This window comes from Rhizobium sp. WYCCWR 11152 (assembly GCF_013087615.1).
GTDB lineage: Bacteria > Pseudomonadota > Alphaproteobacteria > Rhizobiales > Rhizobiaceae > Rhizobium > Rhizobium indicum.
The window spans coordinates 508,842-566,512 of sequence record NZ_JABFCP010000006.1 but is presented as its reverse complement, the minus strand read 5'-3'; the positions used below and the strand labels follow the sequence as shown (position 1 = coordinate 566,512).

Sequence of the window (57,671 nt, the reverse complement as noted above, 5' to 3'; positions counted from 1 at the left end):
CGGCCAGTTGCGCAATGATCGGCGATCGAAAACGGGCGCTATTCCATCGGCAACGAGCCGAAAGCATCAACCCGGTCTTCGACGTCGAGAAGTGGCTCGCCATCGTTCCCTTCAAGGAAGATTGGCAAAAAGAGCTTTATCGAGAGGGCCTGCTGAAGGCCGGTTTTTAACAATAGCTGAGGGGCATTACATGGCGAAAGCTGTCATTATAGGTATACCTGGTGAGGCGGGTCTCTGGCTTGCCGATCTCGACGCGGGTACGGTCAAGCCTCTCAATCCGACGGGGGAATTGGCGACTGCAAACGGCCTGCGCAAGGCCGGCGGCACATTCGTGAAGGGCGTCGACCTCGCCGTCGCGGTTTCCTCGGCGCAGGTTGCCCTTTCCGGTCACGTCGACGGCTGAGCCGGCATTCTGACGCACCGATCCATATATTCAGACAGGGTCATGTCGCCGCGGGAAACCCTTTCCCGCGTCGAACCTCTTTTGGCCGGGTTCGGCATCACCAGGGTTGCGCGACATACCGGACTGGACGATATCGGAATCCCCGTCTGGTGCGCATACGCCCCGAATTCCCGCTCGATCGTGATTGCCCAGGGAAAGGGCCTGACCGATCTCGATGCCAAAGTATCCACTGTCATGGAAGCCCTTGAACGGGCGGTCGCCGGCGAACCCTCCGTCGATCTCGTCCACGGCACCTCTTCCCGTCTGCAGGCAATGGGGCACAAGACCGACGCGCTGAACTGCCTGACCGCTCTTCATAAACCCGATCTCGGACCGGACGAAGAGGCGGAATGGGTTGCCGGCGTCAATATCCTCACCGGCGAGGAGGTCTATATCCCCTTTGAAGCGGTGGTGCTCGACCGCACACGTGATGCGCGATACTGGATGTCGTCGGATGGCCTGGCCTCGGGAAACAATGTCGAGGAGGCGATCTTTCACGGCGTCCTGGAGCGTATCGAGCGTGACGCCCATGTGTTGTGGCAGGTGGGCGCTGAAGCGGATCGTTATGCCGGCTGCACCGATCCCCGCGGCTTTGAGGACGGCGCCCTGGACGGGTTGATCGACAAGATCGAAACCTCGGGATTGGCGCTCAGGCTCTTCGATATCACTAGCGACATCGGGATCCCCTGTTTCACCGCCATGCTGGGTCCTGGGGACCTCCTTCTGGGCTCCCGGGATCTTCACGGCGCCGGGGATATTAGGCTTGGGGACATTCGCCTCGTCGAGGTGACCGGCGGTACCGGGGCTCATCCGTCTCCCGTCCGTGCGGCCATTCGGGCGGTGACGGAAGCCGTGCAATCCCGGCTGACCTATATCAGCGGAGCCAGGGACGATATTTCTCCTGTAACTTTCTCAAGACACCTGCCGCCGCTGATGCGGCAGGCCTTCGCTGTGGTTGCCGCACCACCCGCTGCCACCATCGGCAGTGACGGGGTGGCAGGACATCGGCAACAGGATCTGGCGCAGTTGCTGCAGCATGTGCTCGACGCGCTCAGAAACAGGCGGATCGTTTCGGTCATCGCCGTGCGCCTCAGCGAGGACACGCTTCCGTTCAGTGTTGTCAAGATTGTCATTCCTGAGCTCGAAAATCCGGAGGGGGAGCGCGCCCGGCGGTTTGGAACGAGGGCGCTTGCCAGGGCAATAGGGTTTTGAAGTTCATTTTCGCAGGTCCCAGTCTTCCCGATGCGGCGTCGCTTGCCGGCGAGGGGATACGCGTCTTGCCGCCTGCCACGCAAGGCGATGTCCTGGCGGCGGTGGAGCAGGGTGCCAATGTCATCGGCCTGATCGACGGCGGCTTCGAATATGCCGCACCGGTCTGGCACAAGGAAATTCTCCATGCTCTGTCGCTCGGCGTCGCGGTTCTCGGGGCGGCAAGCATGGGCGCGTTGCGCGCTGCCGAATGCCATCCATTCGGTATGATCGGGATCGGGCGCATTTTCGAAGACTATCGCACCGACCGGCTGGTCGACGATGCCGCCGTCGCGCTCACGCACGCGCCGAGCGCGCTGGGCAGCAAGCCGCTGACGGTACCGCTCGTCAATGTCAACGCAACGCTCGATGCGATGGAGGATCGCGGACTGCTGGAAAGTCGGTTGCGCCAGCAGCTCGAAGATGCCGCAAGCGCGATCTTTTTCAAGAAGCGAACGTGGCGGGCGGTCGTCGAGCAATGTGCAGGGGTGGCCGAACCGGATCGTGCGGACCTGCTGGCGGCACTTCTGTCGAATGCCGTCGATCAAAAACGCATCGATGCCTTGGAATTATTGAAAGTGGTGCAGGACGTCCGCGACATTCGCTCGACTGCCGATCTGCCCTGGAAACTGAACGACACCTCATTCCCCACGCGCCCTGCATTGTGAACCGAAACCGGCAATAGTCACCGAGGGTTGTGTCACGCTTTTTTCACGGGCTGGATCACCTCCACACGCGTATCATCTCTTCAATTCATTGGAGAAATGGGGCATGGGCGTGACATCGGTTGTCAAGATAGAAGCAGACCAAGGGGCGGAAGACGGTCTGGAAGAGCTCGTCGCGTTGGCGCGGATGATCGCCTATGCGCGACAGGTGGCTCAGGATGTCAAACTGCCGTTTGCGACGAATTGCCTCGACCTTGCGCTCGAGGCAGTGAAGCAGGAAGTCGGCGAGGGCTTGACCAGAGAACTGGCCGAATTGAGCTCCCCGGTTCCGCAAGTGAGTGTGAGAAGTCATTAGTACGGCGCGTCCGATAGGGCGCGCCGAGAACGCTCCATCACTTCAAACTCGCGATAACCCTGAAAATCAGCTTCGATTTTCGGGGTTATTCGTGTGGTTGCGCGCAGCCGAGCAGTCATCAATCGAACGGGGCCGTTTATTTCAATCGCGGTGAGATAACACGCTGAAACGCACGCTTGGTATGTGCCGATGCTTCGGCGCGTCGGGTCAATTGTTAGGGAAGCCCGGCTTGTTCCCGGCCGCTGGCGCTTCATTCAAAAGCTGTTCGAAATCCGTCTCACGAATGGTTTCAAGCGAGGGGTAAGCGGCTTCGCTGACGTTGCCTCCGGGCAGGGAGGCGGCGCGATTTCGCACTCAATGTCTTCTGCACGACCAGCCGATTAGCGACCGACCCTTCATCTCAATGGGTCAGGTTGCGCTTCTGGGCCAGCAACAGAATGTAATCGTCGGCAATGTCTGCGATGGCCATTGCGACTTCCGCCGGATCGCATCCCTCGACCTTCGTATTTGCAATGAACTGATAGACCGCCTTCTCGATCTGCTTCCGGCAGATCATCACGCGCTCATCGTAACCAAATTCCGGAATCTGCGATGCTATATCACTCATCAGGTCGGCTCCCTCACTACTTACAGTGACCATGACACAAATTATAAGTTGAGCAAGCGAATGCTTTATGAAGGGTTAATTCGCTGCCGAGGTGCGACCATTTCGACACAGGTCAGCCATCTCACTGGCCTCCGCGTGTTGAATCAGGACAGGTCAACTGCGCCCCGACCAATCGCTTGTGTCGTATCGGGAGGCTCGTCAAAGAGAACAGGCATGTCTTACATGGTTGAGTTTTGTGTCGGCATTTCAATTGGCGAGCCCAGGCTCATATGCCGACTTTTGAAAAGACGGGCCGAATGCTATCGGCCGAACTGGGTTGGTGCAGGTCACGGGAAATTAAGAAATATCCTTTTTTATCAATATTTTACGCTTTGATCCAGCAGTCTTGTTTGACGCCGGCAACCTTTCTCCTTGCCACCGTCTCAGGATTGTTGGGGGCCATCGGCTGTGACAATCATCACCGATGATGCAGGCATTTGGCGGGTCGTTGAGAACCCGGCGCCGGAAGTAGCTTTCCGTAGATCTTCTGTTCCCGTCGAAGGTACTGCCGATGCTTTTGAAAGTGTATGCACAATAAGTTGAGGTCGATAATTGAGCGCAGCAAGTAAAAGTTTATCAAAAGGTAAAATTATGAATTTCAGACAATGGTTGTATTTAAAAGTCAATTATAAGACGATTAAATCTTCGTATGAGAGTGATCATTGGCGTTGTTCTTATTTACCGCGGCAGCGATACTTATGGAGTTCTATCCGATAATAATCTCGACTTGATGACGATATTTATTTCTCCGCAATTTCATTGCGGAGCCGAAAGCATCCCCGAGATGAATTGAGGCGATGGTCGAAATATTGAGAGAAGAGAACCCGAATTTTGCTCTTCACTTGCCGATGATGGGGGATTTTCTGATCAAACTGAATTCAACAGCATAGTATCACCATCCGAGGTAAAATCTATTTATGCCGATGCAGCGATAACGGCTGTCGCATTTGGCAGCCAGCCAAAAAAAGCAAAGTCGAGGACCCGCCGGGGTGGGTGACGGGTCCTCCGGTAGGAATGCTTGCACGTGCGCAAGCATGATTACAGTAAAACTTGGTATTGTCACAGATCATTATTGGGGTGATTGCTTTTTTCATAATTCGTTCGCTTTTTTACTAATTGCTATTCTGCTTAAACATCAAAGTTTGTAATAGAGATAGCGGAGTAATCGCCACGCCGATTAGGGTGATGGGTTGTTAAACCTTTAGCGGTTTCACCGGCCGAGCGAAAACTGCCATCAGCGCTGGCGCCACCTGCAGACGTGTAGCCGGCAGGCATCAAGCCTCCTGCGACGAGGTCGCCGCAGAGCATTCGCCGGACCGATCGATCTCCGACAAGCGCCTGAACAATGCCTTCGTCCTGAAGCGTGACCAACCGCCAACCAATGGGACAAGCGGGTCTATCTCTTCGAATTTCTTGAAATTCTTTCTTTTTTGTTCCCTGACCGGCCAGGCTTTGGACAATGTCCTGCGTGCGGCTCTGTCGGCTTTTGAAAGGATCAATTTGTATAGGACGTCGGAAGCAAGCATTGGGCTATGATGATAAATGTGCTTGAGCGAGGTCGCGGCGCGGCGCCAATCTTTCAAAGCGGCAAATTTTGAAAATGCATAAAGATGCGCCGACGCGCGGGCGCAATTGGCGACAAAAGTCGAAAGCTGTGGATTGCGGGCGATACATTGCTCGGTCACAGCCAGAAGCGATAGCGCCATTTGCGACCTGTCGGAAGACATGGCTGCTGAGTGAATACGATATCCCACTAGACCCAACGGCACCGTCTCGATCTTGAAATGCTCGGCTGTACGAAGTTCGAAGTCGAAATCCTCGCATCCTCCGATACCCTGCCTGGCGTAACTTGAATCGTAGCCACCGATCTTCTCAATGACAGCGCGGCGAACCATGAAGCCGCTGCCATTGCCGACGAAGCGGAATACGAGATGACGGTTGAAAATGGTGTCCCTGGCGTTCAGTGACGAACCGGATCTCGTGCAATATCCCTCGGGATCGATGTGACGGTGAAGGGCATAGACCGCGCCCCAGGTATTCGGCAGGGGATGGAGAGCCGAAAGCATTCTTTCGATATAGGTCCGATGCCATAGGTCGTCGGCATCGAGGAAGGCGATATAGTCGGATTTCGATGCTTCAATCCCGGTGTTGCGGGCCGCGGCGACGCCACGGTTTTCAGTCGAGACAATCCGGATCCTTGGATCACTCGCGGCAAAATGGCGGCAGATCGAGGCAGTGTCGTCCGTCGAGCCGTCGTCGACGATGACGATCTCCAGCGCCCTGTGGGTCTGGTCGATGACGGACTGGAGCGTCTGGGCAAGGTAGTTTCTGGCGTTATAGGCGGGGATCACGACGGCCACCCGAATCCCGGACATCGTTGACATATCCATCTCCGTCACCCGAGCTTCGACGTGGGAGCGGGAGGGCGGAGATCGATCCGATTCTTCATCAGCCTGGCCACAGCGGGTCGATGGCTAACGACGATGAGCGTTCTGCCGGCGTCTTCTTTCATCGCCGAAAACACCCGCATCTCGGTCTCTTCGTCGAGCGCGCTTGTCGCTTCGTCCAACAGCAGGATTTGAGGCCGGCTGGCGAGCGCGCGCGCCAGACCTATGCGCTGCCTTTGCCCGCCCGAAAGCCGGATCGCCTCGTCGCCCAGCCATTCATCGAAGCCGTACGGCAGATCGTTGATGAACTCCGTTGCGCAGGCCACATCGGCCGCCCAGCGGATATCCTGCTCCGAGATATCGCGGCGAAACCGGATGTTGTCGAGGACCGTGCCCTCCATCAGTTCAACGTCCTGGCCCGACACGGAGAGCAGTTGCAGCCAGCTGGAACGGTCGATGGTTGTCAGATCCTTGCCGTCGACCGTGATCCGGCCCTGGGTCGGCGGGTTGAGATCGAGAATCATGTTGAGGATTGTGGTTTTGCCGGAGCCGCTTGGCCCCGTCACAGCCGTCGTCTCGCCTGCTCTGATTGCGAAGCTGAGATCGTGAACTGCCGGCGCGTTCGATCGCTCATAGGCGAACGAGACGTTGTGGAAGACAATTGCTTCCGCCAGGCGGCTTACCTTCTCCCCTTGCGAGGCCTGCTTGATGTCATCCTTCTCCGAAAGCAGCGCCAGTACGTTTTGCAGGGACGCTTCCATCTCGTAAAGGCTGAGAATCTGGGAATCAAATCCCTTGATATGCGGCTGAAGCCTGTAAAGAAGGATCGTGGCCGAGAGCGCTGCCTTGAAATCCACCGGCAGGAATTCCGAGGACAGAATGATCGTCAGGATGACCCCGAAGGTCAGGATTTCGCTCAGAAGCGAGGTCGTCGCTCCCATCCAGTCCGACCGGCGCCAGGTCTGGCCGACGTCTCTGGAAAGCGTCTCGAAGAGCTGCTGGTGGCGCTTCTCGAGGCCGAAGCTTTTGACGGCCTTCAAAGTCTGCAGCGTTGTCCAGCTCAGTTGCGTCAAGGCTTCGACGGCAGCCAGAGCGGAGGCGCCGAGACGGCGGTAGGCGCCGGCGAAGAAACCCAATGCGAAATTATGGATGAAGCCGAAGGCGAGCCCGAGCAAGGCGATCGGCCAGGCCATGACCAGCATGCCGACGCCGAAGATCACGATCGTGCCGAAATTGACCCCAAGGCGGACCAGGCTCGCATGGGCCGACGACACTGCATAGGATTCAGTGGCGATGACATTGATCAGGTCGCTGCGCTCATAATCCTGGAAGCGCTGGAAAGGCATGGTCAGGACCTTGGCGTAAAGGCGGTCCCGCATGCGGTCGCTGATCCGGTGGTTGACCGCGCTTGCAATCAGCGAATTGGCGCATCCGAGAACAATCCGGAACAGGATCGAGCCGATGAGGATACCGATCAGCACAGGCTTGGAAAGACTGAGGTCGATGCCGCCGAAAAACGCCGGAAGCCATGCGACGGCGGAGCCGGAGACGGGACCTTGCTGCCCGAGAAGAAAGACGAGGCTGACCAGAAAGGTGATCCCGACCATTTCCAAGAACCCCGTGAGAATGCCCAGGACGATCATCACCGTCATCTTGAGCCGCAACGAGGGGACGAGTTGGCGAAGCTCACGGAACCGAGCCGCGACGACCAGGTAGGCGCCTGTCGGTTTAGGGGAAGTTGATTTTCGAAACCTATTCATTGCCGGCCGTCCGTGAAGAGGTCGGGCTGATCGCCTGCTCAACAGGCACGGCCGTAAAACGATCGCTGAATGCCGTTCCGGTTTGCGGAATCTCCGCGGTGAAGCGTTTTGTTGGCCGGGCGGGCTTTCCGAGGACACGTCTTGCCATCTGGATGCCCTGGCGCTTCGTCTGGCGCCAGCCCTGCCGCATGCCATAGAGGATCATCTGCGGGATGTATTTTCTTGCCATGATCGGCGCCAGCTTGCCGACCTGTGCATAATCGGAGTCAAGAAAGGCCTTGTTGAAATACCAGTGCGCCGTGTTGAATTGGGCTGTCCGGATATCCCGCGCAAGCTGCGGATAGCGCGTGATGATCGGGGCCATCACCAAGCTATGGGACTTCAGCATGCGATAGGCATTGCTGGACATGTTTCCCCTGGTGAAGCGATAGCCTGTGAGGAAATCGGGAACCAAGGCGAAGGGCAAGATCTCGGCGAGCGCCAGATAGAGCTTGAGATCCTCACAGCCTTCGGCGCCATTGTCGCGCAGGCCGGCGTCATAGCCGCCGCAGCGAAGAATCTCCGCCCGCGGCATCAAGGGTGTGCTGCCATTGCCGATGAAGTTTTCACGCAGCAGCGGCTCGAATATATTCCCCTCGTGCATGACCGGTCGCGAATGGCCGAAGATGATGCCGTTCTCGTCGATCGCCGCATACCAGTTGTAGGCGACCCCGTGTCCGCCGGGCAATTTCCGCAGCGCCTGAAGCTGGCGCTCGATCTTCTCGGGATGCCACACATCGTCGGCATCGACCGGGGCTATATATGGGCCGCGCGCCTCCCTTATGCCGTGGTTGCGCGCGCGCGCAACCCCGCCATTGTCCTGGCGGAGAACCCGAATACGGCGGTCGCTCAGGCCATAATCGCTCGCAAGTTCGAAGGTACTATCCCGCGATCCGTCGTCGACCACCAGGATTTCGAGCTTGTCGTAGGACTGGCTGGAGACGCTGGCCAATGTTTCGGCAAGCGTCCTCTCAGCATTGTAAGCCGGGATGACGATGGTGATGAGGGGGGCCGCTGCGCCTGATATCGTCATCCGATAAAGGCTCCCGGCAGGCCCATAAGTTCAGGGAAGGCTTCAAGCGGGCGATCGCCGCGCACTTCGAGGCGCGGCAGACCGAAGAAATTGTCCGAAAAGGTGGCTTTCTCCGGCCGTGTCGTGAAGCCGACCCCATAGCCGGCGTGTGCCAGAATGCTCGGGACCCTGAAGTCCGTCGCGCCATAGGGGAGTGCGATGGATTCCACGGAGCTGCCCAGTCGGCTTTGCAGTGTATTGCGCGAAAGCGTGGCTTCGGCCAGCAGGGCTTCGTTATCAATCGCACTGGCTGGTGTGTGGGATGCGAGATGGGAGCCGAAGCTGATGCCTTTTTGGTGCAGCGCCTGAATATCCGGCCACGCCATCAGCGGTGCAGGCTCTCCATAGGCAGAATCCCAATCTGATCGACCGCCGACTTTATCGGTCACGACGAACACCTCGGCGCTGAAACCATTCTCGGCAAGGATCGGGAAGGCGTCCGTCAGGAAATCCAGATAGGCGTCGTCGAAGGTCAGCATGACAGGTCGGCCCTGGATCGGCTTGCCGCTGCGCAGCAGATCCGCGAGCGTCTGCGCCGTCACGGCGTAATAACCCTGGCGCCGAAGGAACTGCATCTGCTTTCGGAAGATCTCAGGCGGCGTGCGGAAGCGCCGGAGTGGCGCGGGTCCTTCGTTTGCGATCCTGTGATACATGAGGATCGGAACCGAGGTCGTGACCTCCGTCGTCCATGCTACCTCGCGGTTGGCGCCAGCCGGCCCCCAGATGATGTGTTTCGCCACATCCGCGTCCAGCGGGGTTCCATGACCCTCGATGCGCAGGACGGGATCGGCCACGGGGCCTTTTCGGAACCGGTGGATGGCGTAGAGTTCGGTCTCGATCGTCTCTTCAAGGGCCAGACCAGGCTGTGCGGCGAGAACCTGTTTGATCGTCCCAACACCGAAGGGATTGCCCCAGTCGAAGCCCGTCCGAGCGGGTTCGTCCTCACGGATATGCGCATGGGCGGTAATCAGACAGCCGTTCGGCTTCAATGCCGCCGCCATCTTCCGGCACGCGGCTGCCAGCATCTCCTCATCCTTCATGTAATAAAGGACTTCGGAGCAGACGACGAGATCCTGTTCTGGCGGGAGATCTTGTCTGACGAAATCGAGAACGTGAAGCTCGACGTTGCTATGGTCGCGGCACCGCTCGACCGCCCTGTCGATGGCCCGTTGGGAAATATCCGTGGCCGTCAGCCGGCCGACCTTTCGGGCCAGCTTTTCGGTGAAAATCCCTTCGGCGCAGGCGAGTTCCAGGGCATTCTCGATCCCTTCCGGGATCAGGCTCAACGTCTGCGCATATTTGACCTGCTCGTAGACTGAGACGTAATTCCATGGATCGGGGCGTTCGAAGATATGTTCCCAGTACTCTTCTTCCGACCGAATGGGGGCAGCCGCCTTTCCCTCCTCCGGCCGCGGCCCGGAGGAATTTGAAAAGCGCGGAGCCGGATCGCGCTGGAGATCCCGCATTATGTCGGACAGGCGGGCGTCGTTGTCTTGTTTGTCGCCAGGCACAGTGGCAAGGAGGGCCTTGCGCCCGACACGCACCAAAAGCCGTTCGAGGCGCCCTCGCCGCCGGCCATTTCGTATGATGAGGCCGCCGAAAGCCCGGTATCCCCGCAGCGCCTCCCTCGTCCAGGAACTGATATAGGCGAACGTGGGCGGCGTCTGCAGATGCTCGTCTGCCTGCATCTCATGCATGATCAGCCTGATCTGCGCCCGGATCGAAAGATCGCCCCAGAGCGGCCCGACAAAGGTGCCGACATGCTGGCCGCCTGATAAAGCGTGCATGACGAGCGTATCGGCTTTCCCGGCCTTGGGGATCCTGGAAAGCGCACCGAGCTCGACGCTGACCACCTGGATATTACCGAGCGTGAAGGAGCGCAAAGGGTTCGCGGCAGTGAGCCGCCAACTGACGTTCTCCGTGATCTTCCGCCCGGTGCCGGGGAAGGAATGCCGGTCGATCAGCTTGATGAGCGAAAGGAAAGTCGGCTGCCACTTGTCGAGCGCATCAATGAGATCGTCGGGTCGATCGGTGAACAGTCCCGTCTGCAATCCATGCATGATCACGTCGACAAGAAAGCCCTCGTAGCCTGTGGCGTCAGGCATTTCCGGCAGGAGCGCCGCAAGGGCCGCAACATCCGTTGCCGGATCGAGCTTGACCGAGACGACCCAGGCGAGCATGCGCAGCTGGCTGAGGGCGGGCGTAAACCAGCCGGTCTCCGGCCCTTCGGCCGACAGGCATTGCCGCATCCACAGGGTCTGCGCCTTCGTCGTCACGCGAACGGCGTCACGCACCATTTTGACAGGATCGCCGGAGAGCGAGCCGGCTTTCATCCGATAGAAAGCCAGGCACTTGTCGACACGGCGAAATTCGGCGCCTGCAAAGGCCATGCGCTGCCAGAGATCCCAATCCTCGCCGGTCTGCAAGGTCTCATCCATACCTCCGAGATGTTCGAAAAGGCTTCTGGGAAAGACAACCGTATGGATGGCGAGTGCACAAAAGGAGGAGAACTCACGCTTGGCAAGGTCTCCCGTCAAGATGGGAGGTTGTTCTACCTGCATTAGCCTGCCGTCTGGGGCGACGCGGCGGTAGGCGCAATAGGCGATGGCTGCTGGAGATGAATCCTCCGCCACCGGCAGCATGCTTTCGATAAAGGTCGGATCCAGCCAGTCGTCGGCATCCAGCATGCAGAGCAGGGGCGCGGCTGCCAGTCTGGCCGCATGGTTTCGCGCCGCGGCCGCACCGGCATTCGGCTGGCGGGCGGGGAGAATGCGGCTGTCCGCTCTTGCGATTGCCTCCAGAACCTCCCAGCTGCGGTCGGTCGAGCCGTCATCGACCACGACCGCCTGCCAGTTCGAGCGCGTCTGCTGCTGCAGGCTGGCAAGACATTCGCCCAACGTATCGTCTGCATTATAGGCAGGGATGAGGAATGAAATATCAGGCGGGGCAGCGATCACCATGCGGGCCTCTTCCATCGCCGCAGAACGTAGAGAGCGCCGTTTACGCTTCCGAGCATCTCCTGCTTCAGAAAGAAGTCGTGCGACGTCGCGCCTTTGCGCAGGCGTTTGCGGAGCCGTCCGGCATAATATTTCGGAAAGGAGATGAGGATGCGCCTGAGGTTGCCGCCGTTTCCGGTGTTCTGATACTGGACGAGCAGCGCCGCGATATGGCCGCTCATATATTGGTAGATCTGTTTGGCGAGCCCTTTCATATCCTTGCGATGAAAGTGCCAGGATACGGCTGTCGGCTCGTAGCGGCAGACATGTCCATGATGGAGAAGCCGGTTCCAGTATTCGGAATCGCCTGAGCATCCGGCAGCGCCCATATCCAGGCGGACATCGAACAGGCCGATCTCGTCGAAAACCTTGCGACGGAAGGCCTGACTTGCGCCGGCTCCGATCGTCCAGACCGGAGCGCCGTAACGCCTGTGCAGGCGATAGAAGTCCTGATTGAAATCCTGCCGCAGATAACCTCTGCCGAAACTCCAATGCTTTTCGAAGATAAACTGTGCGGGCGTTGCGAGTTCTCCGGGAAGGACCAATCCGGTTACGCAGGCGATCTCCGGCAGGTCGAACCCCTTCATCAGGTTTTCCAGCCACCGCTCGTGGAGGACGACGTCATCATCCGTAAACGCGACGAATTCGGTTCTTGCCGCACGAACTGCAGCGTTGCGCGCATAATCCAGCCCAACCCGATCTTCACGGACATAGGTTGCGCCCGATTCCTCCACCACACGACGTGTCGCATCACCGGCGGAGGCATTATCCACCACGATGATCTCGATGGGGCCGAGCGACTGTTTGGGGATCGAGGCCAGGCAACGGCGTAGTTCCTCCGGCCGGTCCTTTGTGCAAATCAGAATGCTGACGTCGCGGTTTCGCACAGGGGTTTGCGCGACTTGACGCGCATGCTCGAGCGTCTCAGGTCGCACGACACGCTCGGCGAGTGCCGCCGCCGTCTCGGGCCTTTCGATATAGGCTTGTCCTACGGGAAGACCATCCGACAGAAAGACCACGAGCCCATCGGAGATCGGGGGTGAAACGGCATCGAGACGAGAGGAGGCGAGATCGAGATAGTGAATCGGTACAGGAAAACTCATATCCTTCAGATCGGACGGAATTGGTTCTCGCATCATCACTCTCTCAATCGCACCGTGAACATACGCCGCGCGCATCCAAGACGCGAGTCTCGAAAGCCGACATGGTTTATTCCGCGGCGTGCCTCATTTGGTCCTTGAACCAGTCGAGAGTCATTGCCACGCCCTGTTCGTAGGTGATTTTGCACGACCATTCGGGCATGACATAGTGCGCATTGGCCAAGTCCGGCCGTCTGTTCGTGGGGTCCTGCGGCGGTGACGGCTCGAAGACGATTGGCACGCCGCCAACGAGCTTGGAGACATATTGCGCGACCTCGAGAACCGAAATCTCGCGATCATTGCCGACGTTCAGAGGCCCCTTATAGTCGGTTTCATTCATCCAGAAATATCGCGCGAAACCATCGACAACGTCATCGACATAACCCCAGCTGCGAGACTGAAGGCCGTCGCCGAACACGGTAATCGGGCGGCCCGAGAGCGCCTGGGTGATGAAGTTGGAGACCGCGCGACCATCGTCGGACCGTGTCCGCGGGCCATAGATGTTGAAGGGGCGAACGATCTTGACGTCGAGCCCTTGGGTACGCTGCATCTCGAACAGCAGCGACTCCGTGCATCTTTTGCTCTCGTCGTAGGACGAGCGCGGTCCGGTGCAGTCGACCTGGCCCTTATAGGATTCCGGCTGCGGCGAGACCAAAGGGTCTCCATAGACTTCAGAGGAAGAGGTAAAACAGAAACGCCCGCCCTTCTTCAGCAAGTCGAGCAACCGGAACGCCCCGAGAAGATTGGCGGAGATCGTCCGCTTCGGCTCCTTCATGTACCACGGCGGCGATGCGGGGGATGCAAGGTGATAGATTTCGTCGAATTTATCCGAGGTCTGCAGCGTCTCGACGTCGGATTTCACGAAGTGGAAACGGGGGTCCCTGATGTGCGCGATATTTTCGAAAAGCCCGGTCCAGAGGTTGTCGACAACGACCAGCTTCTGAATGTCCGTCCTAAGCAAAAGTCGATCACACAAGTGGGATCCGATGAAGCCAGCTCCGCCAGAAATCAATACGCTTTTCATTGCATTGTGCCTCGTGACTTGAGAAAGGTGCTCGTTTATTAGCACCGCCTGTAATTCATGACAATTACTTAGAGGAATTCTAAGAAATACTCGCTTATTAATGTTAATCGTTAAATTTACCTACTTTAAGGTGTCGTTGCCGATGCTGCGCTCGGGAATGAGCGGCCACGCCGGACCGGATTGCTGGTCCAAAAGCATGTCACTCGGCGGCAACGGGGGGGGCTTGATGTGCGCTATATTTTCGAAAGATCCGGTGCTAAGATTGTTAACAACAACCGGTTTCTGGACGTCGCTTCCTAAGTAAAAGTTGGTCACATGCGATCCAATGAAGCCGGCCCTGCCGGAAATTGATACGCTTCTCACATCAACGTGCCTCGTTACTTAAGGATATATTATTGTTATTACAGCGATTGAGAGTTTAGTATGGGCACGAAGTCCGGGGTGGGTAGGACTTTGGTCTGAATTTCCCGAGCGCGGAAACGATCGTCGTCATCGTTCGAAAATCCAAACTATGGCGCCTACGCGTGTTTTCAAGCGCCTAAATAACGCTTTAACGCATTGGATCTACCTCATTTTTCCCGAGGATAGATTCCGATTTTTGGGCCGATGCGCGAGCACCGCCCGTAAGGCGTGGCAATTGTTTCGGAGGTGCTAAAAAATGCCAGTCGGTCGTACAGGCTTCTGGCACTGGCGGCGGCGCCTGGTTTCTCGGGACCACCGGCCCAGTTCTCACCATGGCCGTTCAGGCGCTTCTGACCGGCTTCGTGCTGCGCATCAAGCCTTGATGATTGGGGTCAGCCCTCCGGGGACGACGCAAGCCGGTTGGCATCGAACTGGGCGGCGACCGGAATGATATCCTCACCTGACGTCGCGACATTCGCCTGACGATGAACCGTGCGCGGGGAAACGCGAGGCGCGCTCAATTCCATCGTCTCACCAGGAGAATGCAGCGCCCATTTCATCAGCGCCGCGTCGGACGTCGATCCAAAGAAACTTGCTTTTTCCCAGGAAGCGGTCATGGGCAGGGAGGCGATCATGTTGGTGCCCTGCTTGGAGGCCTGGTGTGCAACAGGGCGGGGCTCGAAGCGGGCATAGGCCGGCAATGCAGACGCCGGTTTATCCGGAAGGACATCAATTGGGCCGATCGACGCAGTCTCTATTTTGTCATCCATATCAGCGTCGTGCTCGAGGGTGGGCGGACGCATCGCTGGTATCGGAATCGGGAAAGACGAATGATCCGGAGCGGACCGTTTGTCATCCCGCTGGGCGGCGTCGGTCTGCAGCGCGAGCGCATTCAATGCTCGGCTTCGGGGCGTGGGCAGAAGCGCCGTCACGAGTTTATTGTCTGTGGTATCACCGCTCGACCTGGTCGACGCGCTCACGTCTTCGTCTTCTCCAGCGATACTGGCGATCTGGATCGCGGTAGAGCTGCCGCGCTTTTTGTGGTTCGCAATCGCCTGATTGTATCCCGGCAGCGGCCTGCCATCGGCCGGCAGATGCACGGTCTGCCCATTCGGGAATATTCGAGCGAGTTCCTGCCGGGACATGCGGGGCCAGGCCCTGACATTGCCGACATCGAGATGCACGAAGGGCGATCCCGAGGTCGGATAATATCCGACACCGCCGACCTGCATCTGCATTGCAAGCGCACGCAGCGTCGAAAGCTTCACGCCGGGAATGTAGAAATCCATCGCCTTACCCAGCATGTGCTGGCTCTTCTTGGCGACGCCCGTGCTGCGCGAGCGGTTGCGGAGCATGTTGTTGGTGGTCGGGGATCGATAGGCGGAGACGATGTGGATGTAGTCCTTGCCGCCGCTGCGCTTGTATACCTCCCAGACCAGGTCGAGCAGCCGGGGATCCATCCGGGTCGGCTCGTTCCTTCGCCAGTCGCGCAAAAACCGATTGATCTGGGCGAGGCCCTTTGGATCGAACTTTCCGTCCCGCTTATAGGTAATCGTGGCCCTCTCGCCCGTATGGGTAAAGAACAGCTTCAGGGCGCGATCTTCCGCAGAGGCAAATGATGCAGAACCGACAAGCGCCGGGAGCGCAAACAGAGCCGGCAGAATGGTCTTCGCGACGAACCGTTCCGCACGCGACAGGAGCGTGGCAATTCCGCCCAAGGCTCCGCCCGATAATCCTTGCACTGGATACTTCAACACGAACAATTCCGTCCTACACCAAACACTCGACGGTGTGCGGGAATCTCCGCATCCATCACGCTCAGTAAAGCCAGCTTATGGTCAATAAATTGCTAACGAGCGGATGTGGAAGGTTGGTGAGTTGAGGATGCGGGCCACCACCCGAGGCGAATTGCGCCCCTGCGCCCATTCATCGGAGCCAAGCACAAATCCGCTTCCACGAGCGTGACGTACTGATGACCAATTGCGGCCGCATCTGCATGTACCGCAAGAAGATCAATATCTTCACAGTCATGGCCGGCCAGAGGCTCGACATCGAGGAGGTCGATGACGGCGTTTGGCTCGTCAGCTTCATGCGCTATGATCTCGGATATATCGATCTGGAGCAGACGACTTTGCAAACCATCGACAACCCGTTCGGCACAAGGTTGTCACCCATGTCTTGGGGACGTTCTGTTACCTATGTCTCCGGTATGTACAGGCAGATTTCCGGAACGATGCGGCGGACTCGGATACCCGTCAATTAAGTCACCATTGCTCGCCCAGGCGACGCCCTGTAGTCTCGTCGTCTCACCGACAGGTCGTTAGTGAAACGCATCGATTCCATGGCAATTCTCTTCAAAACAACAATCAGCGAAAACACCGCATTCGAGATGATCGAACGGTCACTGTCAGGCGTTTATCAATATGACGGTTACCTCAATGTCGTTAGCGATGCGGGCGAGACGGCATTGTCTTGGGGTCCGGCAATGGATGCCGAAGAGTTCAAGGCAGAGGTCAGCCAAATCCTACGGCAGACTTGGGATGCTGCCCGCTTCTGGGTCATCTATGAGCGCCGCGAAGACCGGAAGGATCCAGAAGGGACTGACATCCGCAACGCGGCTTTCCGCCTGACGCGCGGATACAGCGGCGTTATGGTTGTCACGCTCAGTCTCCTTGGGAAGCGCGACAGCGCCAATGACCTGGAGCTCGTCTTCGTCTGCTTCGAGCAGGATTTTCACAGGAGGAATTTTCGCGTGCGCTACGAGGTAAGCCGTTACCAAACCAGGATTGATCTTGCTCGAAGACGTGTGCGCGCGCGCGACCGTTCTACGTTCGATTTGAAGGCGAGGGCAGGGGCAGGAGAACTGGGCGACCATCGCTTCGCTCATGGAGACCTGCAAACTCAATGCCGTCGATCCGCCGACCTATCTGACCGCCACGCTCACTGCCATCGTCAATGGTCACAAGCAGAGCCGTATCGATGAGCTATTGCCGTGGAACTGTCCGGTTGAAGAGCCGACCACGGGCTGGTCAAATCCTGGCGGTCTGGGCGTTCAAATTCGCGAGGAAGCCGAGGAAATGACAGACTTCGACTTTGACGACGGCCTGCTTAAGATGCGATGGAACTGGCAACACCATCGCACGCAAGATGCTCCGACAGATTACCTATGCCCATGATCAATCGGGAGATTGGCCGCCCGCGAACCGTCGGTGCCGAGGGTTAAGGGGGATTCCCGAAAAAGAGTTTGAAAAGGGTGCTCCGGATCAGGGGCAGACACCCTTTTCGTGCTGAGTTTTGCAGTCTCAGCGGAACGGAAATTAGCAGAGAGATTGCTGTCTACCATCGGACCGAAGTCCGACTCACTCGCAATAATTCGTCGATGTCAGTGCCAAGGTGACACCATCAATCAATCCGTCCCTCGATCCGTTTGCATGCCCTGCTGACGATCGTCCAAGAGTAGAGCCGGAAGAGCCATTGAACAATTGGCCGGGAGCTTCGCGCTGATAGACAGGCAACAAAAAAGGCCGGGGCGAAACCGCACCGACCTTCTCGACATCGCTCTCCACACCAGTGCCAGTACATCCGTGGTCAAAAGCAGATAAGCGACTTCGGCAGTCGCGAACACTCACGTGGAGCGCTCACCAGCAACGCCGATGAATTGTAGATAGCCGATGATAGTGTCGATTTCAAGAGCGGGAAGAGGACGCGACGATCTTCTAGCCGGCATCACCCGAAACGACGCCGGGGAAAGGCGGTGCGAAGCGCGTTTGCCAGATCAAGTCATCGTGCGACGTTCGCGTGGCCCCGAGCACGGTAGGCGCCACCCAAGCTCAGTTCGCGGAAAAGTCGATCTGGACTGGAACAGCTCTAATGCAGCACTGCAAGCTTCGCCTGCCTCTTCACAAGGCCTTCGACGGTACCAACAAGCCTCGCGGCCCGCCGCTGGACGTGGCCATCGACGTCCTATCACTCCGGCAATCCCGTTCCCAACAGGCCCTGTCTGAATTTCTCAGTCTGTTCGGCAGTTTCGACAACGATCCCTCGCGCCAAAAACTCCCCGATCGTCAGATCTGGATGATTTTCGCGAACGCTTTTGGCAAGTGCGGCAGCTTCCTGGGAGCGGCCCGCCATAGACAAGCAGGCGATCATTCGGGTGCTGGTATACTTTCCGGGGTTCGGTAGCTGCTTTAGCGCCGCTAGGGCCTGCTCGTAGTCGCCCTTAAAATAGAGAAGATTACCCAAAACTGCGTGATACCAGTGAGGCGGGTAGGGGTTGAGCCGCATCCCTTCTTCGACCAAGGGAAGCGCTTCGTCCATACGGTTTCGCCTTGCCAGAAGTCCGCCGAGCTGGACCAATGCATGGGCGTCACTGGAATTGAGCTTATATGCCAGGCGGAATTCTCTCTCGGAGTTGTCAAAATCCTTCAAGTAAAGGTGAGCGAGCCCGAGTACACGATGGGCGCCAGCCTCTCCCTCGTCTAACTTTACGGCATGACGAGCGAGGGCGATCCCGTCGCGAAGTACAGCCGCCGGCGCGTTGGAATAGCCGCCGACCGCTATCCTCGCCAATGCAAGATGAGAGTGTGCCAGTGCAAAGCCTCCGTCGCCCGCAACCGCTGCTTCGAACATCTCCACTGCCTTGACGTTGTCATCCGGCTCGTAGCCTCTGAGATGCACGAGCCCTCGCAGATAATATTCGTAAGCAGCGAGGCTGGCCGGCCGCCGCCGGATGGACTCTCGATAATCACAGCTTTCGATTTGGCCCGCGAGATTTGCGACAATCATTTTCACGATCTCGTCCTGGATGCTGAAGATATCTGCCGCTTGCCGCTGATATTTCTCAGACCAGACCAACCGCTCCGTGTCGGCTTGGATCATCCGTACCGTGATCCGAACCTCGTCTCCCGACCGACGCATGTTGCCTGTTACGAGATAGTTGGCGGCGAGCTTGCGCCCAACTTCCTTTAAACCCTCCGAGCGATCACGGAACGCAAACGCTGAGGACACCGCAATCACCGACAGGCTCCTGAATCTTGCCAGACCGGAGATGATGTCCTCAGTAAAGCCGTCGACGAGGAACTCGTTCGCTGCTTCATCTGCGCTTTGGAAGGGAAGGACGGCGACGACGGTTCGAATTGACTGCTCTATTGTGGGAGTGCGAGGCCAATGCCATGCACGCACCGGCCTGGAAATATTTTTCAGATGTAGCAGTCCTCCATCTACAAACAGCCGCTGCAATTCCTCTGGAAGGATGTCGTGCGTTGTTTCTGAGATGCAGATGCCATCCGGTAACGCGTGTTGTTCGAGGCGCGCCGCAACATTCACGCCGTCGCCGAACACATCGTCCTGAGTGATCATGACCTCGGCGTAGTTTATACCAATTCGAATTCGAAGAGGATCGGTGCCACTGGCAGCTACAGCCTCGCTGGCCAGCAGATGCTGTACCTGCAACGCCGTCGAGATGGCGACGGCCGGGCTTTCGAATATCGAGAGTAGGCCATCACCCATAACTTTGATTGTCCGACCGCCACTCTTGAGGATTCGAGGCTTGAGGATCTCTTCTTGCAAGCGACTCACGCTTGCCAGGGCTCCTTCTTCGTCGGCTTCCATCATGCGCGAATAACCGACAACGTCCGCCGTCAGGATGGCCATCAGTCGTCTGGTGGTGGGCGAAGAGGACATCTGTGACAAATCCCGAGTAAACGGCAAGTGCTTCGAATGGAATGTACAGTCTTACGGCACTGATGTCATGCAGCGGGAGGGATAACGCTCCGCAACCCAGCATTGGTTGACCTGCCATTTACGCCGCCTTGGGGGGAAGATGTTGCTCTGCTGCCCTTAAAAGGCTCAGGCGCAGAGCTATCGCGGAAAAAATACCAAACCTCTGCCCGTAGGCGCAAACCTACGCGGGCTTACTAGGCGCATTTTATGGCTAGGGGCAGTCTTCAAAACGGTGGCGCACCCGACAGGATTCGAACCTGTGACCTTTGGAATCGGAATCCAACACTCTATCCAGCTGAGCTACGGGTGCATGCCGAAGGCGGTTTGAATCGCCTGTCCGATGGGTGGTTCTTAGCCTAGCTTGCGGCTGGCTTCAATCGCGAAATTCTCAGAAATACGGGTGCTTGTGGTTTCCAGGGTGTTTTTATCCGTCAGCCTGGGGAACGCTACATAAAAAAACTCCGCCGGCCTTGCGGGCGGCGGAGCGGGGTTGTCGCGCACTGTCGCCTAGCGGCGGTCAGATCTGCATGGCGCCGGGGCCGGGGATTGCCTTAGGCGGCACCTTGCCGAGGATGATCATGCCGAGGACTTCGTCCTTGGTCACGTCCTCGGTGCGGGCGTGGCCGACGACCTGGCCGTTCTTCATCACCGAGACGCGGTCGGCGAGGTCGAAGACGTCGTGGATGTCGTGGCTGATGAGGAAGATGCCGATGCCTTCCTTCTTCAGCTGCTTGATCAGCTCGCCGACCTGCGCCGTCTCCTGGGGGCCAAGGGCCGCCGTCGGCTCGTCCATGATCAGGATGCGGGCGTTGAAGAGGATCGCACGGGCGATCGCCACCGATTGCCGCTGGCCGCCCGAAAGCGCCTTCACCGGCTCTTTGAAGCGCTTGAAGTTGGGGTTGAGCCGCCCCATCACCTCGCGGGCCGAGGCTTCCATCGCGACGTCGTCGAGCGTGCCCCAGCGGGTCTTCAGCTCGCGGCCGAGATAGAGGTTGGCTGCGGCGTCGACATTGTCGGCAACGGCGAGCGTCTGGTAGATCGTCTCGATCCCGTATTTCTTGGCATCGCGCGGATTGCGGATGTCGGCCGGTTCGCCGTTGATCAGGATCTCGCCGCCATCGCGCTTGTAGGCGCCGGAGAGGATCTTGATGAGCGTCGACTTGCCGGCGCCGTTGTGGCCGAGCAATGCGACGACTTCGCCGGGGTAGAGATCGACCGAGGCATTGTCCACGGCGTGAATGCCGCCGAAGGAGATCGAGATGTTTTTCAGTTCCACGAGGGGAGTGCGTTGATCAGCCATGTCTAGGGCTCCTCTCACTTGGCACGGGCGCGGTAGACGGTGTCGAGCCAGACCGCCACGACAAGGACGGTGCCGACGACGACGCTCTGGAGCGGCGTATCGACATGCGCAAGCACCATGCCCGATTGCAGCGACTGCATGACGAGCGCACCGAGCATGGCGCCGGCGATGGTGCCGGTGCCGCCTGCCAGCGACGTTCCGCCGATGACGGCGGCGGCGATGGTGTAGAGCTCGTCGAGCGTACCCTGCGAGTTGGTTGCGGCGTTGAGGCGGGCGGTGGAAATCGCGGCCGCGATAGCGGCCAAAATGCCCATCAGCGCGAAGATGCGCACGGTGACCCAGCGGGTCTTGATGCCGGCGAGCTCGGCCGCTTCGGGGTTGCCGCCGATTGCGAAGACATAGCGGCCGAAGCGCAGCCTTGTCGCGATGAAGGTCATGATGATGCCGACGACGATGGCGATCAACACCGGAACGGCGATGCCGTAGGGGATATCCAGGCCGGTTTCGGGCCAGGGAATATTGTTGGTCTCGGCATATTTCTTGGCGATGTTGATCGGCCAGTAATAGCTGTTGGCGATCCAGACCGCACCGAGGATGAGCACGCAGCTCAGGACGGCGAGGAAGTATTCAGCCCACATCGGCCGGCGCGGGAAACCGAAGCGCCGGCGCTGCCGGCGTGAGCCGACGATGCTGGCGATGACGAAGAGGCAGGCGCAGATGCCGACGATCCAGCTCCAGGTGGCGCCGATCGAGCCTTCCGCGCCGCCGCCCATGATGCGGAAGGTCTGGTCCATCGGGGCAACCGTCTGACCGCTGGTGACGAGCCAAGTGGCGCCTCGCCAGACGAGCAGGCCGCCGAGCGTGACGATGAAGGAGGGAACGTTGAGGAAGGCGATGATGATGCCCTGGAAGGCGCCGATCAGGCAGCCTGCCGCCAATCCGACCAGCAGCGTGATCGCCCAGGTGAAGGGGCTGTCGAAGCCGATATATTCCGGCAGGATCTTGGCCTGCGTCACGCCCATGATCATGCCGCAGAGGCCAAGCACGGAACCGACCGACAGGTCGATGTTTCGGGTGACGATGATCAGCACCATGCCCGTCGTCATGACGGCGATATCGGTCGTCTGGACCGAGAGGTTCCAGAGATTGCGCGGGGTCAGGAAGAGGCCGCCGGTGATGATGTGGAAACCGATCCAGATGATGATCAGCGCGCCGATCATGCCGAGCAGACGTGTGTCGATCTCGGTGGCGCGGAAGAAGCGGGTCACCGGACTGGCTTCCGCCGCTCGCGGTCCGCTTGATGTTGTGGATTTTACCATTTCGGCCATGGGTTTGCCGTTCCCCCACTTTGTTTGGACGGATGCGCCAGCGCGCTAGAGGCTGCCATCGGCGTCATGCGTCTGTTCTTCAACTCACCATCGCGATGCTTCCGGAAGCCGGTCGCGTGGCGTCGCGACACCCTTCCGGCAGGGAATGAAAACCCGCGATGGTGCGGCGAGGCGGAGAAAACTTCGTCGTTGGAGTTCTCATCCGCATCCGGCGCCGCAGCGGTGTTCCGCTGCGGCGCCGGCAATTTCAGTTACAAGCCCATGGCTTACTTGCAGGCAGCGACGCTGTCGGCCTTGACGCCCTGGCACGCTTCCGCCTTGGAGATCCAGCCGGCGTCGATGACGACGTTCAGATTGTCCTTGGTGATCGCAAGCGGCTTCAGGAAGACCGACTGCATTTCAACGCCCTTCGGGCCGCCCTTGAAAGCCTGGGCGCCGTCGATCTTGCTCATGTCCTTGCCGCCGGCGAGGTCGAGAGCGATTTCAGCGGCGCGCTGGCCGAGTTCGCGGCTGTCCTTCCAGACGGAAACCGTCTGCGTGCCGAGAGCGATGCGGTTGAGGGCTGCCTTGTCACCGTCCTGGCCGGAAACCGGAACGGAGCCGGCCAGACCCTGCGCGTCGAGCGCCGCGATGGCGCCGCCGGCAGTGCCGTCGTTGGAAGCGACGACGGCGTCAACCTTGTTGTTGTTGGCGGTCAGGAACTGCTCCATGTTGCGCTGAGCGTTCTCCGGCAGCCAGCCGTCGGTATAGGCTTCGCCGACGTTCTTGATCTTGCCGGCGTCGATAGCGGCCTTCAGCACTTCCTGCTGGCCCGAGAACAGGAAGTCTGCGTTCGGATCGGAAGACGAGCCCTTGATGAAGACGTAATTGCCTTCCGGCTTGGCCTTGAAAACGCCTTCAGCCTGCAGGCGGCCGACTTCCTTGTTGTCGAAGGTGATGTAGAAGGCAGCCGGGTTTTCGATCAGGCGGTCATAGCCGACGACGGGGATGCCTTCAGCGGCGGCCTTTTCGATGGCCGGGCCGATCGCATCGGAGTCCTGGGCGAGAATGATCAGCGCGTTGGCGCCCTGCGAGATCAGCGATTCGACGTCGGTCAGCTGCTTTGCGGCAGAAGACTGCGCGTCAGCGGAAATATACTTGGCGCCCTTGGCTTCGAGAGCCTTCTTGATGGCGGCTTCGTCCGTCTTCCAGCGTTCTTCCTGGAAATTCGACCAGGAAACACCGACGACGAGATCGGCAGCCATGGCAGCGGTATGCACGGAAACGAGGATGGCAGCACCCGCCATCAATTTCAAAATAGACTTCATAATGTCCTCCCGAGTGGATTGCGACCGGCCCAGCCCATGCTTCCTCCGGCCACCGCGAATAGCTGTCGAGAAAGGTTCGGATTTTTTTCTCGACAGTCGAGAAATTTAGTGTCAGAGATTTTTTCAGCTGTCAACACTGCACTGCCAGCTTAATTTCCTTGCGAAACAGCGGCTGGAGATGCAGTGGAAACCACGGGAAGAGCAAGCAGGAGGAGAGGGCGGCATTCATGCTGACCAAGTCGAGCACGGAGCTGGTCCGGCAGAGAAACAGCGTGCTCGTGCTGTCCGTGCTGCGTCGCCACGGTGCGCTCGCGCATACCGAAATATCCGATTCCACCGGGCTGTCATCGGCCACCATCTCGGCGATCACCACTGAGCTGGAAAAAGCCCAGGTCATCGAAAAATCGGAACAGCAGCCGGCAAGCGGCCGCGGCCGGCCGCGCGTGCTGCTGCGCCAGCGGCGCGATTGCGGCTATCTCATCGTCGTCATCATCTCCTCGGATGCGGTGCAATATTCGCTGGTCGATTATGCCGGCAAGCTGATCGACCGCTTCAGCGAGGAACGTTCCCATGATCCTGCGGGTGCCGTCCGCTTTGTCGCGGCGGTGCGGGCCGGGCTTTTGCGGATTCTCGATCGCTCGAAGATCAGCCAAGAAAAGGTGCTGCTGATCTCGATCAGCAGCAAGGGGCTGGTCAATTCCACCGAGCCGGTTCTCGTCTGGTCACCGATCTTCGGCAGCGAGCAGATCGATTTCGAATCAGCACTCCGGCCGGAATGGCAGGCCAAGGTGATCCTCGACAACGAGACGCTGCTGGTCGCGGCAGCGCTCGGCGCGCGTGAGGAGGTCTTGAAGGGCGCCGATTTCCGCTCGCTCGCCGCCCTTTCGCTCGGCCATAGCGTCGGGCTCGGCATCGTCAGGCGCGGGAACCAGACGGGCCAGGAAATATCGGCACCCAATTTCGGGCACATGCTGCACATGGCCAATGGCGGGCTCTGCCGCTGCGGCACACGTGGCTGCATCGAGGCCTATGCCGGTTTCTACGCGATCCTGCGCAGTGCCTTCGAAGTGCCGCTCGATACGATCCCGGCAAAGTTCGTGCCGGTGGCGGAACTGGACAAGATCGCCGCAAAGGCGCGCCAGGGCCACCGCGTCCCCGCCTTTGCCTTCCGCCAGGCGGGGCTGGCGCTCGGCAACGGGCTGTCGCGCATGCTGAGCCTGACGGAGCGCATGCCGATCGCCATCACCGGGCCGGGCACGCGTTATTACGACCTGCTTCGGCAAGGGATCGAAGAGGGTCTCGGCCAATCGCATATCGTGCGCATGGAGGGCATGCCCGAGATCAGGGTGGTGGCCGACGAGCAGATTCTCGTCTTCGAAGGACATCTGAACCGGGCGCTGTCGGTGATCGACGAGGATATCGTTCTGTCGGGCGTTCAGGGAATCCAGGCATCGGCGATTATTCAGGAATCGGGGTGAGGGTTTCTTTCAACCGACGTGTGGTGATTGCAGCAGCAACGGGCCAGTCGGTAGTATGCGGTAGTATGCGACTTTGAGGGGTGTGCCGTGCCAGCCCCCTCTGGCCTGCCGGCCATCTCCCCCACAGGTGGGGAGATCACAAGTGGCTAAACCTTACCGCCCGTCTAGCGTTTCGTCGTGCTGTGATGCCTGTTGTCGGGCGAGCGCGCGCCCAGCCAATCTCCCCACCTGTGGGGGAGATGGCCGGCAGGCCAGAGGGGGGAGCGGGGCGTCGCAGCACGCCGTTCACCAAAAGATCTCTGAAACGCGAAATGGCCGGGCAAGCGCCCGGCCATCTCATGCATGGCTTCCGGTCCGGAGAGGGCCGTCAGCCGATCTTGATGAGCTTGCCTTCCTTGACGGACTGGACCGCGGCATCGGCGAGTGCCAGCGCTGCGAGACCATCGGCGCCTGATGGAGAGATCTTCGAGCCCTTCTCGATCGCCGAAATGAAGCTGGCGATCTCGTTGGCATAGGCTTCGGTGTAGCGGGTCATGAAGAAATCATGCAGCGGCGGGCGGGTATAGCCGTCGCCGTTGGCGACTTCGATCGAAACAGGACGCTGGTTCTCGGCCGAGACGAGGCCCTTGGAGCCGTGTGCCTCGATACGCTGGTCATAGCCATAGGTGGCGCGGCGGGAGTTGGAGATGATCGCCTGCTTGCCGGATGCGGTCTGCAGGATCACCGAAATGCTGTCGTAGTCGCCAGCTTCGCCAATCGCCTTGTCGACGAGAACAGCAGCGGTCGCGAAAACCGACACCGGTTCTTCGCCGAGCAGGAAGCGGGCCATGTCGAAATCGTGAATCGTCATATCGCGGAAGATACCGCCCGACCGCTTGATATAGTCGACCGGCGGGGCGCCGGGATCGCGCGAGGTGATCGTCACCATCTCGACATCGCCGATCTTGCCTTCGTCGATGACCTTGCGGACAGCCATGAAATGCGGGTCGAAGCGGCGGTTGAAGCCGACCATCAGCTTGGCGCCGGTCTCTTCCACCACCTTGATGCAGGCCTTGACGCGGGCGACGTCGAGATCGATCGGCTTTTCGCAGAAGATCGCCTTGCCGGCGCGGGCGAAGCGCTCGATCAGGTCGGCATGGGTATCCGTCGGCGTGCAGATGACGACGGCGTCGATATCCTTGGTGGCTTCGATCGCCTCGATGGTGCGGACCTCGCAGCCATAGGCGGAGGCGATGGCTTCAGCTGCCTGCGGAAAGGCGTCGGCGACCGCGACGAGCTTTGCATTGGCGTCGCTGCTGACAGCCTTCGCATGAACCTTGCCGATGCGGCCGGCGCCAAGAAGACCAAATCTCACTGTCATTCCAACCTCCCTTGAATTCGGAACAAATAAACCGAATTGTCAAATTTCTGGAATTTTCATTCCACCTTCTCTGCGTCGCGTCAAGGCCTCGGATCTTTCACATTTGCAAGATTCGAACCAGAGCATTTCCGGCTCGGATTGAAGCGTTCTGCTGGAGCCGGCTTCTCGAACATTCGATACCGTTTGAGCCAACAGAATACTTTAATCTGGCCAGGAAAGGCTTTAGAGACAAGCGCGGCACAGGCCGAGGGCAGTGCGACATATCCGACCGCGGGGTAAAGATGCAGCTGATCGATCCGAACCATCCGGCATACCGGCGCCTTTGGGTGCGAGTTGCCATCGTTGCCGTCTGCTTCGGCTGGGCCGTGGTCGAGTTCGTCACCGGCGATCCGTTCTGGGGCGTGCTCGCGGGCGGGGCGGGCGCCTATTCCTTCTATATATTGTTCTGGACCTTCAAGCCGCAGCCACCAGCCACCGAGCCGGCCGCGCAGCCTGACGCCGAGGAAGAAGAAGGGCCTGCGGCGACCGCTGAAAAGCCTTCCAAGGACGGGCAGGCGGAATAATCAGCAGGCGATTCGCCGCAGCGCTTCGTCGATCAGCAGATTGGCGAGCATCATCCGCTTCGTCGCGTTGTCGAGGAAGGGCAGAGGCAATACCGTCGGGGGTGCTGGCCGGCGGTGTGGGTGTCTCTATATGCTGATCTGGGCCTTCACCGGACACGGCGGCAGTAGTCACACCCGATGACGCGGGCGGGGACGAGCGGCAGTAGTCGAAGAGAAGAGGGCCGAATAATCGAAGCGTGGCGCGATCTTTCCGATGCGCGCCACGCTTGACGTTTTTGTTTGATACGATCGCAAAACCGACGCACGGCTTCGCGTGCAGCCAGCCCGATCTCCGGCGCATTCCCGTCCTGTCAGAGTGACAGTTCCTTGGCTTTCGCGTCGATCTTTTCGCAGGCATCCCCGAATGGATCGTGCATCGGGACCAGCGGCGAAACGCCGAGCAGGAGAAGCGCTTTCAAATGTGACCAGCCACCTCCCAGCAACGGCGCAAAGGATGTCATCACGATGCGTTCCTTGCCATAGAGGCGCTCGTACTCTGGAAAATTGCAGAAGTTCTCGTGATTGCTGTTCTTCAGATGGAAGGACTCGGCCTCAGCACCTTCGGCAAGGATAGCTTCGTGCGTATCGAGCATGACGGCATAGTACTCGATCGATACGTCGGCGGCGGGAGTGACCGATGCAATCGTCTTGCCGTTCACGAGGTCCTTCACCTGGATCAGAATGCCGTTCAGGTGCAGCGCATGGCCAGGCGACAGATAGAGATCCGAATGAGGTGTGTGCCCGTCCAGTGCGTGGCGGGAAACCCGGATCGGCACGACGTCCTTCTGCCAGCGCGCGCCGCTCTTCTTGAAACTTTGGCGGCCGACCCACTTTACCGGACGGGTGCTACCGTCAGGAAGGGCAATGCGATCGCCGATGCGCAGATCCTCGACAGGCTTCTCACCGCAATCCGTGAGGATCGCCGTTCCCCGCAGGAAACATTGTGGGCCGCTCCCGCTGCCGCCACCGCCACTGGAGCCACCACTTCCGCCTGAGCCACCGCCCCCGCCAGAGCCGCCGTTTCCACCGGTGCCGCCCCGTCCCCAAAGCCGCCCCAGCGCGTTGGCCGGAGAGGTGGTAATTGCTGTGGCCAAGGCGGCCACGCCGGCAAGACGAGCTCCGGCGGCTGCGGCTACACCTAGAAAATGTCTGCGCGCAGTATTGCGTGGTAGCTTCGGATCTTCCGTAGATGACATGTCGGCGCTCTCCTGAAAACATTTACACCGCCCTATGTTACACTGGGTTGTATCGCATTCAATTTCGCTAAATTGCGCTAGGTCCTACCGACAAGGGCGTAGGCATGGTCTACGGGGGTCCCGAAATACGCTATTGCCGGTAGTAAAAAGCAGCATATTTCTCTGCTACCCGAGCGCGAAAGAATCAGACTGAGCACCATGAGCACCGGTTGAAGCGCAGGAAAAACAGCCCATATAGAGCTCGCGAATCGAGCCGGAAACGGCGGCTCTTCCAAAGCCTCGGAATGTTTGCCTGCGTTCGCGAGAAAGCTTCAGCTGTGCGACAGGCGGCGCATCGCCTCGTCGATCAGCAGATTGGCGATCATCATGCGCCTGTTGGCATTGTCGCGGAAAGGCTCTGCGACGCCATCAGGATGATTGGCCTTGGCAAAGGCGCGCCGCTTCTCGTTCAGTGTCTGTTGGGTATCGGCGGCAACGATCGCCAGTTCCGCAGCGATCTCTTCCGGAGCGATGCGGGCGAGATGGTCCGGCATGACGGGCTCGGGTGGAGGCGCAGACGCCGGTTCCTCCGCGAGCGCGGCGGCGGGATCGAGATCCAGATTGTCGAAATAGGCCTGGCCGACGCGTTGTGAGGCGGCCGAGACACCTTCCATGACATCGAAGGCAAGCCCGGTCGCAAGGCCCGGCACCCGATGGGCCGCCGGCGCCTCGGCGCCTTCGTCCGTCTCGTCCTCCGCCTTCAGCCGCTCGAGGACTGATTGAAATACCGACTGCCCGAACAGCATCCCGCCTTCCTTGAGAGCATTTCCGCTTTTTCTTCGAACCACGGAAATGCTCTATCTCCTTGTTCACGCAATTCCGGACGCAAAACCGCTACACACTTTTGCTGGAATTGCTCGAGGCGTATTAAAAGAGAGCAAGATGGCGCAGGGCTTGCGGCTGTCGTCAGCCGGCCTGCTTGCGGCTCTCCTCGAGGATGATGTCGTAGAGCAGCCTTGCACTCGGCGGCAGCGCCCGTTCTCTGGCGGTGATCATGCTGTAGGGCTTGACGTTGATGTCGAAATCGATCGGCAGCATGCGCACATCGGAAGCCTTCGAGCCCTGGCTTGCAAGGAACTGCGCGACATCGACGGCGACGGGAGCGATCGCATCGGTTTCGCAGATGATGGCACAGGTCAAAAGCAGCGAGGAGGTGTTGACGATGTTTTCGGGCAACGCCACGCCACGCGACAGGAAGACGTCCTCGATCGTGCGGCGCAGCAGCGTACCCGGCGGCTGGAACACCCAGTCGTAATCCCTGACCTCGGCGAGGCTGCTCGTCTTTTGCTTCATGAGCGGATGGCGGCTGCGCACGATCAGGCAAGCCCGTTCGATGCCGATCTCCTTCACCTCGAACAGGCGCGGATTGAGATCATCGGGAATGCGGCCGATGATGAAGTCATGGCGGGCGGCGAGCAGCTCGCGGGCAAGCACGTTGCTCGTCTCCACCTGGATGTTGATCTCAATGCCGGGATAGGCCTTGCGCACCTTGTTGATTGCCGGCACGACGAGGCTCATGGCCGGCGCCGTCACTGCGCCGATGAAGACCGAGCCGCCCTTGCCGCTTTTCAATTCACCGATCTCGCGGCTCGCCTCGCGCAGCTCCAGGAGGATCTTCCGAGCCCTTCGAGCAAGCGCTGCGCCGAAGGTCGTCAGCACCACGCCGCGGGCCACGCGCTCATAGAGCGACGTCTTGGTGATCGATTCCATTTCGGACAACATCCGCGACGCGGCAGGCTGCGAAATGTTCAGAACCTCGGCTGCGGCGGAAATCTGTCCGCTATCTTCGATTGCGACGATCATGCGCAGGTGATTCAGCTTAAGTCCTGCGCGTAACAGGCTGTCATCGCCGAAATTATCGCTGTGGATATCGACGTGATCCATCGAAAATGGCTCAGAAACAATCGTCATGGTTGCAGCCTCCTCACTGCGCTCCATCAAAAGTAATACTTTTTAACGATATACCAAAATTGTTATGCATATTACCACTTATTCTATTTGACAGTTATAGGAATCCATACCAGTTTGCCGCCGTGTGCTGGTTGGCACTCAACACGTGTGAGATCGTGGAGGAGACCTACTTCGTTTCTCACCATCTGAAGTAACTATCCAATACGGAACCTGCCACAGTTTCGGGGCGGGCGATTTTTCGTCCGCTGCTCTATTAACAAGGGAGAGAGAAATGAAATCCATTATCTCATTGATGGCTGCGGCTGCCTTCGGCGTCGCTTCGTTCGTTATGCCGGCAATGGCGCAGGACAAGGGGCTTGTCGGCATCGCGATGCCGACGAAGTCTTCGGCTCGCTGGATCGACGACGGCAACAACATCGTCAAGCAGCTCGAGGCCGCTGGCTACAAGACCGACCTGCAGTATGCTGACGACGATATTCCGAACCAGCTTTCGCAGATCGAAAACATGGTCACCAAGGGTGCCAAGGTTCTCGTCATCGCTTCGATCGACGGCACGACGCTTTCCGACGTTCTCCAGAAGGCTCATGACGCCAACATCAAGGTGATCGCATACGACCGCCTGATCCGCGACTCGGCCAACGTCGACTACTACGCCACCTTCGACAACTTCCAGGTCGGCGTTCTGCAGGCTGGCTCCATCGTCGACGCCCTCGGCGTCAAGGACGGCAAGGGCCCGTTCAACATCGAACTGTTCGGCGGTTCGCCGGACGACAACAACGCCTTCTTCTTCTATGACGGCGCAATGTCGGTTCTGCAGCCTTACATCGACAGCGGCAAGCTCGTCGTGAAGTCCGGCCAGACCGGCATGGACAAGGTCGGCACGCTGCGTTGGGACGCTGCAACGGCCCAGGCCCGCATGGACAACCTGCTCTCGGCGAACTACACCGACGCCAAGGTCAATGCCGTCCTGTCTCCCTATGACGGTCTGTCCATCGGCATAATCTCGTCGCTGAAGGGCGTCGGCTACGGTACTCCGGACCAGCCGCTCCCGGTTGTTTCCGGTCAGGACGCTGAAGTTCCGTCGGTCAAGTCGATCATTGCTGGCGAACAGCACTCGACGGTCTTCAAGGACACCCGCGAACTCGCCAAGGTCACCGTTGCCATGGTCGATGCCGTCATGTCCGGCAAGGAGCCCGAGGTCAACGACACGAAGACCTACGACAACGGCGTCAAGATCGTTCCGTCCTATCTGCTGAAGCCGGTTGCCGTCGACAAGACCAACTACAAGCAGATCCTCGTCGACGGCGGTTACTACACCGAAGACAAGCTGAAGTAATGAGAGGGACCGGAACCCGCGCTTGCGGGTTCCGGTCTTCGATTTTATGATCGCCTAGCCGCTCGACGGCTGGAGGCGCTGGAACTTTGACTATGGACAATACCATCCTCGAAATGCGGAGCATCACCAAGACGTTCCCGGGCGTCAAGGCGCTGGAGAACGTGAACCTCAGGGTTCGCCAGGGTGAGATCCACGCATTGGTGGGCGAAAACGGGGCCGGCAAATCGACCCTGATGAAAGTGCTATCAGGCGTCTATCCGACAGGAAGTTATGAAGGCGACATCGTCTATGAAGGCGAGACGCGCAACTTCAAAGTCCTCAAGGATTCCGAAGAAATCGGCATCGTCATCATCCACCAGGAACTGGCGCTCGTGCCGCTGCTTTCGATCGGCGAGAACATCTTCCTCGGCAACGAGAATGCCAAGAACGGCGTCATCAGCTGGGAAGAGACGTTCAACCGCACGAAGAAGCTGCTGACCAAGGTGGGTCTGCGGGAATCTCCGAACACGCTGGTCACCGACATCGGCGTCGGCAAGCAGCAGCTCGTCGAGATCGCCAAGGCGCTGTCAAAGAGCGTCAAGCTGCTCATCCTCGACGAACCTACCGCTTCGCTCAATGAAAAGGACTCGGACGCGCTGCTCAATCTGCTGATCGAGTTCCGCAACCAGGGCATCACTTCGATCATCATTTCCCACAAGCTGAACGAGATCCGCAAGGTCGCCGACCAGATCACCGTCCTGCGCGACGGCATGACCGTCAAGACGCTCGACTGTCACACGGACGAGATCAGCGAAGACATCATCATCAAGAACATGGTGGGCCGAGATCTGGCCGACCGCTATCCGCCGCGCTCCGTGCCGATCGGCGAGACGATCTTCGAAGTGAAGAACTGGAACGCCTATCACCAGCAGCACCGCGACCGCCAAGTGCTGCACGACATCAACGTCAATGTCCGCAAGGGCGAGGTCGTCGGCATTGCCGGTCTCATGGGGGCTGGCCGCACCGAATTCGCGATGAGCGTCTTCGGCAAATCCTATGGCCACAAAGTCAGCGGCGAGGTCTTCGTCAATGGCAAGGCTGTCGATGTCAGCACTGTGCGCAAGGCGATCGACGCCGGTCTTGCCTATGTCACCGAGGACCGCAAGCAACTCGGTCTCGTGCTCAGCGACAGCATTCTGCACAATACGACGCTTGCCAATCTCAATGGGATTTCGAGCAATAGCGTCATCGACGACATCAAGGAGATGAAGGTCGCGACCGATTATCGGTCGAAGCTGCGCATCCGCTCCTCTGGCGTCTTCCAGGAAACGGTCAATCTTTCGGGCGGCAACCAACAGAAGGTCGTGCTGTCGAAGTGGCTGTTTTCCGATCCCGATATTTTGATCCTCGACGAGCCGACCCGCGGTATCGACGTTGGCGCAAAGTACGAAATCTATACTATCATCAACCAGCTTGCCGCCGATGGAAAGGGCGTTCTGATGATCTCATCGGAAATGCCCGAACTGCTTGGCACATGTGACCGCATCTACGTGATGAACGAAGGACGCATCGTCGCGGAACTGCCGAAGGGAGAAGCAAGCCAGGAAACTATCATGCGCGCTATCATGCGCTCAGGGGAGAAGAGACAATGACTCCGGTCAACCCGACAACCGAGCATAGCAACGTCGTTTCCGTTGCCGATTATATCCGCGGCAATATTCGTGAATACGGCATGCTCATCGCACTCGTCGCGATCATGGTGTTCTTCCAGTTCTATACCGGCGGCATTCTCTTCAAGCCGGTCAACCTGACGAACCTTGTTCTGCAGAACTCCTTCATCGTCATCATGGCGCTCGGCATGCTGCTCGTCATCGTCGCCGGCCATATCGACCTGTCGGTGGGCTCGATCGTCGCCTTTGTTGGTGCGCTCGCGGCGATCTTCACCGTGTCATGGGGCATGAATTTCTGGCTTGCCGGCCTGATCTGCCTGATCGTGGGCGGCATCATCGGCGCGGCGCAGGGCTATTTCATCGCCTATCACCGCATTCCGTCGTTCATCGTGACGCTTGCCGGCATGCTTGTTTTCCGCGGCCTGACGCTGACGGTTCTGAACGGCAAGAATATCGGTCCGTTCCCGAAGGAGTTCCAGGTCATCAGCACCGGCTTCCTGCCGGGCGACATGATCGACATTGCCGGCACACCCGTGCAGTCGACCTCGCTGATCCTGACCGTGATCCTGCCTGTGATCCTCTTCTACCTCGCCTGGCGTCGCCGCAAGGTGAACGAAGACCACGGCATCGATGTCGAGCCGATGGGTTTCTTCATCGTCCAGAACCTGGTCGTTTCGCTCGCCATCCTGTGGATCGGCTATCTGCTCTCCACCTATAAGGGCCTGCCGAACGTTCTCGTCGTCATGCTGGTGCTGATTGCGATCTACGCCTTCATCACCCGCCGGACCACGATCGGCCGTCGCATCTATGCCATGGGCGGCAATTCGAAGGCGACCAAGCTTTCAGGCATCAATACCGAGCGGCTGAGCTTCTACACCTTCGTCAATATGGGCGTGCTTGCAGGCCTTGCCGGCATGATCATCGCGCTTCGCCTGAACTCGGCAACGCCGAAGGCCGGCGTCGGTTTCGAGCTCGACGTCATTGCGGCCTGCTTCATCGGCGGCGCCTCGGCGTCCGGCGGCGTCGGCAAGATCACCGGCGCGGTCATCGGCGCGTTCATCATGGGCGTCATGAATAACGGGATGTCGATCGTCGGGCTCGGCATCGACTTCCAGCAGATGGTGAAGGGCCTCGTGCTTCTCGCCGCAGTGTTCTTCGACGTTTACAACAAGAACAAGGGCTGAGCGCCTCAAGGCGCCAGCCAGGCATTCGCAGTCCTATGAATGATGGATTCCGGCTCCTGATGGAGCCGGACAGGCGGAGCTTTTTCCTGTCTTCGCCGAAACGAGAAGGATCGAAGACGTGCTTATTTCACAGATCAAGGGTGCAAACGGAGAGATCATCGTCGCCGTGCGTGAGCAGGGCGGCGCTGCAAGGTCGGTCAAGAACGCCGTCAGCGTCTATGCGCTGGCGATGGAAGCCGCAGACGGCGGCAAGTCTCTTGCCTCGGTCATCGAAGCCCATGGCTACGGCGATGCCGTCGATCTTGAAAAGGCCTATGCGGAAGGCCGCTTCCTTCCGCCGATCACCCATCCAGATGCCGCGCACCTGCATCTGACCGGCACCGGCCTGACACATTTGGGCTCGGCGGCAACGCGCGATTCCATGCACAAGAAGACCACCGAAGCCGCCGAGGAAACCCTCACGGACTCGATGAAGATGTTCAAGATGGGTCTCGAGAACGGCAAGCCGAAGGCCGGCGAAAAGGGCGTCCAGCCCGAATGGTTCTACAAGGGCAACGGCCATGGCGCCGCAGCCCCCGGCGCGCCGCTCATATCGCCTTCCTTCGCGCTCGACGGCGGCGAGGAGCCGGAGATGGCCGGCATCTACGTGATCGCCAAGGACGGCTCGCCCTTCCGTATCGGTTTTGCGCTGTCGAACGAATTTTCCGATCACGTTACCGAGCGGATCAACTATCTCTATCTCGCCCATTCGAAGCTGCGCCCGGCCAGCTTCGGCCCGGAAATCCGCGTCGGCGCGGCGCCTGAGGATATTCGCGGCACTTCGCGCATCAAGCGCGGCGACAAGGTGATCTTCGAAAAGCCGTTCCTATCAGGTGAGGCGAACATGTCGCACACCTTCGCCAATCTGGAATATCACCATTTCAAATATGGCCTCTTCCGTGCTCCGGGCGATGTTCATGTCCATATGTTCGGCACGGCGACCCTTTCCTTTGCCGACGGCGTCAAGACCGAAGAGGGCGACGTCTTCGAGATCGAAGTTGCCGAATTCGGCCTGGCGCTCCGCAACCCGCTGAAGGTGGCCGCCGAGGAAGAGATCGCCGTCAGGCAGCTCTGAATTCAAGACCTGGCCGCATTCGGCGGCCGGCTCTTTGCTCGTAAACGGTAAAGGAGGCTTGTTAAGCCCATGACCATTTATCAAAATCTGATCGCCGGCGAATGGGTCGGCTCGAATGCGACGAAGAACATCAACCCGTCGGATACGAATGAAGTCGTCGGCCTCTATGCCGACGGCAGCGCTGATGACACGAGAAACGCCATCGCCGCCGCCAAGGCCGCCTTCCCGGCCTGGTCGCGCTCGGGCATCTGGGAGCGCCACGTCATCCTGAAGAAGACGGGCGACGAGATCATGGCGCGCAAGGACGAACTGGGCGCGCTGCTTGCCCGCGAAGAAGGCAAGACGCTGCCGGAAGCCACCGGTGAGGTGATCCGCGCGTCGCAGATTTTCGAATTCTTCGCCGGTGAAGCGCTGCGGCTGGCCGGTGAAGTCATTCCGTCGGTTCGCCCGAATATCGGCGTCGAAATCACCCGCGAGGCGCTCGGTGTCATCGGCATCATCACGCCGTGGAACTTCCCGATCGCCATTCCCGCCTGGAAGATCGCGCCGGCGCTCTGCTACGGCAACACCATCGTCTTCAAGCCGGCCGAACTGGTGCCCGCCTGTTCCTGGGCGATCGTCGATATCCTCAACCGCGCCGGCCTGCCGAAGGGCGTGCTGAACCTCGTCATGGGCAAGGGCTCGGTCGTCGGCCAGGCCATGCTCGAAAGCCCCGACGTTCACGGCATCACCTTCACCGGTTCCACCGGCACCGGCAGGCGCGTCGCCGCCGCCTCCATCGAGCATAACCGCAAGTTCCAGCTGGAAATGGGCGGCAAGAACCCGATGGTCGTGCTTGACGATGCCGATCTCAACGTCGCCGTCGAGGCCGCCGCCAATTCCGGCTTCTTCTCGACCGGCCAGCGCTGCACCGCTTCCTCGCGCCTGATCGTCACCGAAGGCATTCACGACAAGTTCGTCGCAGCACTCACCGACAAGCTGAAGACACTCGTCGTCGACAACGCGCTGAAGGCGGGCACTCATATCGGACCTGTCGTCGATGAGCGGCAGTTGAAGACCGATACCGACTATATCGAGATCGGCAAGTCGGAAGGCGCCAAACTTGCCTTCGGCGGAGAGGTGATCTCGCGCGACACGCCCGGCTTCTACCTGCAGCCGACGCTGTTTACCGAAGCGACCAACCAGATGCGCATTTCGCGCGAGGAGATCTTCGGGCCTGTGGTCTCGGTAATCCGGGCGAAGGATTACGACGAGGCGCTTGCCATCGCCAACGACACGCCGTTCGGGCTCTCCGCCGGCATCGCCACCACCAGCCTGAAACATGCCACGCACTTCAAGCGCAATTCCGAGGCTGGCATGGTGATGGTCAACCTGCCGACGGCAGGCGTCGATTTCCACGTGCCGTTCGGCGGCCGCAAGGGTTCGTCCTACGGCCCGCGCGAGCAGGGCAAGTACGCCGCCGAATTCTACACAACCGTCAAGACCGCCTACACCCTGGCTTGAGACAAGTGCGATAACCTGGGCCGTACGAGGCGGTCCGGCGATATCCTGAAGGATAGAGACGATGAAAAAGAAAGCGGAATGGCCGCGCAGGCTGAGGTCGCAGGAATGGTACGGCGGTACGAGCCGCGACGTGATCTATCACCGCGGCTGGCTTAAGAACCAGGGTTATCCGCACGACCTGTTCGACGGCCGGCCGGTGATCGGCATCCTCAACACTTGGTCGGATATGACCCCGTGCAACGGTCATCTCAGAGAGCTCGCCGAGAAGGTGAAGGCGGGCGTATGGGAGGCCGGCGGCTTCCCGCTTGAGGTGCCGGTGTTCTCGGCATCCGAAAACACCTTCCGCCCGACGGCGATGATGTATCGCAATCTTGCCGCGCTGGCGGTGGAAGAGGCGATCCGCGGGCAGCCGATGGATGGCTGCGTACTGCTGGTGGGCTGCGACAAGACCACGCCGTCGCTTATCATGGGGGCGGCTTCCTGCGACCTGCCTTCGATCGTCGTCACAGGCGGACCGATGCTGAACGGCTATTTCCGTGGCGAACGGGTCGGCTCGGGCACGCATCTGTGGAAGTTTTCCGAAATGGTGAAGGCCGGCGAGATGACGCAGGCCGAATTCCTCGAGGCGGAAGCCTCGATGAGCCGTTCGTCGGGCACCTGCAACACCATGGGCACCGCCTCCACCATGGCTTCCATGGCCGAGGCGCTCGGCATGGCGCTCTCTGGCAATGCTGCGATCCCGGGCGTCGATTCCCGCCGCAAGGTCATGGCGCAGCTGACCGGCCGGCGTATCGTGCAGATGGTCAAGGATGACCTGAAGCCCTCCGAGATCATGACGAAGCAAGCCTTCGAGAATGCCATTCGCACCAACGCGGCCATCGGTGGATCGACCAATGCCGTCATCCACCTGCTCGCCATCGCCGGCCGTGTCGGCATTGATCTTTCGCTTGATGACTGGGACCGCTGCGGCCGTGACGTCCCGACCATCGTCAACCTGATGCCGTCGGGCAAGTATCTGATGGAGGAGTTCTTCTATGCCGGCGGCCTGCCGGTGGTGCTGAAGCGCCTCGGCGAAGCAGGCCTCCTGCACAAGGACGCGCTGACGGTATCCGGCGAAACCGTCTGGGACGAGGTCAAGGACGTCGTCAACTGGAACGAAGACGTTATCCTGCCGGCCGAAAAGGCGCTGACAGCTTCGGGCGGCATCGTCGTGCTGCGCGGCAACCTCGCGCCGAAGGGCGCGGTGCTGAAGCCTTCGGCGGCTTCGCCGCATCTGCTGGTGCACAAGGGCAGGGCTGTTGTCTTCGAGGACATCGACGACTACAAGGCCAAGATCAACGACGATAACCTCGACATCGACGAAACCTGCATCATGGTCATGAAGAACTGTGGGCCGAAGGGCTATCCCGGGATGGCCGAGGTCGGCAATATGGGGCTGCCGCCGAAGGTGCTGAAGAAGGGCATCCTCGATATGGTGCGCATTTCCGACGCCCGCATGTCCGGAACGGCCTACGGTACCGTCGTCCTGCACACCTCGCCGGAAGCGGCTGTCGGCGGGCCGCTGGCGGTCGTGAAAAACGGCGACATGATCGAGCTCGACGTGCCGAACCGTCGTCTGCATCTTGACATTTCCGAGGAGGAACTGGCGCGGCGGCTTGCCGAATGGCAGCCGAACCACGATCTGCCCAAATCAGGCTATGCCTTCCTGCATCAGCAGCATGTGGAAGGGGCCGATACCGGCGCCGACCTCGACTTCCTCAAGGGATGTCGCGGAAACGCTGTCGGCAAGGACAGCCACTGACAGGGTGGAAAGAGACTGAAATAGATGAAAAGGCGGGGCATTGCCCCGCCTTTTTCTTGTTCTTCCCGGCCGATGGCAATCAGCCGTTCAACACCGCCATGCGGTGGTCTTCGTCGGCGCCGTGTTCAAAGAGTGCGCGGATCGCCGGCCATTTGCGGCGGAACGCGGCGACGCAGGCGGGGTCAAAATGCGATCCGCTGCAGGCGATGATTTCCTCGTAGGCCTGCTCGATCGGCCATGCCTGCTTGTAGGGCCGGTCGGAGCAGAGCGCTTCGAAGACGTCGGCGACAGCGACGATGCGGGCTTCGATCGGGATTGCGTCGCCGGACAGGCCCTTGGGATAGCCGCTTCCGTCCCATTTCTCATGATGGCCGGCGATGATGGCGGTTGCGACGCGCGAAAGCTCGGCGGAGCTGTTGGCAAGAATGGCGACACCGATCGGGACATGCTCGCGCATGCGTTCGATCTCGTGCCGCTCGAGCTTACCCGGCTTCTGCAGGATGGCGTCGGGAATGGCGATCTTGCCGATATCGTGCAGGGGAGCGGCGAGATAGATATTGCGCCGCTGGATGCGATCGAGGCCGAGGCCTTCGGCAATCAGCTCGGCGATATTGGCGACGCGCTCGATATGATCGCCGGTATTGCCGTCACGCGAGGCCATCGCCTGGGCAAGGCACCAGATGATCTCCTGTTCGCGCATGTCGGCCTGTTCTGTGGCATGCCGGAAGGCCATGTCGAGTGATTTTGCCCGGTCGGCAAGCGCCAGCTGGGCCTTATGCAGGGCCATCAGGTTGAGGACGCGCGCCTGCAGTTCCAACGGGTCGAAGGGCTTGGCGAGAAAATCCGTGGCGCCGGCCTCCAGCGCTTCCAGCCGAACCGACCGCTTCGCCTGCGAGGTGATCATCACAACGGGCACATCCTCATAGCCCGGCTGGCGGCGCAGCCTGCGGATCATCTCGATACCGTTCATCTGAGGCATCATATAATCGACCAGCACGACGTCGAAATCGACGGCCTGGCAGCGATCAAGGGCTTCGAGCGGATTGGTGAAGCTTTCGACCACACAGCCGGCGAAACCACGGACGGCGGTCTCAAGGGCGAGAAGGCTAGATTCGCTGTCGTCGACGATAAGAAGAGGCATGGACGATCCCGTTAAAATCCCAGAAACAAACAGGCCGCCCTCATCGGAGGGCGCGTTCGTCGCCTCATCCGTGCCGGCAGCTGAACATCATCATGAAAGCCTGCATCATGCCGCTTCTTGAACGGCGCCTGCCGAAATACACCAGGCGTCGCCGCAGACAAGCTTGTGCCTGCGGCCTTAAAATAGAGTTTAGTCTGCAATGAAAAATTGAGGAACGGCAATTATAACGTGCGCCGCGTGCCGGAATCAGGCGAAATTTCGGGACCGCCGGGCTCTATATTCAAGTCCAACATGTTTGTTTCGCGGCGCGTTCGGCAGCTATTCCATCGGCCCTATCGCAGGGTGCGGTAAAGCTGTCTGTATGCCCGGCTCAGCTTTGGCTCTGGCTTTGCATCTGTCCGCCATCCTCGACCTTCACGGTGACCGACAGCGTTTCGCCCGGCGTGCCGATGCGCATGCCTGAAATCGGCGCGGCATCACGATAGCAGAGGCCGGAGGCGACTCTGATGTAACGGGCATCCGGGCAGATCTCGTTGGCGGGATCGAAGCCGACCCAGCCGAGGCCGGGAATATGCGCCTCTGCCCAGGCATGGGTCGCCGCCTGTTCGATCTTTTCCTCCATCATCAAATAACCGGAGATGTAACGCGCCGGCACCTGCAGGGCGCGGGCGGCGGCAATGAAAATATGCGCATGGTCCTGACAGACGCCGCTCTTCCTCTCCAGCGCCTGCTCGGCCGTCGTCTCGGTATTGCTGGTGCCGGGCCTGTAATCGACCGTTTCGTGGATCGCCGCCATCAGCGCATGCATGCGGGCAAGCTCGTTATCGCCACCAACGCCCTTGATCAGTTCCTTCACCAGCTTGCCACCCTTGGTCAGCGGCGTGTCGCGCAGGAAGAGCCAAAGCGGGCAGAAGCCGGTATGCGGGCCGGTGACGCCGTTGTTATCCCCTGTCTCGACCTCGCCTTCGGCGAGGATACGCGTTACGTCCTGCTCGCCTTCCAGCGAGACCAGATTGACGTGATTGCCGTACTGGTCGTCATATTCGACCTCCGGCGTAGCGCCCTCGACCTTCAGGGCCCAACCGAGTACTTTTTGAGTGGCGTTTGTCGGCGGCGTCAGCCGTAGCCGTTGCAGCGAGAATTGCGCCGGTTCGTCGTAGCGGTATTCGGTGAGGTGGCTGATCTTCAGTCTCATATTGTTATCCGCTTATACATAGAACCGGTAGCCGTCGGAAATTTCCGCGCCGAGCTTGTTATTGCGCGAGACGAAATCCTCCAGGAACTCGTGGAGGCCCTGATCCATGATATCCCGGATCGCCCTCGTCTGCAGTGTCGTGCGGATTGAATCCGCGGTATCGTGGGCAGGGAGCCGCGCCTCGTAATCCTGGGCCAGATAGCCGAGATTGCTGACGATCTTCTCGTAGCAATAGGCAAGCGAGCGCGGCATCTGGACATTGAGGGTCAAGAAGTCGGCAATGTTCATTGCCCGGTATTCGCCGTCATAGGCCCAACTATAGGCACGGTGCGCGGAGACCGAGCGCAGGATCGATTCCCACTGCACGTTGTCGAGGGAAGAGCCGACAGCCGAGACCGAGGGCAGCAGCACGTAATATTTCACGTCGAGGATGCGGCTGGTATTGTCGGCCCGCTCGATGAAGGTGCCGATGCGGGCAAAATTATAGAGCTCGTTGCGCAGTGTCGAGCCATGGAAGGCACCGCGAATGAGGCCGGCGCGGCGCTTGATGACATCGATCACCTCTGGCATTTCGGCCGCCTTGACGCGCTTTTCGAGCAGTGACTTCAGGTCGATCCAGCATTCGTTGGTGGCTTCCCAGGTCTCACGCGTCAGCGCCGTGCGCACCATGCGGGCATTGTTGCGGCCGGAATCGATGCAAGACATGACGCTCGACGGATTGGTGCGATCGCGCAGGAGATAGTCGATCGCGTCGGCGTTGGTCAGCTTGTTGTGGCCTTCGTCATAAGCCTCGCGCACGCCCGCACTTTGCAGCACGCCATCCCAATTGTCATCGCCAGTGCTGCTGCGGGTCAGCGACATGCGCAACCCCGCATCGATCAGGCGGGCTATATTTTCGGCGCGCTCGATGTAACGAAACATCCAGTAGAGGCCGTTTGCTGTTCTTCCGAGCATCAGTCCTCCAATACCCAAGTGTCTTTGGTGCCGCCGCCCTGGCTGGAATTGACCACCAGCGAGCCTTGCTTCAGCGCCACGCGGGTGAGCCCGCCCGGAATGATCTGTACCTTGTCGGATACAAGCACATAGGGGCGAAGGTCGACATGGCGCGGCGCAATGCCCTTGTTGACGAGGATCGGCACGGTGGAGAGCGACAGCGTCGGCTGGGCGATGTAATTGTTCGGCTTGGCTTTCAGCTTCTCGGCGAAATCGGCGCGCTCCTTCTTCGACGCCGTCGGGCCGACCAGCATGCCGTAGCCGCCGGAGCCGTGCACCTCCTTGACCACGAGCTCTTCCAGGTGTTCCAGCACATATTTCAGGCTGTCGGCTTCCGAACAGCGCCAGGTCGGCACGTTTTCGAGCAGCGCCTTGCGGCCGGTATAGAATTCGACGATCTCGGGCATATAGGAGTAGATCGCCTTGTCGTCGCAAATGCCGGTGCCCGGCGCATTGGCGATGGTGATGTTGCCGGAGCGGTAGACATCCATGATGCCGGGAATGCCGAGCGCGGAATCGGATCGGAAGGTCAGGGGATCGAGGAAATCGTCGTCGACGCGGCGGTAGAGCACGTCGATCGCTTCGTAACCGCGTGTCGTCCTCATCTTCACCTTGCCGTCGATGACGCGCAGATCCGCACCCTCGACCAGTTCGACGCCCATCATGTCGGCGAGGAACGAATGCTCGTAATAGGCGGAATTGTAGATGCCCGGCGTCAGCACGGCGACGCGAGGCTTGCCCTTGCAGCCGGGAGGGGCGAGCGAGGCGAGGCTTTGACGCAGCAGATAGGGATAATCCTCGACACGCTGCACCTTGTTCTCGTGAAAGAGCTCAGGGAACATCTGCATCATGGTTTCCCGGTTTTCCAGCATGTAGCTGACACCGGAGGGCGTGCGGGCATTATCCTCCAGCACGTAAAACTGGTCCTCGCCGGTGCGCACGATGTCGGTGCCGACGATGTGGGTGTAGACGCCGCCGGGCGGCCGGAAACCGATCATTTCGGGGATGAAGGTGACGTTGTTTTCGATCAGCTCGCGCGGAACGCGGCCGGCGCGGATGATCTCCTGCTTATGGTAGATATCGTCGAGAAAGGCGTTAAGCGCGATCACCCGCTGCTCGATGCCTTGGGCGAGCTTGCGCCATTCGCGGGCGGAGATGATGCGGGGAATGATGTCGAAGGGGATGAGTTTTTCGGAACTGTCGGCATGGCCGTAGACCGCGAAGGTGATGCCGGTCTTCCGGAAGATGTTTTCCGCATCGCGGGATTTGGCAATCAGATGCGCCCGGTCTTGGCTGTTGTACCACTCGAAGTATTTTTCATAAGGCGGGCGAGAACTTTCGTCCCCGGTAATCATTTCATCAAATGCCAAAGGCTCGGCTCCCCTTTTTTGTTCATTTGAATACAACGCAAATGGCAATGCAAGAACCATGCGCATTTCGAGGAAAAGATTTTGCGCTGCGGGAAACGGGTGAAAATCTGGGCATTTAAAGTGATGCGGTGCGGCATGGCGGATGGTGGATCTCGATGCTTGCGCAAAATCTGAGCATGTGATTGTTTTTCGTTCGGCCTACTGCATAATTTCACCCTTAAATCGACTCCGCTTTAAGGGTGAAATTATGCCGCAATGAAAGTGCTACAGCGTCCTTTGCGCCTCTCGAAAAGACGCGCGGCGCTGTAGACGGTCGAATATGGTCATGCGCGGGCAACCGCGGGCTGGCGCGACCGCCACTGGATCGCTGCCATCAGCGAAATTTCAGAAAAGCATCAACGCTTCGCCTTTGACGGCGGCGGCCGGGTAGGGCTATCAGCACGGCACCTCTTCTCTCCCGAGCCGCTCCATGTCCCTCGATCGCCTTGCCCCCGCCGTCTTCGTCCTGCTCTGGTCCACGGGCTGGGTGGTGGCGAAATACGCCTCGCTGCATTCCGAGCCCTTCACCTTTCTTTCGATACGCTACGCGCTGTCGGCGGCGGCATTCCTGGCGCTCTGCCTGGTGGTGCGGGCGCAATGGCCGAGCCGGGCGGCGGCGCTGCGCGCCGTCTATTCCGGCTTCTTCCTGCATGGCTTCTATCTCGCCGGCCTCTGGTGGGCGATCGCCAACGGCGTGCCGGCCGGCATATCCGGCATCATCGCGGCGCTGCAGCCGCTGTTGACGGCGATGGCCGCTCCCTTCCTCATCGGCGAGCGGCTGCAGCAGGCACAGAAACTCGGCCTTGCCCTTGGCTTCGTCGGCATTGCCATCGCCATTTCGCCGAAGCTGCTCGATCCGGCGACCGCCGATCTCACGCATGCCGCCCTGCCGCTGGCGATCAATCTCGTCGCCATGGCGTCCGTCACCTACGGCACGCTCTATCAAAAGAAACACCTGCAAGCCGGCGACCTCCGAACCATCGCGACCCTGCAATATGTCGGCGCGCTGATCCTCACGCTGCCGCTGTCGCTGGTCTTCGAGCATCAGCATTTCGATGGCGCCGCGCAGGCCTATGGCGCGCTGGCCTGGTCGGTCTTCGGTCTATCGATGGGCGGCGTCGGGCTGCTGCTCTATCTGATCCGCCGGGGTCAGGTGTCACGCGCCGCCTCGCTGATCTACCTGATGCCGCCGGCGGTTGCTCTCGAAGCCTTCATCGCCTTCGGGGAACCGCTGACCCTGCCGCTGATCGTCGGCACCGTGGTGGTCGTGACAGGCGTCTATCTGACGAACCGCAGGGCGTTCAGAGAGCATAGGCCTGCAGAGGCGTAGATAACAAAAAGGCCGGAGATCTCCGGCCTTTTTGCTTTTCAATCGTTCGACGTTCAGGCGCGTTCGCGGCGCTGGCCGCCACCGTTGCGGGAGCCGGAGCCACCGCGACGATTGCCGCCGTTGCCGTCGCGGCGCGGTTCGCCGGCCTGGGCCTGCTGCGGGCCGCGGTCCTCGCCATGCTTGCGGGCCGGGCGGCCGTGGGCATGGCGGCTGTTGCCGCGGTGATGACCGCTCGGCTCACCATTGGCATGGGCGCCGTGATGGGCCGGACGCTGCGGCTTTGCAGAGGCGCGGAAATCGGAGGTCGAGGCCAGATCGTTGTCGGGGCCGAGATCCGGGGTCGCTTCACCGCGGCGCTGACCGCGGAAGTCCTCGTTGCGGCTGGTCGGGCGCTCCGGACGCGGACGACGCTCCTCGCCGCCGGCGCGGACTTCGCTGCCTTCACCTTCGCGGCGCGGGCGGCGTTCCTGACGGCTGCCGCGATGCTCGGAGCGATTCTGGTCGCCACGGCCTTCGCCACGACCCTGACCTTCGCGACCCTGGCCGCCATTGCGATTGCGGTTGTTGCCGTTGCCGTTGGCGCGACGGGGGCCGCCGCCGATGTTTGCCGGCGCTTCGCCGCTGGCGACAGTGATGTCGATGCCCATCAGGCGCTCGATATCACGCAGCAGCTTGGCTTCGTCGGGAGCGCAGAAAGCGATGGCGATGCCGTCGCGGCCGGCACGCGCCGTGCGGCCGATGCGATGCACATAGGCGTCGGGCACTTCAGGCAGGTCGTAGTTGTAGACGTGGCTGACGGCCGGAATGTCGATGCCGCGGGCGGCGACGTCGGTGGCGATCAGCGTCTTGATGCTGCCGTCGCGGAAGGCCTTCAGCGCCCGCTCGCGCTGACCCTGGCTCTTGTTGCCGTGGATCGAGGCGACGGAATAGCCGATGTTTTCGAGATGCTTCATCAGCTTCTCGGCACCGTGCTTGGTGCGCAGGAAGACCATGGCGCGGCCATCGGGGTTTTCGGTCAGCGACTTGCGGAGCAGCTCCGTCTTGTCGTTCTTGCCGGCGACGAAATGAACGTACTGCTCGACCTTGTCGGCAGCCTTACCTGGAGGCGTGACTTCGACCTTGACGGGATCGACGAGATATTCGCCGGCAAGATCGGCGATCGCCTTCGGCATGGTCGCCGAGAACAGCATGGTCTGACGCTTTTTCGGCACCATCTTGGCGATCTTGCGCAGATCGTGGACGAAGCCGAGGTCGAGCATCTGGTCGGCTTCGTCGAGCACGAGATAGCGAACGGCAGTCAGCGTGATCGCGCGGCGATTGATGAGGTCGAGCAGCCGGCCGGGCGTGGCGACGAGAATATCTGTGCCCTTTTCAAGCTGAAGCTGCTGCTTGTTGATCGAGACGCCGCCGACGACGACATTGATGCGCAGCGACGACTTGCGGATGAATTTCTTCAGGCTCTCGGCGATCTGGTTCACCAGTTCGCGGGTCGGCGCAAGGATCAGCGTGCGCGTCGTGCGGTTGTCGGGGCGCCGTTCATCGGCGAGCAGCTTTTCGATAAGCGGCAGTCCGAAAGCAGCGGTCTTGCCGGTGCCGGTCTGGGCAAGGCCGATCAGGTCGCGGCCTTCGAGGAGGAGAGGAATGGCATGTTCCTGGATCGGCGTCGGCGTTTCGATGCCGAGCTGGAACAAAGTAGCGACGATCGGCTTGGAGACACCAAGCGATTCAAAATTAGTCAAGGTATAACCTTTCGGGGCGCCACAATGACTATCGCCGGAACGCACCATGCGATCCGGTTTCATTCTGGCGTCAAGAACCCCGCGTGAAGTGGGAACTTGTGAGTTGGAAAAAGCTTTCCAGCGCTTCTGGCCGCTCATGGGAGTGCGGCGCTCTATCGAAATGCGCTTTTGTCCCTTCTTCCTGCATCTGTATTTTTCAGCAGGGGCACGCTCACGCGGCGGCCGGAAGGGTGAAAGCTGACCCGCATTTGGGCTAGTTCGCGTGGAAAGTCAAGTGCGGTGCACAAGAAAGCCTCAGCCTTGGTCAGGTGAGGGCATGACGAGGACGAAGCTTTGCGATGCGGTCTCCGCGCCGTTGACGAGGATGGCGATGCGATGTTCGCCTGGATAATAACGCCGCGTCGTGATCGGCCGCATGGCGTGGCGACGCTCAATTGTATGGCTTTGCCCCGGAGCGAGCATTATCGCCTTGCACTTGAACACCTTGGGTGAGAGCGAACCGTCGCTCTTCACATGGTGAACGGCGTAGTCGATCATCAGCGACTGCGCTCGCTCGCCTGCATTCGTCACCCGGATTTCGAAATCCAGCCCTTCGCCGAACATCACCTCGCCGTTTACGAGCCGCAGTTCGCACTCGAGCGAATCGCTGGCGGCGAAGCCGAAATTGGCGAGCGCCTGCGCGTGGCCGTTCTTCAGCAGCGTGCGCGAGGCATGTTTCAGCAGCCATCGGCGTTCGGAGGAAGCGCCGTCGATATGGCCGGCGATGAAGGCGGCGACCAGATCGGGGTGATCCTTGGCGACATCGTTCAGGCTGTTGGCCACGGATCGGCGCACATAATCCTCCGGATCATCCATCAGCGCGGTCAGGATGGGCAGGATCGGCGCCGGATCCTTCACGAGCTGCGGCAGGCGCATCGCCCAGGGCAGGCGCGGCCGCGTTCCCTCGCTCGCCAGCCGGCGCACATGCTGGTCGGGATCGTCGACCCAGCCTGAAACGATGGCCAGCGCGCGCTGCTGGTCGCGGTGGATAAAGGGGCGGATGCCGAATTCGGCGGTGAAATGCGGCGTCAGCGCCTTCAGGAGATCGAGACCGAGATCGAAGTGATCAAGGCCGCGTGCGGCGATGAACTGATTGACTGGCAGCAGCATCCAGCCTGAGAGCCCCGGCCTGCCGGCGGCGGGCAGGCTGGCCTTGAGAATGGCTGCGGCCTCCCGGAAATCACCGGGAAGCGTGGCAAACAGCGCGTCGCGGATCAGCGCCGACCGCTCCATCAGCTCCAGCGCGGAGAGGCCCTCGGTCGCCAGCGTCACGAAGCGGTTTTTATCGAAGATCTGCGCGTTGCCGGCAATACGATCGGCCATATCGCCGACCAATGTTTCATGCAGCAAGTTCTTGAGCGGTTCCGGCATGCTGGTCCTTCCTCTTTATGCGACCACCGCATGCCGGCCGAATGAGGGCAGCATGGTCTGCGAAACATCTGGCGATTTGCTATCGGAGAATAGAGTGATCGCACCCACTCGAGCAATCGTGTGCAGATAGTGGGGGTATGCGTGTGGCGCGAGCTTTAGCGTATCGGTGCCGTCGATTTCCTTGGAATAAGGGTTGGGGCCGAGATCCGAATACGCTCGTCGGCAGGACTGTTGTCACCGGCAAGAAGATCAAGAGCGTTTGACGCAATTTGCTCGAACGGCACCCGCAACGTCGTCAGCGGCGTGGGGAGGTGGCTGACAATCGGAATGTCGTTATAGCCTACGATCGAGATGTCCTGCGGCACGGAAAGGCCAAGTTTCGTCAGTCCCGACAAGGCGCCGATGGCAGTATTGTCGTTTACGGCGAAAACAGCGGTTGGGCGCGGACTAAGACGCATCAGGGTTTCGACGGCTACCGCACCGGACTCAATGCCGAATGTCGAGGGAATGATGTATGAGGGATCTGCATTCAGTCCAGCCACTTCCAGGGCGTGGCGGAAACCCTCCACGCGGCCTCGCGAACTGGAGGCATAGGATGGACCGGCAATGACGCCAATTTTGCGATGGCCGAGATCGAGGAGATGGCGGGCCGCGAGGTAACCACCGAGCCTGTCATCGCCGACCGACGAGAGGCTGTGGCCATCCGTCCGGAGGGCCAGGACATAGGGAATACCGCGTTTTGCCAGCTCGTCCGGAAAGTCATCGTCTTCCCGCGCCGTCGAAAGAATCAATCCATCGACACCGCGCTTCAGCAGAGACTCGGCCGCAAGCCGGTCTGCCTTTGGCTTGTCGTCGGTCGTTGCGACAATCGCGAAGCGGCCACTACGGCTGCAGGCCTTGGCCAGTGCTTCGTAAAGCATGGCCATGACCGTATCCGTCAGCCTGGGCACGATCACCCCGATTGTCATTGTGTTGCCACGCCTCAGGCTCGCTGCGGAAACGTCCCGAACGTATCCCAGCTCTTCGGCAACCTTGCGCACGCGACGCGCGGTCTCGCTGTCGGAGCGGGGAAGCCTTTCGTCGAGAATGCGGGACACGGTAGACTTGGAGACACCGGCTGCGGCAGCGACGCCGTGAATAGTGACACGGGTCTGCCCCTGAACTTCATCCGTCTTTGAATTCATTGAGCCTTTTCCATTCGAGTCGGCATTGAGCCGCCGCTCTCCAGCATGCCTCAAAAAAGATATTGACTCCAGAGAATTCGAGAACGATAGTGGGAACGTTCCCGTAAACGATCCTATACCGATCGCGAGCGAACCGCGATTGCACGAAGGAGGAGACCAATATGCAACCGATGGATATGCGCGGGCTGAGCCCGGCCCCCGTTACCGCTTTCACCCGCGACGGTGAAATTGATCACAAAGCCAATGCCAAAATCGCCAAATGGCTGGTCTCGATGGAAGGCGTCAAAAGCCTCGTCATCCTCGGCCATGCCGGCGAGGGCACCTTCCTCACGGAAGAGGAGCGCCTTGCTCTCATCCGCACCTATGTCGAAGCGGTCGACGGTGCCGTTCCGATCATTGCCGGGATTACCGGTGAAGGCACGAGGGTCGCCGCTGAAGAGGCCAGGAAATGCAAGGCGGCTGGTGCCACCGGCGCACTCGTCTATCCGAACCACGGCTGGCTGCGTTTCGGCTTTCAGAAGGGAGCGCCTCAGGATCGCTACAAGGCAATCTGGCAGGAGTCTGGCCTCCAGTGCATCCTGTTCCAATATCCCGACGCCACCAAGGCATCATACGATCTGGATACACAGCTTGCGATTGCCACACAGGAAGGCGTCGTCGCCACCAAGAATGGCGTGCGCAATATGAAGCGCTGGTATGTCGAAATTCCGGAGCTGAAGAAGGCCAATCCAAAGCTGCAGGTTCTGAGCTGCCATGATGAATGGCTGCTGCCAACCATGTTCGATGTCGACGGTCTGCTCGTCGGTTATGGCAATATCGCGCCGGAACTGCTGATCGACCTGATCAAAGCTGGCAAGGCGCAGGACTATCCGGAAGCGCGCAAGATCTTCGAACGCCTTCTTCCGGTGACGCGTGCCGTCTATCACCGCGGCTCTCACATGGAAGGCACCGTGGCCCTGAAACTCGGCCTCGTGCACCGTGGTATCCTTGATCACGCCACGATCCGCGAGCCGCTGAAGAACCTTGGCGAAAAGGCCGAAGCAGAGATCTTTGCTGCCTTCGACGCCGCCGGTATTGGCCGCGTTGACCAGTTGCTGGCTGCCGAGTGACCTCTTGACGCCCCTGCGCAGGTCGCAGGGGCGCATTCCGAAGGGAGGAGGAAACCATGGAAACCCGCCGAGGCAGACTTGAACGTCTTTGAAGGCCATTGCTCTGACAGGACGAACTGACGCGCAGTAGCAACCATCAAGCAGGAGCGCCCCTGGCCGGGAGAGTGGTAGGCCACGGGGCGAGAAGGAGGAACCAATGAATGTCATGTAGCCAATGCCGGCTGAGACGGCGACTGTCGCTGATCCTCAGGCCGAAATCAGCGCTCGTCTGGAGCGCCTTCCCATCACCCGCGAGGTATTCTGGGCGCGCAATATCGTCGGCGCCGCAACGTTCTTCGACGGCTACACGGTCATCGCCATCGCTTATGCCATGCCCGTCCTCGTGCGCGAGTGGGGCCTGACCCCTTCACAGACAGGCATGATCCTGTCGATGGGCTATCTGGGGCAGTTGATCGGTGCGATCCTGTTTGGCTGGCTGGCCGAGAAGATCGGCCGGCTGAAAGTTCTTCTGTTCACCATCCTGCTCTTCGTCAGCATGGATGTCGCATGCCTGTTTGCTGCCGGGGCAGGCATGATGATGGCCTTCCGTTTCGTCCAGGGGATCGGGACCGGCGGCGAGGTCCCGGTCGCCAGCGCCTATATCAACGAGTTGATCGGGTCGAAGGGGCGCGGCAAGTTCTTCCTCCTCTATGAGGTCATGTTTCTGCTGGGCCTCGTCGGCGCCGGGCTGATCGGTTACTTCATGGTACCGGTTTACGGCTGGAAGGCGATGTTCGTCGTCGGTCTCGTTCCGGCAATCATCATGGTTCCTCTGCGCTGGTTCCTGAAGGAATCACCGCGTTGGCTAGCTGCCAACGGCCGCTATGGCGAAGCAAACGCTATCGTCACCCGCATGGAAGAAAGTGCTCGTGCAGCCGGCAAGGAATTGCCCGAACCGAAGCTCATCCAAGCGCCGGTCCACCGCAAGTCGGACTGGCGCGAACTCTTCCAGGGCGTCTACTTGAAGCGGACGCTTTCCATCTGGGCCATGTGGTTCACCGCCTATACGGTTGCCAACGGTACGATCACCTGGCTGCCGACCCTGTATCGACAGGTCTTCAACCTCCCGCTTCAAACCAGCATCTTCTATGGGTTCCTGACGTCGGTCGGAGGCGTGATCGCCGCCGTCATCTGCGCGCTGCTCATCGACAAAGTGGGACGCAAGCGCTGGTACACCGGTGCGCTGCTTCTCGCTCCCGTGCCGCTGCTGGCTCTCGCATGGCTCGGCGCGACCTCTCCCATCCAGGTCTTGGTTCTAGCCGGCCTCGCTTATGCGATCGTCCAGACCGTCACATTCTCCCTTTACCTGTACTCGGCAGAGATCTATCCGACGCGCCTCAGGGCATTGGGAACCGGAACCGGCAGCGCCTGGCTTCGCCTGGGATCATCGGCCGGCCCGATCCTCGTCGGTACGGTGATGTCTTCCATGGGCATCCAGTATGTCTTTGCGAGCTTCGCAGCCATTCTGATCGTCGGTGCAATCATCACGATGTTGTTTGCGATAGAAACCAAGGACCGCGTACTGGAGGAGCTTTCTCCGTAACGATTGAAAATACGGTCTGATCAACTTTGAGCTGGCGGATGAAAATCCGCCAGTTTCATTTGGTCGTCGTTGAGGGCACTGGGTCGGCGCCGCCGGGAGGTCAAGCGGCGCCGGATGCGGTTTTCCTATTCCGGGCAGACTTTGACGCGATAAGGCTCGCCCCAGCGATCGTGCCGCCATTCGATATGGCAATAGGACGGCCGGTAATAGGTCCTATAGACGGGATAGGGGCGATAAACAGGATAGGCAGGGTAAACAGGGTAAGCGGGACGGGCGGCCTCCGACAGCAGGGCGCCGCCGACGACGCCGGCGGCAAGGCCGCCCCAGAAGGCATCGCGTGGACGGGCATCGGCAGTGGTGGCGGTGGCGAGCGAGGCGCCGGCAAAGGTCAGCGCAATCAGGCCCGTCGCCATGGTTTTATGAAGAACGGACATGGTATTTTCCTTTCATGGGCATGGCTTCCATAAAGCCATGCCGCAGACTCGGCCCGGATCGCGGCGGCGCAATGGCCGCGCAAGCGCTTTCGGCATTAAATTTTCGTCATGATTTCAACGGATCCCGACGTCGAAAGGATTTATGGCGGGCGTCCTTTCAGTCTCGTGCAAGCCGGGGCTGGTAATCTCAAATTATCTTCAGCTTGGTGAGCTGGCTCCTAAAATTCCGCTGTCGAAATTTATGGTTAAAACCTTGTTAAAAGCCTTGGCGTTATAGTTTTTGTAGTCGATATTTCATTTATTGCGGGAGCGATATTTTTTGAAATCAGCCGGGGAACTTCTGGAGTTGGCTTGCCGCCGGATCGCTGATCTGGATACCCCGGCCTATGTCAAGAACAGCGAGCTGCGTTATATCGCCGTCAACGAGGCTTATGCCCGCTTTCTAGGCCGCGAGATCTCCGATTTCATCGGCAGGCGCAGCCGCGAGCTTCTCGACCGTCCCGAGGAAGAGGAGCGCGAGGACAAGGAACGCCGCGCGCTGGTGTTCGGCACCGAGGAAAACGCCATCTGCTTCGATGCGGCGGGTGTCGGCCATGAACGCATCCAGATCGAAAGTTTTTCGCCGTCACCGGACCGGGCTTATGTGCTCGGCATTTTCGAAGTGCGAGCGCCGCCGCGCCGGGCCGCGGACGATAGCGCCGCCGCCGCCGATTTCGCCCGCGTGCGCGAGGCGCTGGAACAGCTCGACCAGCCGATCGGCATCTTTGCCGAAGATGGCCGGCCGCTGGTCGTCAACGCCGCCTATCGCAACGGCGCAAAGCCTGCGGCTGTCGGCGACACGGCCTGGCACGAGAGCGTCAATGAGCTCGACCTGCTGCGGACCATCCTAGAGGACCTCCCGGTCGCAGCCTTCGTGCGCGACGAGAAGCATCGCCTCGTCTACGCCAACCAGTATTACGAGACCTTCAGCGGCCATAGCCGTTCCCGGGTCCTTGGGATGACCGAACACGAAATGTTCGGTCCGGACGGGGGCGAGGCGATCTACCAGGAAAACCTGCTGGCGTTGGAGGGAGGCAAGTCGAAGGAGATCGAAAGCCTGCTGCCGAGCAAGGAGGGCCATATCTATTCCGTCCTCTCGCGCGTCAACCGCGTCGTGACAGCGGATGGTCGGCCCTATGTCGTCGGCTCTTTTTCGGACATCTCGCCACTCAAGGAACGAGAGAAGGCGCTGATCGAGGCGCAGAAGCACGAAGAGGTGCTGCACCGGGATATAGAGAATATCCTGCGCTCGCTTCCGATCGGCGTGCTGATCCTCGATAACGATCACCGGATCCTCTCCGTCAACGACGAGTTCTACAGCATCTGGGAGTTGCCGCTCGACGATCCCTTCGACGGCCGCCCCTTCATCGACGTCATCCGCCGCAATTATGAGCTCGGTCGCTACGACGGCACGCAGACGCCCGAGGAGATCTACGCTTTCCGCAAGCACCTGTTCGAAACCGAGGAGCCCGAGCCGATCGAGCTTGGCTGGGCGGGTGGCAAATCCGTCATCTTCGATAGCCGCCGTATCTCGAACGACCGGATTCTGCTCACCTATGCCGACATCACGGCCGTGCGTGAGCGGGAAAATGAAGTCCACGAGGCCCGCGCCGCGCTGGAACATCTCGGCGAGTTGATGCGCGACGCGACACACGCCATGCCGCAGGGCCTGGCCATCGTTCAGGACGGCATCATCAGGATGTCCAACGAGGCGCTTTCTGACATCCTGCAGATTCCGGCCAGCTATCTCGAGCCTGGCGAGGGCTGGATTGGCATGTTCGAATTTTGCGCGGCGCGTGGCGATTTCCACGATGCGGCCGCCGAAATCCTGCAGGGCTGGCGCGACAATATCGCTGCCAGGCTGCCGATTTCCACCGTCTTCCATGTCGGCGGCGAGCGCTGGGTGAACATGGATGCGACGGTCAGCAAGGGTCAGCACTGGGTGGCGCTTTTTACTGACGTCACCGAACTCAAGAGCCGCGAAGAGGAGCTGCGCCTGCTGCTGTCGCGCGCCGAAGCCGCCGATCGCGCCAAATCCGAATTCCTCGCCAATATGAGCCACGAGATTCGTACGCCGATGAACGGCGTGCTCGGCATGGCGGAGCTGCTCGCTAAGACCAACCTCGATACGCGCCAGAAGACCTTCGTCGACATCATCGTCAAATCGGGCAATGCGCTGCTGACGATCATCAACGATATCCTCGACTTCTCGAAGATCGACGCCGGGCAGATGAAACTGCGCAAAGCCGCCTTCGACATCACCGAAGCGGTGGAGGACGTGGCGACACTCTTGTCCTCGCACGCCGCCGAGAAGAACATCGAGCTCCTGGTGCGAGCCGCGCCCGACCTGCCCGCCGCCGTGATCGGCGACGCCGGGCGTTTCCGCCAGATCGTCACCAATCTCGTCGGCAACGCCGTCAAGTTCACCGAGCGCGGCCATGTCTTCGTCGATGTCGGCTTCCAGCCGGCCGCCGGCGGCGAGATCACGGCGAGCATCCGCATCGAGGATACCGGGATCGGCATCCCGTCGGAGAAGCTTGAATCGGTCTTCGACAAATTCTCGCAGGTGGACGCCTCATCGACCCGGCGGCATGAGGGAACCGGCCTCGGTCTTGCGATCACGGCCGGGCTTGTCGACCTTTTCGGCGGTTATCTCAACGTCGAGAGCGAATGGGGCAAGGGCTCGGTCTTCACCGTCAACCTGCCGTTTGCGGTCGCGGCTGCCCGCCTTGAGCCGAAGCCGTTGCCGATCAACGTGCAGGGCGCGCGTATCCTCGTCGTCGACGACAATGAAGTGAACCGGCGCATCCTGACCGAGCAGCTGTCGCTCTGGGGCTTCGACGGCGTGGCCGCAGAAGGCGGCGGTACCGGGCTTGCGATCCTGGAAGCGGCGGCCGGCCTCGGCGTTACCGTCGATGCCGTCGTGCTCGACTATCACATGCCTGATATGAACGGCGCCGATGTCGCGCGCCGGCTGCGCGCCGACCCTCGCTTCGTCGAACTGCCGATCATCTTCCTGACGTCGATGGATATTTCGGGCACCGAAAAGGAATTCGCGGCGCTGAACGGCCACGCGCATCTGATGAAGCCGGCGCGCGCCAACGTGCTGCGCAACACCGTCGTTGAAGTAGTGCGCGCCAGCCGCGTCAAGCAGGCTTCCGAGGCCGAGATTGCCCGGCTGCAGACGGAAGTGGCCGTGCCGGCGCCTGCGCCGCAGAAACGGGCCGCTGAATTCGTCGACGTGCTCGTTGCCGAGGACAACGAGGTCAACCAGATCGTCTTCACCCAGATCCTGCAAGGCACGGGTCTTTCCTTCCTCGTCGTGGACAATGGCGAGGAAGCAGTCGCCGCCTGGGAGCGGCATACGCCGCGCATCATCATGATGGACGTCTCAATGCCCGTCATGAACGGCCATCAAGCCACCCAGACGATCCGCGAACGCGAAAAGGGGCAGGGGCACCGGGTGCCGATCATCGGCGTTACCGCCCATGCGCTCGAAAGCGACCGCGAACTCTGTCTCGATGCCGGCATGGACGACTACATGTCGAAGCCGATCAGCCCCGAACTGCTCGAGGAAAAAATCCGCCAGTGGCTCGGAACGAGCGAGCAACTGCCGGAGCGCACCAGCTACTGATCTCCGGATAATTTTTATGAACGGCGATGGTTAGTGGGTAGCGCTTCAGCGCCCAATATTTTTACGCCGCAGAGCATTTCGCGCTTGCCGGCAAAGCCCTTGCGGCGCTCAACGGCAAAACCTGCGGCGATGAGGTTACGGCGCACGAAGCCGGCCGCCGCATAGGTGGCGAAGGTGCCACCGGCTGCGCTTTTCTCGCAGACGAGCCGCATCAGTTGCTCCGACCACATATCGCTGTTGCGCGACGGGGCGAAGCCGTCGAGATACCAGGCGTCGAAGCCTTCTTCGGCTGCCGCGACGCCGTCCAAGGCATGACCGCAGACCACGCTGAGCCTCGTCTGGGCATCGAGATCGAGCTCAACGATGCCATCAGGCGCTTGCGGCCACGCCGCTGTCAGCGCTTCGCGTTCGGCATCGATCTCCGGCCAGTGCGACAGCGCCCGGCCGATTTCTTCGCCGCGCATCGGGTGGAGTTCGAAGGAGATGAAATGCAGGTGCTGGCCGTCTGCACGGTGGAGTTTCCATTGCCGCCAGGTCTCGGCGAAGTTCAGGCCGGTTCCGAAGCCGAGTTCTCCGATCAGGAATGCCTGCCGCCCGTTCCAGCGCTCCGGCAGGCCGTTGCCGGCGAGAAAAACATGGCCGCATTCCAGCCGCCCGTCGGTCTGGCAATAAAAATGATCGCCAAATGCGGTGGAATAGGGCATATCGCCGTCGCGCCATTCGAGCGGCTGCGGCGCGCCCGCGCCAATCTGATCGGGGTTCACGTCTGTCATGGAAAAAGCCGATAGTCCTCAGCCGGTCTCAGGTCAATCGTCCTCAGAATTGCTGATCGTCGGCGGCGGCATCATGGGTCTCTGGGCGGCCGTCCATGCCGAGCGCCGGGGCATCCGGACTCTTGTCAGTGACGCAGGCAGATTGGGCGAAGGTGCAAGCGGCGGCCTGCTGGGCGCGCTGATGTCGCATATGCCGGACCGGTGGTCGGAGAAGAAGCAGTTCCAGTTCGATGCGCTGGTCTCGCTCGAAACCGAGATCGCCGCGCTCGAAGCCGAGACCGGACTTTCTGCCGGCTACCGCCGTTCCGGACGGCTGATCCCGCTGCCGAAGCCCCATCTCAACACAATAGCGCGCGGCCATTTCGAGGACGCCGAACGCCATTGGCGGGCGGGCGAACGTCGCTTCCACTGGCATGTGGTCGACGGGCCTGATGTAGACGGTTGGATCGAGGCGTCTGCCGGCGAGAGCGGCTTCGTGCATGACACGCTCGCCGCCCGCGTTGCTCCCCGCTTGCTGGTCGCAGCGCTCATCGCCTTCCTGCGGCGGGCAAAGCATGTTCGCATCCTGGAGCATGCGACGGTTGCCGGCCTCGATCCCGATTGCGGTACGGCCGAAATCAACGGCGAAACCATTGTTTTCAGTCACTGCATCCTGGCTGCCGGCCATCAGTCCTTTCCGTTGTTGCAAGGTCTGA

44 protein-coding genes, 1 tRNA gene and 3 pseudogenes (2 of these 48 cut by a window edge) are annotated in these 57,671 nt (G+C 60.0%); 21 read left to right on the top strand and 27 right to left on the bottom strand.

What is annotated here, in order from left to right; genetic code table 11:
• The 5 genes from G9X67_RS08660 to G9X67_RS08640 all read left to right on the top strand — a co-directional run.
• On the top strand, positions 1-170 hold the 3' end of the coding sequence (locus tag G9X67_RS08660) for a peptide antibiotic resistance protein (RefSeq protein ID WP_171598492.1). Its footprint begins 1,678 nt before the window's first position; the window shows 170 of its 1,848 coding nt (coding positions 1,679-1,848); its start codon lies off the left edge, out of view; its stop codon occupies positions 168-170.
• Positions 171-190: 20 nt separating this feature from the next.
• The gene (locus G9X67_RS08655; protein ID WP_003561841.1) at positions 191-403 is read left to right on the top strand and encodes a hypothetical protein; all 213 of its coding nucleotides are present in this window, start codon (positions 191-193) and stop codon (positions 401-403) included.
• A gap of 42 nt (positions 404-445) precedes the next feature.
• Positions 446-1,654 carry a YcaO-like family protein gene (locus tag G9X67_RS08650; protein WP_171598491.1) on the top strand — a complete coding sequence of 403 codons (1,209 nt, stop codon included), beginning with the start codon at positions 446-448 and terminating at the stop codon, positions 1,652-1,654.
• Positions 1,651-2,358, top strand: coding sequence for a TfuA-like protein (locus tag G9X67_RS08645; RefSeq protein WP_171598490.1), 708 nt, complete (start codon positions 1,651-1,653; stop codon positions 2,356-2,358). Before G9X67_RS08650 ends, G9X67_RS08645 begins: the two co-directional genes overlap by 4 nt.
• Before the next feature lie 103 nt (positions 2,359-2,461).
• On the top strand, positions 2,462-2,710 hold the full coding sequence (locus G9X67_RS08640; RefSeq protein WP_138330282.1) for a hypothetical protein: 249 nt from the start codon (positions 2,462-2,464) through the stop codon (positions 2,708-2,710).
• A gap of 400 nt (positions 2,711-3,110) precedes the next feature.
• Here G9X67_RS08640 and G9X67_RS08635 read toward each other — a convergent pair whose 3' ends face one another.
• The 9 genes and pseudogenes from G9X67_RS08635 to G9X67_RS08600 all read right to left on the bottom strand — a co-directional run bounded on the left by G9X67_RS08635 (position 3,111) and on the right by G9X67_RS08600 (position 15,938).
• Positions 3,111-3,317 (bottom strand): hypothetical protein, encoded by a 207-nt coding sequence (locus G9X67_RS08635; protein ID WP_003542083.1) that lies wholly within the window; start codon positions 3,315-3,317, stop codon positions 3,111-3,113.
• Between the two features lie 1,313 nt (positions 3,318-4,630).
• Positions 4,631-5,755, bottom strand: coding sequence for a glycosyltransferase family A protein (locus tag G9X67_RS08630; RefSeq protein WP_171598489.1), 1,125 nt, complete (start codon positions 5,753-5,755; stop codon positions 4,631-4,633).
• On the bottom strand, positions 5,752-7,503 hold the full coding sequence (locus tag G9X67_RS08625) for an ABC transporter ATP-binding protein (RefSeq protein ID WP_171598488.1): 1,752 nt from the start codon (positions 7,501-7,503) through the stop codon (positions 5,752-5,754). Before G9X67_RS08625 ends, G9X67_RS08630 begins: the two co-directional genes overlap by 4 nt.
• Entirely contained in the window at positions 7,496-8,569 is a 1,074-nt protein-coding gene (locus G9X67_RS08620; RefSeq protein ID WP_171598586.1) for a glycosyltransferase, read from the bottom strand. The genes G9X67_RS08625 and G9X67_RS08620 overlap by 8 nt, the downstream gene beginning before the upstream one ends.
• Positions 8,570-8,571: 2 nt before the next feature.
• A complete protein-coding gene (locus G9X67_RS08615) occupies positions 8,572-11,574 on the bottom strand; it encodes a trifunctional glycosyltransferase/class I SAM-dependent methyltransferase/polysaccharide deacetylase (RefSeq protein ID WP_171598487.1) in 3,003 nt (1,000 codons plus the stop codon).
• Positions 11,568-12,788: a glycosyltransferase gene (locus tag G9X67_RS08610; protein WP_171598486.1), complete on the bottom strand. Its 1,221-nt coding sequence runs from the start codon at positions 12,786-12,788 to the stop codon at positions 11,568-11,570. The genes G9X67_RS08615 and G9X67_RS08610 overlap by 7 nt, the downstream gene beginning before the upstream one ends.
• 31 nt (positions 12,789-12,819) lie before the next feature.
• On the bottom strand, positions 12,820-13,773 hold the full coding sequence (locus G9X67_RS08605; RefSeq protein ID WP_171598485.1) for an NAD-dependent epimerase/dehydratase family protein: 954 nt from the start codon (positions 13,771-13,773) through the stop codon (positions 12,820-12,822).
• Between the two features lie 216 nt (positions 13,774-13,989).
• A pseudogene (locus G9X67_RS35415) lies at positions 13,990-14,136 on the bottom strand (UDP-glucose 4-epimerase); the annotation flags it as partial.
• A 431-nt stretch (positions 14,137-14,567) separates the two neighbouring features.
• The gene (locus tag G9X67_RS08600; protein ID WP_171598484.1) at positions 14,568-15,938 is read right to left on the bottom strand and encodes a DUF882 domain-containing protein; all 1,371 of its coding nucleotides are present in this window, start codon (positions 15,936-15,938) and stop codon (positions 14,568-14,570) included.
• Between the two features lie 209 nt (positions 15,939-16,147).
• On the opposite strand from G9X67_RS08600, the gene G9X67_RS08595 reads away from it, so the two are divergent.
• From G9X67_RS08595 to G9X67_RS35405, 3 genes and pseudogenes are all read left to right on the top strand, one after another.
• The gene (locus G9X67_RS08595; RefSeq protein WP_246697922.1) at positions 16,148-16,438 is read left to right on the top strand and encodes a hypothetical protein; all 291 of its coding nucleotides are present in this window, start codon (positions 16,148-16,150) and stop codon (positions 16,436-16,438) included.
• 78 nt (positions 16,439-16,516) lie between these two features.
• Positions 16,517-16,965 (top strand): annotated as a pseudogene (locus G9X67_RS35410) (hypothetical protein).
• A gap of 62 nt (positions 16,966-17,027) precedes the next feature.
• Positions 17,028-17,174 (top strand): annotated as a pseudogene (locus G9X67_RS35405) (transposase domain-containing protein); the annotation flags it as partial.
• Positions 17,175-18,141: 967 nt separating this feature from the next.
• On the opposite strand, the gene G9X67_RS08580 reads toward G9X67_RS35405, so the two are convergent.
• The 5 genes from G9X67_RS08580 to xylF form a co-directional block, all read right to left on the bottom strand.
• Positions 18,142-19,827 (bottom strand): adenylate/guanylate cyclase domain-containing protein, encoded by a 1,686-nt coding sequence (locus G9X67_RS08580; RefSeq protein WP_246705380.1) that lies wholly within the window; start codon positions 19,825-19,827, stop codon positions 18,142-18,144.
• A gap of 302 nt (positions 19,828-20,129) precedes the next feature.
• Positions 20,130-20,206, bottom strand: a tRNA-Arg gene (locus G9X67_RS08575).
• Positions 20,207-20,413: 207 nt separating this feature from the next.
• A complete protein-coding gene (locus G9X67_RS08570; protein WP_003542059.1) occupies positions 20,414-21,196 on the bottom strand; it encodes an ATP-binding cassette domain-containing protein in 783 nt (260 codons plus the stop codon).
• A gap of 14 nt (positions 21,197-21,210) precedes the next feature.
• Positions 21,211-22,524 (bottom strand): sugar ABC transporter permease, encoded by a 1,314-nt coding sequence (locus G9X67_RS08565; RefSeq protein WP_017989150.1) that lies wholly within the window; start codon positions 22,522-22,524, stop codon positions 21,211-21,213.
• Positions 22,525-22,790: 266 nt separating this feature from the next.
• Positions 22,791-23,831, bottom strand: a complete 1,041-nt coding sequence (gene xylF, locus G9X67_RS08560; protein WP_003542055.1) for a D-xylose ABC transporter substrate-binding protein — start codon at positions 23,829-23,831, stop codon at positions 22,791-22,793.
• Positions 23,832-24,058: 227 nt separating this feature from the next.
• Between xylF and G9X67_RS08555 the strand changes: the two genes are divergently transcribed.
• Complete coding sequence (locus G9X67_RS08555) at positions 24,059-25,309, top strand: ROK family transcriptional regulator (RefSeq protein WP_171598482.1); 1,251 nt, start codon at positions 24,059-24,061, stop codon at positions 25,307-25,309.
• Positions 25,310-25,676: 367 nt separating this feature from the next.
• Here G9X67_RS08555 and iolG read toward each other — a convergent pair whose 3' ends face one another.
• Positions 25,677-26,669, bottom strand: coding sequence for an inositol 2-dehydrogenase (gene iolG / locus G9X67_RS08550; protein ID WP_171598481.1), 993 nt, complete (start codon positions 26,667-26,669; stop codon positions 25,677-25,679).
• Positions 26,670-26,950: 281 nt separating this feature from the next.
• On the opposite strand from iolG, the gene G9X67_RS08545 reads away from it, so the two are divergent.
• Positions 26,951-27,232 carry a hypothetical protein gene (locus tag G9X67_RS08545; protein WP_003542043.1) on the top strand — a complete coding sequence of 94 codons (282 nt, stop codon included), beginning with the start codon at positions 26,951-26,953 and terminating at the stop codon, positions 27,230-27,232.
• A gap of 350 nt (positions 27,233-27,582) precedes the next feature.
• Here the strand turns inward: G9X67_RS08545 and G9X67_RS08540 are convergent, their stop codons facing one another.
• From G9X67_RS08540 to G9X67_RS08530, 3 genes are all read right to left on the bottom strand, one after another.
• Positions 27,583-28,467 (bottom strand): Hint domain-containing protein, encoded by an 885-nt coding sequence (locus G9X67_RS08540; RefSeq protein WP_138330292.1) that lies wholly within the window; start codon positions 28,465-28,467, stop codon positions 27,583-27,585.
• Between the two features lie 311 nt (positions 28,468-28,778).
• A complete protein-coding gene (locus G9X67_RS08535; RefSeq protein WP_138386852.1) occupies positions 28,779-29,252 on the bottom strand; it encodes a hypothetical protein in 474 nt (157 codons plus the stop codon).
• 160 nt (positions 29,253-29,412) lie between these two features.
• The gene (locus G9X67_RS08530) at positions 29,413-30,417 is read right to left on the bottom strand and encodes a LysR family transcriptional regulator (RefSeq protein ID WP_129421650.1); all 1,005 of its coding nucleotides are present in this window, start codon (positions 30,415-30,417) and stop codon (positions 29,413-29,415) included.
• Between the two features lie 271 nt (positions 30,418-30,688).
• On the opposite strand from G9X67_RS08530, the gene chvE reads away from it, so the two are divergent.
• The 6 genes from chvE (at position 30,689) to araD (ending at position 39,004) form a co-directional block, all read left to right on the top strand.
• On the top strand, positions 30,689-31,753 hold the full coding sequence (chvE, locus tag G9X67_RS08525) for a multiple monosaccharide ABC transporter substrate-binding protein (protein WP_029872335.1): 1,065 nt from the start codon (positions 30,689-30,691) through the stop codon (positions 31,751-31,753).
• 92 nt (positions 31,754-31,845) lie between these two features.
• Complete coding sequence (gene mmsA / locus G9X67_RS08520) at positions 31,846-33,384, top strand: multiple monosaccharide ABC transporter ATP-binding protein (RefSeq protein ID WP_171598480.1); 1,539 nt, start codon at positions 31,846-31,848, stop codon at positions 33,382-33,384.
• Positions 33,381-34,586 carry a multiple monosaccharide ABC transporter permease gene (gene mmsB / locus G9X67_RS08515; RefSeq protein ID WP_011653085.1) on the top strand — a complete coding sequence of 402 codons (1,206 nt, stop codon included), beginning with the start codon at positions 33,381-33,383 and terminating at the stop codon, positions 34,584-34,586. The genes mmsA and mmsB overlap by 4 nt, the downstream gene beginning before the upstream one ends.
• Positions 34,587-34,704: 118 nt before the next feature.
• The gene (gene araD1 / locus G9X67_RS08510; RefSeq protein ID WP_011653084.1) at positions 34,705-35,700 is read left to right on the top strand and encodes an AraD1 family protein; all 996 of its coding nucleotides are present in this window, start codon (positions 34,705-34,707) and stop codon (positions 35,698-35,700) included.
• 69 nt (positions 35,701-35,769) lie between these two features.
• Positions 35,770-37,203, top strand: coding sequence for an aldehyde dehydrogenase family protein (locus G9X67_RS08505; protein ID WP_011653083.1), 1,434 nt, complete (start codon positions 35,770-35,772; stop codon positions 37,201-37,203).
• 61 nt (positions 37,204-37,264) lie between these two features.
• Positions 37,265-39,004 (top strand): L-arabinonate dehydratase, encoded by a 1,740-nt coding sequence (araD, locus tag G9X67_RS08500; protein ID WP_138330295.1) that lies wholly within the window; start codon positions 37,265-37,267, stop codon positions 39,002-39,004.
• A 79-nt stretch (positions 39,005-39,083) separates the two neighbouring features.
• Here the strand turns inward: araD and G9X67_RS08495 are convergent, their stop codons facing one another.
• The 4 genes from G9X67_RS08495 to G9X67_RS08480 all read right to left on the bottom strand — a co-directional run bounded on the left by G9X67_RS08495 (position 39,084) and on the right by G9X67_RS08480 (position 43,703).
• Positions 39,084-40,145, bottom strand: a complete 1,062-nt coding sequence (locus tag G9X67_RS08495; RefSeq protein ID WP_171598479.1) for an HD domain-containing phosphohydrolase — start codon at positions 40,143-40,145, stop codon at positions 39,084-39,086.
• A gap of 370 nt (positions 40,146-40,515) precedes the next feature.
• The gene (locus tag G9X67_RS08490; protein WP_138330297.1) at positions 40,516-41,340 is read right to left on the bottom strand and encodes a transglutaminase family protein; all 825 of its coding nucleotides are present in this window, start codon (positions 41,338-41,340) and stop codon (positions 40,516-40,518) included.
• 12 nt (positions 41,341-41,352) lie between these two features.
• Positions 41,353-42,294, bottom strand: a complete 942-nt coding sequence (locus tag G9X67_RS08485; protein ID WP_003561792.1) for an alpha-E domain-containing protein — start codon at positions 42,292-42,294, stop codon at positions 41,353-41,355.
• Positions 42,294-43,703 (bottom strand): circularly permuted type 2 ATP-grasp protein, encoded by a 1,410-nt coding sequence (locus G9X67_RS08480; RefSeq protein WP_138330298.1) that lies wholly within the window; start codon positions 43,701-43,703, stop codon positions 42,294-42,296. Before G9X67_RS08480 ends, G9X67_RS08485 begins: the two co-directional genes overlap by 1 nt.
• A gap of 469 nt (positions 43,704-44,172) precedes the next feature.
• Here G9X67_RS08480 and G9X67_RS08475 point away from each other — a divergent pair, with 469 nt between their 5' ends.
• Positions 44,173-45,072 (top strand): DMT family transporter, encoded by a 900-nt coding sequence (locus G9X67_RS08475; protein WP_138330299.1) that lies wholly within the window; start codon positions 44,173-44,175, stop codon positions 45,070-45,072.
• A 53-nt stretch (positions 45,073-45,125) separates the two neighbouring features.
• Here the strand turns inward: G9X67_RS08475 and G9X67_RS08470 are convergent, their stop codons facing one another.
• The 3 genes from G9X67_RS08470 to G9X67_RS08460 form a co-directional block, all read right to left on the bottom strand.
• On the bottom strand, positions 45,126-46,859 hold the full coding sequence (locus tag G9X67_RS08470; RefSeq protein WP_029872329.1) for a DEAD/DEAH box helicase: 1,734 nt from the start codon (positions 46,857-46,859) through the stop codon (positions 45,126-45,128).
• A 246-nt stretch (positions 46,860-47,105) separates the two neighbouring features.
• A complete protein-coding gene (locus G9X67_RS08465) occupies positions 47,106-48,221 on the bottom strand; it encodes a DNA alkylation repair protein (RefSeq protein ID WP_138330300.1) in 1,116 nt (371 codons plus the stop codon).
• A 155-nt stretch (positions 48,222-48,376) separates the two neighbouring features.
• Positions 48,377-49,405: a LacI family DNA-binding transcriptional regulator gene (locus G9X67_RS08460; protein ID WP_171598478.1), complete on the bottom strand. Its 1,029-nt coding sequence runs from the start codon at positions 49,403-49,405 to the stop codon at positions 48,377-48,379.
• A gap of 161 nt (positions 49,406-49,566) precedes the next feature.
• Here G9X67_RS08460 and G9X67_RS08455 point away from each other — a divergent pair, with 161 nt between their 5' ends.
• Positions 49,567-50,514: a dihydrodipicolinate synthase family protein gene (locus G9X67_RS08455; RefSeq protein ID WP_171598477.1), complete on the top strand. Its 948-nt coding sequence runs from the start codon at positions 49,567-49,569 to the stop codon at positions 50,512-50,514.
• Positions 50,515-50,728: 214 nt separating this feature from the next.
• Positions 50,729-52,096 carry an MFS transporter gene (locus G9X67_RS08450; protein WP_171598476.1) on the top strand — a complete coding sequence of 456 codons (1,368 nt, stop codon included), beginning with the start codon at positions 50,729-50,731 and terminating at the stop codon, positions 52,094-52,096.
• Between the two features lie 125 nt (positions 52,097-52,221).
• Here G9X67_RS08450 and G9X67_RS08445 read toward each other — a convergent pair whose 3' ends face one another.
• Positions 52,222-52,530: a hypothetical protein gene (locus G9X67_RS08445; RefSeq protein WP_138330303.1), complete on the bottom strand. Its 309-nt coding sequence runs from the start codon at positions 52,528-52,530 to the stop codon at positions 52,222-52,224.
• Positions 52,531-52,849: 319 nt separating this feature from the next.
• Between G9X67_RS08445 and G9X67_RS08440 the strand changes: the two genes are divergently transcribed.
• Entirely contained in the window at positions 52,850-56,203 is a 3,354-nt protein-coding gene (locus G9X67_RS08440) for a response regulator (RefSeq protein WP_171598475.1), read from the top strand.
• Between the two features lie 14 nt (positions 56,204-56,217).
• Here the strand turns inward: G9X67_RS08440 and mnmD are convergent, their stop codons facing one another.
• A complete protein-coding gene (gene mnmD / locus G9X67_RS08435; protein WP_171598474.1) occupies positions 56,218-56,976 on the bottom strand; it encodes a tRNA (5-methylaminomethyl-2-thiouridine)(34)-methyltransferase MnmD in 759 nt (252 codons plus the stop codon).
• Between mnmD and G9X67_RS08430 the strand changes: the two genes are divergently transcribed.
• On the top strand, positions 56,975-57,671 hold the 5' portion of the coding sequence (locus G9X67_RS08430) for an FAD-binding oxidoreductase (RefSeq protein WP_138330306.1). It continues 482 nt past the right edge of the window; only the first 697 of its 1,179 coding nucleotides appear in the window; the start codon lies at positions 56,975-56,977; the stop codon falls past the right edge of the window. The genes mnmD and G9X67_RS08430 overlap by 2 nt on opposite strands.

Coding starts and splice junctions, on each gene's coding strand:
- G9X67_RS08540 (WP_138330292.1), bottom strand. CDS start 28,467: ATGTCATCTACGGAAGATCCGAAGCTACCACGCAATACTGCGCGCAGA.
- G9X67_RS08505 (WP_011653083.1), top strand. CDS start 35,770: ATGACCATTTATCAAAATCTGATCGCCGGCGAATGGGTCGGCTCGAAT.
- G9X67_RS08655 (WP_003561841.1), top strand. CDS start 191: ATGGCGAAAGCTGTCATTATAGGTATACCTGGTGAGGCGGGTCTCTGG.
- G9X67_RS08445 (WP_138330303.1), bottom strand. CDS start 52,530: ATGTCCGTTCTTCATAAAACCATGGCGACGGGCCTGATTGCGCTGACC.
- G9X67_RS08545 (WP_003542043.1), top strand. CDS start 26,951: ATGCAGCTGATCGATCCGAACCATCCGGCATACCGGCGCCTTTGGGTG.
- G9X67_RS08460 (WP_171598478.1), bottom strand. CDS start 49,405: ATGAATTCAAAGACGGATGAAGTTCAGGGGCAGACCCGTGTCACTATT.
- G9X67_RS08625 (WP_171598488.1), bottom strand. CDS start 7,503: ATGAATAGGTTTCGAAAATCAACTTCCCCTAAACCGACAGGCGCCTAC.
- xylF (WP_003542055.1), bottom strand. CDS start 23,831: ATGAAGTCTATTTTGAAATTGATGGCGGGTGCTGCCATCCTCGTTTCC.
- chvE (WP_029872335.1), top strand. CDS start 30,689: ATGAAATCCATTATCTCATTGATGGCTGCGGCTGCCTTCGGCGTCGCT.
- G9X67_RS08495 (WP_171598479.1), bottom strand. CDS start 40,145: ATGCCTCTTCTTATCGTCGACGACAGCGAATCTAGCCTTCTCGCCCTT.
- G9X67_RS08475 (WP_138330299.1), top strand. CDS start 44,173: ATGTCCCTCGATCGCCTTGCCCCCGCCGTCTTCGTCCTGCTCTGGTCC.
- G9X67_RS08580 (WP_246705380.1), bottom strand. CDS start 19,827: ATGGCCATCCTGACGGCGGACGTTGTCGGTTATTCGCGCATGATGGAA.
- mmsB (WP_011653085.1), top strand. CDS start 33,381: ATGACTCCGGTCAACCCGACAACCGAGCATAGCAACGTCGTTTCCGTT.
- G9X67_RS08530 (WP_129421650.1), bottom strand. CDS start 30,417: ATGACGATTGTTTCTGAGCCATTTTCGATGGATCACGTCGATATCCAC.
- G9X67_RS08640 (WP_138330282.1), top strand. CDS start 2,462: ATGGGCGTGACATCGGTTGTCAAGATAGAAGCAGACCAAGGGGCGGAA.
- G9X67_RS08605 (WP_171598485.1), bottom strand. CDS start 13,773: ATGAAAAGCGTATTGATTTCTGGCGGAGCTGGCTTCATCGGATCCCAC.
- mnmD (WP_171598474.1), bottom strand. CDS start 56,976: ATGACAGACGTGAACCCCGATCAGATTGGCGCGGGCGCGCCGCAGCCG.
- G9X67_RS08565 (WP_017989150.1), bottom strand. CDS start 22,524: ATGGCCGAAATGGTAAAATCCACAACATCAAGCGGACCGCGAGCGGCG.
- G9X67_RS08455 (WP_171598477.1), top strand. CDS start 49,567: ATGCAACCGATGGATATGCGCGGGCTGAGCCCGGCCCCCGTTACCGCT.
- iolG (WP_171598481.1), bottom strand. CDS start 26,669: ATGACAGTGAGATTTGGTCTTCTTGGCGCCGGCCGCATCGGCAAGGTT.
- G9X67_RS08450 (WP_171598476.1), top strand. CDS start 50,729: ATGCCGGCTGAGACGGCGACTGTCGCTGATCCTCAGGCCGAAATCAGC.
- G9X67_RS08535 (WP_138386852.1), bottom strand. CDS start 29,252: ATGCTGTTCGGGCAGTCGGTATTTCAATCAGTCCTCGAGCGGCTGAAG.
- G9X67_RS08635 (WP_003542083.1), bottom strand. CDS start 3,317: ATGAGTGATATAGCATCGCAGATTCCGGAATTTGGTTACGATGAGCGC.
- G9X67_RS08470 (WP_029872329.1), bottom strand. CDS start 46,859: ATGGTGCGTTCCGGCGATAGTCATTGTGGCGCCCCGAAAGGTTATACC.
- G9X67_RS08570 (WP_003542059.1), bottom strand. CDS start 21,196: ATGGCTGATCAACGCACTCCCCTCGTGGAACTGAAAAACATCTCGATC.
- G9X67_RS08555 (WP_171598482.1), top strand. CDS start 24,059: ATGCTGACCAAGTCGAGCACGGAGCTGGTCCGGCAGAGAAACAGCGTG.
- araD (WP_138330295.1), top strand. CDS start 37,265: ATGAAAAAGAAAGCGGAATGGCCGCGCAGGCTGAGGTCGCAGGAATGG.
- G9X67_RS08615 (WP_171598487.1), bottom strand. CDS start 11,574: ATGGTGATCGCTGCCCCGCCTGATATTTCATTCCTCATCCCTGCCTAT.
- G9X67_RS08650 (WP_171598491.1), top strand. CDS start 446: ATGTCGCCGCGGGAAACCCTTTCCCGCGTCGAACCTCTTTTGGCCGGG.
- mmsA (WP_171598480.1), top strand. CDS start 31,846: ATGGACAATACCATCCTCGAAATGCGGAGCATCACCAAGACGTTCCCG.
- G9X67_RS08490 (WP_138330297.1), bottom strand. CDS start 41,340: ATGAGACTGAAGATCAGCCACCTCACCGAATACCGCTACGACGAACCG.
- G9X67_RS08465 (WP_138330300.1), bottom strand. CDS start 48,221: ATGCCGGAACCGCTCAAGAACTTGCTGCATGAAACATTGGTCGGCGAT.
- G9X67_RS08485 (WP_003561792.1), bottom strand. CDS start 42,294: ATGCTCGGAAGAACAGCAAACGGCCTCTACTGGATGTTTCGTTACATC.
- G9X67_RS08595 (WP_246697922.1), top strand. CDS start 16,148: ATGACCAATTGCGGCCGCATCTGCATGTACCGCAAGAAGATCAATATC.
- G9X67_RS08610 (WP_171598486.1), bottom strand. CDS start 12,788: ATGCGCGCGGCGTATGTTCACGGTGCGATTGAGAGAGTGATGATGCGA.